The 56,973-nt window shown below is 65.5% G+C and carries 48 protein-coding genes and 1 pseudogene (2 of these 49 cut by a window edge); 24 read left to right on the forward strand and 25 right to left on the reverse strand.

The genetic code is table 11. The features are described 5' to 3' along the window. A protein-coding gene (gene parC, locus QCE64_RS04035; protein ID WP_309929533.1) for a DNA topoisomerase IV subunit A crosses the window boundary here: on the forward strand, nt 1-1,472 show its 3' portion. Its footprint begins 847 nt before the window's first position; only the last 1,472 of its 2,319 coding nucleotides appear in the window; its start codon lies beyond the left edge, outside the window; it ends in the stop codon at nt 1,470-1,472. Between the two features lie 168 nt (nt 1,473-1,640). Then, complete coding sequence (locus QCE64_RS04040; RefSeq protein WP_309807778.1) at nt 1,641-2,099, forward strand: CopD family protein; 459 nt, start codon at nt 1,641-1,643, stop codon at nt 2,097-2,099. A gap of 40 nt (nt 2,100-2,139) precedes the next feature. Here QCE64_RS04040 and QCE64_RS04045 read toward each other — a convergent pair. Next, nucleotides 2,140-3,435: pseudogene (locus QCE64_RS04045) on the reverse strand (MFS family transporter); the annotation flags it as partial. Between the two features lie 309 nt (nt 3,436-3,744). On the opposite strand from QCE64_RS04045, the gene QCE64_RS04050 reads away from it, so the two are divergent. Further along, nucleotides 3,745-6,006, forward strand: a complete 2,262-nt coding sequence (locus QCE64_RS04050) for a hypothetical protein (RefSeq protein WP_310002750.1) — start codon at nt 3,745-3,747, stop codon at nt 6,004-6,006. Between the two features lie 69 nt (nt 6,007-6,075). Here QCE64_RS04050 and QCE64_RS04055 read toward each other — a convergent pair whose 3' ends face one another. From QCE64_RS04055 to QCE64_RS04080, 6 genes are all read right to left on the reverse strand, one after another. Further along, nucleotides 6,076-8,523 carry an EAL domain-containing protein gene (locus QCE64_RS04055; RefSeq protein WP_309914742.1) on the reverse strand — a complete coding sequence of 816 codons (2,448 nt, stop codon included), beginning with the start codon at nt 8,521-8,523 and terminating at the stop codon, nt 6,076-6,078. A 431-nt stretch (nt 8,524-8,954) separates the two neighbouring features. After that, nucleotides 8,955-9,857 (reverse strand): PhzF family phenazine biosynthesis protein, encoded by a 903-nt coding sequence (locus QCE64_RS04060; protein ID WP_310002752.1) that lies wholly within the window; start codon nt 9,855-9,857, stop codon nt 8,955-8,957. A 90-nt stretch (nt 9,858-9,947) separates the two neighbouring features. Further along, a complete protein-coding gene (locus QCE64_RS04065; protein WP_309914748.1) occupies nt 9,948-10,418 on the reverse strand; it encodes a RidA family protein in 471 nt (156 codons plus the stop codon). 52 nt (nt 10,419-10,470) lie between these two features. Then, entirely contained in the window at nt 10,471-11,667 is a 1,197-nt protein-coding gene (locus QCE64_RS04070; RefSeq protein ID WP_310002754.1) for a PLP-dependent aminotransferase family protein, read from the reverse strand. Between the two features lie 101 nt (nt 11,668-11,768). Beyond that, on the reverse strand, nt 11,769-12,710 hold the full coding sequence (locus QCE64_RS04075; RefSeq protein WP_310002756.1) for a DMT family transporter: 942 nt from the start codon (nt 12,708-12,710) through the stop codon (nt 11,769-11,771). Between the two features lie 26 nt (nt 12,711-12,736). Then, nucleotides 12,737-13,552, reverse strand: a complete 816-nt coding sequence (locus QCE64_RS04080) for a VOC family protein (protein WP_310002758.1) — start codon at nt 13,550-13,552, stop codon at nt 12,737-12,739. Between the two features lie 199 nt (nt 13,553-13,751). On the opposite strand from QCE64_RS04080, the gene QCE64_RS04085 reads away from it, so the two are divergent. Further along, the gene (locus QCE64_RS04085; RefSeq protein ID WP_309929540.1) at nt 13,752-15,215 is read left to right on the forward strand and encodes a PLP-dependent aminotransferase family protein; all 1,464 of its coding nucleotides are present in this window, start codon (nt 13,752-13,754) and stop codon (nt 15,213-15,215) included. A 16-nt stretch (nt 15,216-15,231) separates the two neighbouring features. On the opposite strand, the gene QCE64_RS04090 is transcribed toward QCE64_RS04085, so the two are convergent. Then, a complete protein-coding gene (locus tag QCE64_RS04090; protein ID WP_310002760.1) occupies nt 15,232-15,786 on the reverse strand; it encodes a Rhs element Vgr protein in 555 nt (184 codons plus the stop codon). Between the two features lie 180 nt (nt 15,787-15,966). Between QCE64_RS04090 and htpG the strand changes: the two genes are divergently transcribed. Then, nucleotides 15,967-17,871, forward strand: a complete 1,905-nt coding sequence (gene htpG / locus QCE64_RS04095; protein WP_309914764.1) for a molecular chaperone HtpG — start codon at nt 15,967-15,969, stop codon at nt 17,869-17,871. A 56-nt stretch (nt 17,872-17,927) separates the two neighbouring features. On the opposite strand, the gene QCE64_RS04100 is transcribed toward htpG, so the two are convergent. Beyond that, nucleotides 17,928-18,185 (reverse strand): hypothetical protein, encoded by a 258-nt coding sequence (locus QCE64_RS04100; RefSeq protein WP_309914767.1) that lies wholly within the window; start codon nt 18,183-18,185, stop codon nt 17,928-17,930. Between the two features lie 157 nt (nt 18,186-18,342). Between QCE64_RS04100 and QCE64_RS04105 the strand changes: the two genes are divergently transcribed. The 6 genes from QCE64_RS04105 (at nt 18,343) to QCE64_RS04130 (ending at nt 23,688) form a co-directional block, all read left to right on the forward strand. Beyond that, complete coding sequence (locus QCE64_RS04105; protein ID WP_310002762.1) at nt 18,343-18,984, forward strand: chorismate lyase; 642 nt, start codon at nt 18,343-18,345, stop codon at nt 18,982-18,984. After that, complete coding sequence (locus QCE64_RS04110) at nt 18,981-19,487, forward strand: DNA-deoxyinosine glycosylase (RefSeq protein ID WP_310002764.1); 507 nt, start codon at nt 18,981-18,983, stop codon at nt 19,485-19,487. The genes QCE64_RS04105 and QCE64_RS04110 overlap by 4 nt, the downstream gene beginning before the upstream one ends. After that, a complete protein-coding gene (locus tag QCE64_RS04115) occupies nt 19,456-20,379 on the forward strand; it encodes a spermidine synthase (protein ID WP_310002766.1) in 924 nt (307 codons plus the stop codon). The genes QCE64_RS04110 and QCE64_RS04115 overlap by 32 nt, the downstream gene beginning before the upstream one ends. A gap of 246 nt (nt 20,380-20,625) precedes the next feature. Continuing rightward, nucleotides 20,626-20,874 (forward strand): DUF3311 domain-containing protein, encoded by a 249-nt coding sequence (locus QCE64_RS04120; protein WP_309807794.1) that lies wholly within the window; start codon nt 20,626-20,628, stop codon nt 20,872-20,874. Beyond that, nucleotides 20,874-22,424, forward strand: a complete 1,551-nt coding sequence (gene mctP / locus QCE64_RS04125; protein WP_309919607.1) for a monocarboxylate uptake permease MctP — start codon at nt 20,874-20,876, stop codon at nt 22,422-22,424. Before QCE64_RS04120 ends, mctP begins: the two co-directional genes overlap by 1 nt. A gap of 154 nt (nt 22,425-22,578) precedes the next feature. After that, nucleotides 22,579-23,688 carry an FUSC family protein gene (locus QCE64_RS04130; RefSeq protein ID WP_310002768.1) on the forward strand — a complete coding sequence of 370 codons (1,110 nt, stop codon included), beginning with the start codon at nt 22,579-22,581 and terminating at the stop codon, nt 23,686-23,688. 83 nt (nt 23,689-23,771) lie between these two features. On the opposite strand, the gene tal is transcribed toward QCE64_RS04130, so the two are convergent. The 4 genes from tal to QCE64_RS04150 form a co-directional block, all read right to left on the reverse strand. Further along, complete coding sequence (tal, locus tag QCE64_RS04135) at nt 23,772-24,725, reverse strand: transaldolase (protein WP_309914782.1); 954 nt, start codon at nt 24,723-24,725, stop codon at nt 23,772-23,774. Between the two features lie 291 nt (nt 24,726-25,016). After that, the gene (locus QCE64_RS04140; RefSeq protein WP_310002770.1) at nt 25,017-26,213 is read right to left on the reverse strand and encodes a benzoate/H(+) symporter BenE family transporter; all 1,197 of its coding nucleotides are present in this window, start codon (nt 26,211-26,213) and stop codon (nt 25,017-25,019) included. A gap of 29 nt (nt 26,214-26,242) precedes the next feature. Next, nucleotides 26,243-27,418, reverse strand: a complete 1,176-nt coding sequence (locus QCE64_RS04145) for a VWA domain-containing protein (RefSeq protein WP_309914789.1) — start codon at nt 27,416-27,418, stop codon at nt 26,243-26,245. 18 nt (nt 27,419-27,436) lie between these two features. Beyond that, nucleotides 27,437-28,279 (reverse strand): MoxR family ATPase, encoded by an 843-nt coding sequence (locus QCE64_RS04150; protein WP_309807801.1) that lies wholly within the window; start codon nt 28,277-28,279, stop codon nt 27,437-27,439. Nucleotides 28,280-28,676: 397 nt separating this feature from the next. On the opposite strand from QCE64_RS04150, the gene QCE64_RS04155 reads away from it, so the two are divergent. Beyond that, on the forward strand, nt 28,677-29,042 hold the full coding sequence (locus QCE64_RS04155) for a c-type cytochrome (protein ID WP_061121774.1): 366 nt from the start codon (nt 28,677-28,679) through the stop codon (nt 29,040-29,042). A 42-nt stretch (nt 29,043-29,084) separates the two neighbouring features. Continuing rightward, the gene (locus QCE64_RS04160) at nt 29,085-29,459 is read left to right on the forward strand and encodes a c-type cytochrome (protein WP_404984119.1); all 375 of its coding nucleotides are present in this window, start codon (nt 29,085-29,087) and stop codon (nt 29,457-29,459) included. An 82-nt stretch (nt 29,460-29,541) separates the two neighbouring features. On the opposite strand, the gene QCE64_RS04165 is transcribed toward QCE64_RS04160, so the two are convergent. The 3 genes from QCE64_RS04165 to rsxB all read right to left on the reverse strand — a co-directional run bounded on the left by QCE64_RS04165 (nt 29,542) and on the right by rsxB (nt 31,570). After that, a complete protein-coding gene (locus tag QCE64_RS04165) occupies nt 29,542-29,973 on the reverse strand; it encodes a DUF1841 family protein (RefSeq protein WP_310002773.1) in 432 nt (143 codons plus the stop codon). Between the two features lie 84 nt (nt 29,974-30,057). Beyond that, nucleotides 30,058-30,702 carry an endonuclease III gene (gene nth / locus QCE64_RS04170; RefSeq protein WP_310002775.1) on the reverse strand — a complete coding sequence of 215 codons (645 nt, stop codon included), beginning with the start codon at nt 30,700-30,702 and terminating at the stop codon, nt 30,058-30,060. 16 nt (nt 30,703-30,718) lie between these two features. After that, nucleotides 30,719-31,570 carry an electron transport complex subunit RsxB gene (gene rsxB / locus QCE64_RS04175; RefSeq protein WP_310002777.1) on the reverse strand — a complete coding sequence of 284 codons (852 nt, stop codon included), beginning with the start codon at nt 31,568-31,570 and terminating at the stop codon, nt 30,719-30,721. Between the two features lie 391 nt (nt 31,571-31,961). Between rsxB and QCE64_RS04180 the strand changes: the two genes are divergently transcribed. Beyond that, nucleotides 31,962-32,594: a TetR family transcriptional regulator gene (locus QCE64_RS04180; protein ID WP_309914797.1), complete on the forward strand. Its 633-nt coding sequence runs from the start codon at nt 31,962-31,964 to the stop codon at nt 32,592-32,594. An 83-nt stretch (nt 32,595-32,677) separates the two neighbouring features. Here the strand turns inward: QCE64_RS04180 and QCE64_RS04185 are convergent, their stop codons facing one another. Then, on the reverse strand, nt 32,678-33,949 hold the full coding sequence (locus QCE64_RS04185; protein WP_309807809.1) for a polyhydroxyalkanoate depolymerase: 1,272 nt from the start codon (nt 33,947-33,949) through the stop codon (nt 32,678-32,680). A 384-nt stretch (nt 33,950-34,333) separates the two neighbouring features. After that, nucleotides 34,334-36,208, reverse strand: a complete 1,875-nt coding sequence (locus QCE64_RS04190; RefSeq protein ID WP_310002780.1) for a glycoside hydrolase family 15 protein — start codon at nt 36,206-36,208, stop codon at nt 34,334-34,336. A 495-nt stretch (nt 36,209-36,703) separates the two neighbouring features. On the opposite strand from QCE64_RS04190, the gene QCE64_RS04195 reads away from it, so the two are divergent. Then, a complete protein-coding gene (locus QCE64_RS04195) occupies nt 36,704-36,952 on the forward strand; it encodes a hypothetical protein (RefSeq protein WP_309914802.1) in 249 nt (82 codons plus the stop codon). 130 nt (nt 36,953-37,082) lie between these two features. Here QCE64_RS04195 and QCE64_RS04200 read toward each other — a convergent pair whose 3' ends face one another. After that, nucleotides 37,083-37,235, reverse strand: a complete 153-nt coding sequence (locus QCE64_RS04200) for a DUF3096 domain-containing protein (RefSeq protein ID WP_309914805.1) — start codon at nt 37,233-37,235, stop codon at nt 37,083-37,085. A gap of 230 nt (nt 37,236-37,465) precedes the next feature. Between QCE64_RS04200 and QCE64_RS04205 the strand changes: the two genes are divergently transcribed. From QCE64_RS04205 to QCE64_RS04215, 3 genes are all read left to right on the forward strand, one after another. Beyond that, on the forward strand, nt 37,466-38,782 hold the full coding sequence (locus tag QCE64_RS04205) for a lactonase family protein (RefSeq protein WP_310002781.1): 1,317 nt from the start codon (nt 37,466-37,468) through the stop codon (nt 38,780-38,782). A 35-nt stretch (nt 38,783-38,817) separates the two neighbouring features. After that, nucleotides 38,818-39,381: an antimicrobial peptide resistance and lipid A acylation PagP gene (locus tag QCE64_RS04210; RefSeq protein WP_309914809.1), complete on the forward strand. Its 564-nt coding sequence runs from the start codon at nt 38,818-38,820 to the stop codon at nt 39,379-39,381. Between the two features lie 87 nt (nt 39,382-39,468). Then, nucleotides 39,469-40,542, forward strand: a complete 1,074-nt coding sequence (locus tag QCE64_RS04215; RefSeq protein WP_309929558.1) for a transporter — start codon at nt 39,469-39,471, stop codon at nt 40,540-40,542. A gap of 28 nt (nt 40,543-40,570) precedes the next feature. On the opposite strand, the gene QCE64_RS04220 is transcribed toward QCE64_RS04215, so the two are convergent. Together QCE64_RS04220 and QCE64_RS04225 are read right to left on the reverse strand one after the other, a co-directional pair. Beyond that, a complete protein-coding gene (locus QCE64_RS04220) occupies nt 40,571-44,095 on the reverse strand; it encodes a DNA translocase FtsK (protein WP_404987290.1) in 3,525 nt (1,174 codons plus the stop codon). A 199-nt stretch (nt 44,096-44,294) separates the two neighbouring features. Continuing rightward, a complete protein-coding gene (locus tag QCE64_RS04225) occupies nt 44,295-44,897 on the reverse strand; it encodes an META domain-containing protein (protein WP_309914817.1) in 603 nt (200 codons plus the stop codon). A gap of 335 nt (nt 44,898-45,232) precedes the next feature. Here QCE64_RS04225 and purT point away from each other — a divergent pair, with 335 nt between their 5' ends. The 4 genes from purT (at nt 45,233) to QCE64_RS04245 (ending at nt 49,236) form a co-directional block, all read left to right on the forward strand. Next, complete coding sequence (gene purT / locus QCE64_RS04230; protein ID WP_309914820.1) at nt 45,233-46,495, forward strand: formate-dependent phosphoribosylglycinamide formyltransferase; 1,263 nt, start codon at nt 45,233-45,235, stop codon at nt 46,493-46,495. Between the two features lie 46 nt (nt 46,496-46,541). After that, entirely contained in the window at nt 46,542-46,700 is a 159-nt protein-coding gene (locus tag QCE64_RS04235; protein ID WP_309919615.1) for a DUF6726 family protein, read from the forward strand. 67 nt (nt 46,701-46,767) lie between these two features. After that, complete coding sequence (locus tag QCE64_RS04240) at nt 46,768-47,133, forward strand: MliC family protein (RefSeq protein ID WP_310002785.1); 366 nt, start codon at nt 46,768-46,770, stop codon at nt 47,131-47,133. Nucleotides 47,134-47,736: 603 nt separating this feature from the next. Then, entirely contained in the window at nt 47,737-49,236 is a 1,500-nt protein-coding gene (locus QCE64_RS04245; protein WP_309929562.1) for a DEAD/DEAH box helicase, read from the forward strand. Between the two features lie 68 nt (nt 49,237-49,304). Here QCE64_RS04245 and gluQRS read toward each other — a convergent pair whose 3' ends face one another. Continuing rightward, nucleotides 49,305-50,183 carry a tRNA glutamyl-Q(34) synthetase GluQRS gene (gene gluQRS, locus QCE64_RS04250; RefSeq protein WP_310002787.1) on the reverse strand — a complete coding sequence of 293 codons (879 nt, stop codon included), beginning with the start codon at nt 50,181-50,183 and terminating at the stop codon, nt 49,305-49,307. Nucleotides 50,184-50,191: 8 nt separating this feature from the next. Continuing rightward, nucleotides 50,192-51,061 carry a sulfurtransferase gene (locus tag QCE64_RS04255; protein WP_310002789.1) on the reverse strand — a complete coding sequence of 290 codons (870 nt, stop codon included), beginning with the start codon at nt 51,059-51,061 and terminating at the stop codon, nt 50,192-50,194. A gap of 221 nt (nt 51,062-51,282) precedes the next feature. Here QCE64_RS04255 and dnaE point away from each other — a divergent pair, with 221 nt between their 5' ends. Beyond that, complete coding sequence (gene dnaE, locus QCE64_RS04260) at nt 51,283-54,831, forward strand: DNA polymerase III subunit alpha (RefSeq protein WP_404987291.1); 3,549 nt, start codon at nt 51,283-51,285, stop codon at nt 54,829-54,831. Next, entirely contained in the window at nt 54,831-55,898 is a 1,068-nt protein-coding gene (locus QCE64_RS04265) for a glycosyltransferase family 4 protein (RefSeq protein WP_310002793.1), read from the forward strand. The genes dnaE and QCE64_RS04265 overlap by 1 nt, the downstream gene beginning before the upstream one ends. A 15-nt stretch (nt 55,899-55,913) precedes the next feature. Here the strand turns inward: QCE64_RS04265 and QCE64_RS04270 are convergent, their stop codons facing one another. Together QCE64_RS04270 and QCE64_RS04275 are read right to left on the reverse strand one after the other, a co-directional pair. Beyond that, on the reverse strand, nt 55,914-56,675 hold the full coding sequence (locus tag QCE64_RS04270; protein WP_309914839.1) for a glycosyltransferase family 2 protein: 762 nt from the start codon (nt 56,673-56,675) through the stop codon (nt 55,914-55,916). 55 nt (nt 56,676-56,730) lie between these two features. Further along, nucleotides 56,731-56,973 carry the 3' end of a glycosyltransferase gene (locus tag QCE64_RS04275; protein WP_309914842.1) on the reverse strand. Its footprint extends 753 nt past the window's final position, so 243 of the gene's 996 nt are visible here — the last part of the coding sequence; its start codon lies off the right edge, out of view; it ends in the stop codon at nt 56,731-56,733.

Genomic DNA, 56,973 nt, shown 5'->3' on the forward strand with positions numbered 1-56,973 from the left:
AGGAAATCGAGGAACTCACCAATCCGAAGATCAAGCTCGGCAAGAAGACCCTCACGCCCGAGCAGGCGCAGACCAAGCAGACCCTGCTCGGCCTGCTGGACGCCGTGCGCGACGAGTCCGGCAAGGACGCGCCGGTGCGGCTCGTGTTCGAACCGAAGTCGAGCCGCCTCGACCAGACCGAGTTCGTCAATTCGCTGCTCGCGCATACGAGCCTCGAATCGAATGCGTCGATCAACCTGGTGATGATCGGCGCGGACGGCCGTCCGCGGCAGAAGGGCATCGTCGAGATCCTGCACGAGTGGATCGGCTTCCGCTTCGTCACCGTGACGCGGCGCACGCAGCATCGGCTCGGCAGGGTCAATGACCGCATCCATATTCTCGAAGGACGGATGATCGTCTTCCTGAATATCGATGAAGTCATCCGCATCATTCGCGAATCCGACGAACCGAAGCAGGCGCTGATCGCGCGTTTCAATCTCTCGGAGCGCCAGGCCGAGGACATTCTCGACATCCGCCTGCGCCAGCTGGCAAGGCTGGAAGCGATCAAGATCGAACAGGAATTGAAGGACCTGGGCGAAGAGAAGGCGAAGCTCGAAGAACTGCTCAACAGCGATGCCGCGATGAAGCGTCTGCTCATCAAGGAAATCGAAGCCGACGCGAAGCAGTACGGCGACGACCGCCGCACGCTGATCCAGCAGGCCACGCGCGCGACCTTCGAGGCGCGCGTCGTCGATGAACCGGTGACGGTCGTCGTGTCGCAGAAGGGCTGGGTGCGGGCGCTGAAGGGCCATGGACTCGACCCGGCCGGCTTCACCTTCAAGCAGGGCGATGGCCTCTACGCGGCCTTCCAGGCGCGCACGCCGGATGCGCTCATAGCGTGGGGCAGCAAGGGCCGGGTGTATTCGGTGTCGGTTGCGGCGCTGCCGGGCGGACGGGGCGACGGCGTGCCGGTCACGTCGCTGATCGAACTCGAATCGGGCACGCATCTGCTGCATTACTTCGCGGCGAATGCGGAGCAGCAACTGCTGCTGGCGTCGAGCAACGGCTTCGGCTTCATCGCGAAGCTGGGCGATCTCGTGAGCCGCCAGAAGGCGGGCAAGGCGTTCATGACCATCGACGAAGGCGCCGCGCCGCTCGCGCCGATGCCGGTCATTCCGGGCGCGGCCTATGTGGCGTGTCTGTCGAGCGCGGGGCGTCTGCTGGTGTTCGGCATGGACGAGATGAAGACGCTATCCGGCGGCGGGCGCGGGGTTACGCTGATGGCGCTCGATCCGAAGGAAACGCTGCGCCAGGCGCTCGCCATCGACGCGCGCGGCGTGGTGATGATCGGCACCGGACGCGGCGGCAAGAGCAGGGACGAGAAGCTGGCCGGCTCGCAACTGCAACTGCATCTCGGCAAGCGGGCGCGCAAGGGAAGGGCGCCGGATTCGTCACTGAAGGTGGCGGAATTGAGGCCGGTGTTCGAGGGATAAGCTTCAAGACCGCATCGGCATCGTCTGGAACGCCTCGTCGCGAGCTTGCGGCGAGGCGTTTTTATTTGGCCTCTTGCCGAATACACAGGAACTGGTAGGCAGCGTCCTAGTCGAACGGCCAAACTTGAATCCCCAAGCCCACGACGTCAGCCCAAAACCAGAACCACAATGAACAAAGCCATCGAAGCCGCGCTCTTCCTGCATCTCCTCGGCGTTGCCGTATGGATTGGCGGCATGATCTTCGCGCATTTCTGCCTGCGTCCCGCGCTCGGCGACCTCACGCCGCAACTGCGCCTGCCGCTGTGGGAAGCCGTATTCACGCGCTTCTTCAACTGGGTCGCGGCGTCGGTGCTTGTCATCCTGCTCTCGGGCGGCTTCCTTCTGGCCGAGTTCGGCGGCACGCACGCCGCGTTGCCGCTGCACGTGATGGCTGGGCTCGGCGTCGTGATGATGCTGATCTTCGGGCACATCCGCTTTGCGGTGTTTCCGCGCATCCGGCGCGCGGTGCAGGCGCAGAACTGGCCCGACGGCGCACGCGCCGTCGGAACCGTGCGCAGGCTCGTCGTGATCAATCTGGTGTTGGGTATCGTGACGATTGGTGCAGCGGTGTTGTCACGCGGTCTGTGAAGTGTGCTTGCGGTTGCGGCTGGGCTTGCGGCTCCAGTTGCGGACCGTCCTTCAGATAGCCTTCCTTTGAAGGATCGCGCATGCACAGCGACACCAGCCCGGCCACGGCGCACAGGGCAGTCACGTACCAATAGAACATGCTTTCGATGCCCGCCTGCTTGAGCCAGAGCGCCACGTATTCCGCGGAGCCGCCGAAGATCGCATTCGCCAGCGCATAGGACAGGCCCACGCCGAGCGCGCGCACATGCACCGGGAACATCTCCGCCTTGATCAGGCCGCTGATCGACGTATAGAAGCTGACGATGCAAAGCGCCGTGACGATCAGCGCAAACGCCGCCAGCGGGTTGCTGACATCCTTGAGCGTGTGCATGAGCGGCACCGTGCACAGCGTGGCGAGCGAGCCGAAGCAGATCATCGACTTGCGCCGCCCGATGCGGTCGGACAGCGCGCCGAACAGCGGTTGCAGCAGCATGAACACGAACAGCGCGGCCGTCATCACGTGGCTGGCGGTCTTTGCGTTCATGCCGGCCGTGTTGACGAGATACTTCTGCATGTAGGTCGTGAAGGTGTAGAACACCAGCGACCCGCCGGCCGTGAAGCCGAGCACGGTCACGAAGGCGCCCTTGTGCCGCCAGAGCCCGCTGAACGAACCGGCCTCGCTGCTGCGGCGGGATTCGGCCGTGGTGGTTTCATCGAGCGAGCGTCGCAGCAGGAGCGCGATGACCGCCGCCGCCGCGCCCACCAGGAAGGGAATGCGCCAGCCCCAGGCTTTGAGGCTTTCGGTGCTGAGGGTCTGCTGCAGGATGACCAGCACGAGCAGTGCGCAGAGTTGCCCGCCGATCAGCGTGACATATTGAAACGACGCATAGAAGCCCCTGCGGCCTTCGACCGCGACCTCGCTCATGTAGGTGGCGCTCGTGCCGTATTCGCCGCCCACCGAGAGTCCCTGGAACAGACGCGCGATCAGCAGCAACGCGGGCGCGAGCGCGCCTATTTCGGCATAGCCGGGCAGCAGCGCGATGACGAGCGAGCCGCCGCACATCATCAATACCGACACCATCATCGACGCGCGTCGTCCGTGCTTGTCCGCGAGACGGCCGAAGAACCAGCCGCCGATGGGACGCATCAGGAAGCCCGCTGCAAACACGCCTGCGGTGTTGAGCAATTGCGTGGTGGTATTGCCTGCGGGAAAGAAGGTTGACGCGAAGTAAATGGCGCAGAACGAGTAGACATAGAAGTCGAACCATTCCACAAGGTTGCCTGACGACGCCCCGACAATCGCGACGATGCGGCGCCGTGTATCCCGTTTATTTCTCGTATTATCCGGGCCAGTCATTTGCGGTTCAGTTGATTCCTTCATTGCTGATTATCTCCATGTTTGTCATCAAGCAGGTGGATTGAAAATCGCTCTTGGAAAAGTCTTAATTGTTATGGGCCGCATTTAGGAATTATTCTTGTATTTTTCTTAAGCCACGCTAAATAAAAGCAAAAAAATCAGTCATCCTTTATACAGGAGATTAAAAAGCGATTTGTATAAAAATTCATCGCACGAGCCAAGGAAATAAGGTCGAGCATGGCATTTCGTCTTTTCCAAAAAAGACGGCCGCTCTCATCCCTCTCGATCAATTTCCTTTGCGGAGCTCGTATGATTTCAGTGTCCAGCGACTATTCGAGAAGCACTCAGACGGCGGGCGGATCCAGCGACACCTCGGATGATCCGCCGCCGGCGCAACAGCCTTCACAGGACGCGCAAGCGTCGTCTTCGCAAGATTCGGACGGCACGTCGGCGTCGGGATCGGCGCAGACGGATTCGGCCTCCGAGACCCCGCAGAAGGCGCCGGGTTCCACGAGCCCCGAGAACACTCAGGATGGCCAGACCACTCAGAATTCGCAGGCGCCGTTGCCCACGTCGACCGGGCAAGACACCACGGGACAGCGCACATCGGGAGTAGGAACCCAGCAGCAGCTGTCGCTGGAACAGCCGTTGCCGGATGCGCAGCCCGGTGCGAACAGCGGCTCGTCGACGACGACGTCAGGCACACAGCAAACCACGACCGACAAACCGGCTGACGCGATGAATTCGCGGGATCTCGCGGGCTCGCTCATCTGGCAAAACGACCTGGCGGCGGCCGGCGATCGCTTCGATTCTGCGGTCGATGACTCCATGAAAGACGTGAAGGACGGCAAGGACACGACCGATCACGTCATCGCGGCGGGCAAGGCGCTCGATGACGTTCAGGACATCATGGGGCAAGACAAGCTGAACAGCGAGCAGCAAGACAAGTCCGACCGCCTCGCCAAAGCATTGGACAACCGGAAGGACAATGACACGCTCGAATCCCTCGGCAAGAACGCCAACGTCGATCTGAAGCCGCTGGCGAAAGACCACAATCTCGACAATTTCAACAAGTATGGGAAATACCCGAGCATCATCGCGCGTTCGACGCTCTTCGATGAAGGCCGTTTCAACAACTCCCAAGTGTTGAAAAACTGGTCCTGGCTATCGAAGTATCAGACGCCCGGGCAGAGCCGCTTCGACTGGATGGGTCCCAAGGGCCGGCTCGCGGTGCTGCTGGGTTCGCGGATGCTGGCGGCGACCAACAACTTCACGAAGGCAGGCTCGATGTTCATGTCGGGCATTCAGAAACTGAAGGACGGCAAGGATCCCACCGATGACTTCATCGGCGGCGGCGCGTCCATGGGGCAGGGCCTGAACGAGGTTACAGTGGGCGCGGGCACGGATCTCGGGAATCACGCGGCCAAGCAGTGGCAACTGAAGCAAGCGCAAGCAGCCAGGACGGAAGCCGCCTCGAACCCCAATGGCACGTCGCCCGCACAAGATGGCTCGAACACCAATGGCACCTCGACACAGCAGAGTGGCCCCTCAACGAGCGCGGACGATACCCGCTCGATCCAGTCGCTGAACGAGCAAGTCGACACGGATCTCGGCCGTGTGAGTGGCGATATCGACGGGCAGGTCACGGGTCGTCAGAACGAACTCCAGAAAAGTGTTTTTGACAGGCTCGAAAGCACGCATCCCGATAACCGGCGTCTGATCCTGCAGCGCGGGGTTTCGGAAGTCTTCCCCGAATACAACGGCATGGCGCAGTTGGGAGACCAGATCAAGAAAGCCGCGAAGGAGGACGCGCAAAGCGCTCACGAGAATCTCAAGAAAATAGAATCCGATTCGCAAGCCGAGATGCAGAAGCTCCACGATCTGGGCTTCGAGACCGTCGATGCAGCGCGCAAGTCGGAGAACGCCGCTGCACTGGAGTCGGTCAGCCGTCTGGACAATCTGGGCCAGCTCAAACATGACGCCTACGACCAGTTCGATCGTGCGATGAACGAGCGGGAGGCGCTGATGAAGGACGCCCCGGCCTCTTACAGGGAGCTGGGACAGGCGTTGAACAATCTGGACCCGGAGGTCCGGCAGTCCAAGCTCTCGGAGTGGATGGATAGTTACGGCAAGAAGTTCACCAACTACCAGGATACCTTTCTCGCTCATACCGATGCGTTTCCCGACTGGTTCAAGATCTCCAAGCCCTTGCGCACGCAGCTTGTGCCGTCGCTGATCGGCACCGCGTTCGGCGCGCTCGGTTTTGGCGCCTCACTCGACTCCTACCTGAAGAAACAGCAAGCGGGCACCTTGACCACCCAGGACAAGATCAATCTGGGGGCGCAGGTGTTCAATCTGGTGGGCGGCATCGTGGGCTTCGTGCCCTTCGTCGGGCCGGTTGCAAGCATCATCGCCACGGTGATCGGCGGCGTCATGGGCGGTATCGCCGATGGTTACCAGGGCTACCAGCTGAGCGAAGCTCAAAACGATCTGCTGAACAAGTACCGCGACCAATGGAACAATACCCACTCCCAGGCGGACCAGATCTGGGATGGCTTCGATGGAGGTTGATCGTTCTCGGCAACGCCGCGTTCGACGGCAGCATGGCCGCCGGCCCGTCGTTCGTGCGGGCGGCCGCCCCTAGCGTCCGCCGGGCTCGTCGGTGAGGGCGGGGCTCGACGGCTCCCGGCCGGCATCATTGCGTGAACGCGGCGCCTGTCCGCGCGGCCAGCCGCATACGCCGAAGCGGTCGAGCAGCGCCTGCACGCCGTCCGCCGGCACGGGCCGCGAGAACAGGAAGCCTTGCGCTTCCACCGGACCCAGCGCCGCGAGCCACGCGATCTGCTCGTCGCGTTCGGTGCCTTCCACCACGACCGTCAACCCAAGCGAACGCGCGAGATTGACGATGGCCGACACCATCACGCACACGCTGCGATCCTCGGGAATCGCCTGGATGAAGGAGCGGTCGACCTTGAGCGTATCGACGGAAAAGCGGTTCAGATACGACAGCGACGAATAGCCGGTGCCAAAGTCGTCCAGCGCGATGCGCACGCCCAGGCGCTTCAGCGCGACGATCTTCTCCTGAACGAGCTCCGGATATTCGACCATCACGGTTTCGGTAATTTCGAGTTCGAGCTTGTCCGGCGGAATGCCGCTCGCCTCGATCGCGCGCGCGACCGTCTCCAGCAGATCGCCGCGCCAGAACTGCACCGCCGAGATGTTCACGGCCAGCGACAGTCCCGTATAACCCTCCTGCTGCCAATGCGCGAGCTGCCTGCACGCGGTGTGGATCACGAAATCGCCGACCGCGACGATCAAGCCCGTGGATTCCGCCACCGGAATGAATTCGTTCGCCGGAATGAGCCCGTGCTGCGGATGGTTCCAGCGCACCAGCGCCTCGAAGCCGGTGATGCAGCGGCGCGTCAGGTCGATCTTCGGCTGGTAGACGAGGAACAGCTGCTCCTCGGTGAGCGCGACGCGCAGCTGCTGTTCCCACTTCATCAAATGATCCGCGCGATGCGACAACTGCGGCGAGTAGAACTGATAGCAGTTGCGGCCCGCGTCCTTGGCGCTGTACATCGCGAGGTCGGCCTTTTTCAGCAAGTCGATCTCGCTCTCGTTCGACACCGAGAACAGCGCAATGCCGATGCTCGCATGCAGCACGAACGCGCTGCCGCGTACGTCGAAAGGCGTGGCGAACATGGTGGAGATGTCGTCGGCGAGCGTGACGGCGCGCTGCTCGACTTCGTCGCCCTTCACGACCACCACGAACTCGTCGCCGCCGATGCGCGACAGCGTGCCGCTCTGACCCACCGTCTCCGCGAGCCGCGACGCCGTCATCTGCAGGACGATGTCGCCGGCATTGTGGCCGAGCGTGTCGTTGACGGTCTTGAAGTTGTCGAGGTCGATGAAGAGCAACGCCAGCCGCCCGATGTTCTCCTGCTGCGCGACGTCCTGGCGCAGCGCGCGCAACGTGGAGTAGCGGTTGCGCAGGCCGGTGAGCAGGTCGTACTCGACCAGGTGCGTCATCTCGCGCTCGCGCCCGAGCAGCTTGCCGATCAGGCCGGTCGCGACCGCGAAGAAGCCGAGCATGGCGAGCGAGATGAAGCTCGCCATCAGCAGATAGACGTTGCGCGTGTGGTTGTAGTCGATCATCTCCTCGCGTTCGGAGAGACCGACGAGCACGCCGAGCGGATAACCGTCGATATGCCGGTACGACACGATGCGCTTCACGTGATCGATGGGATCCACGTAGATGCCCGACGCATGATCCAGCGTGGGATACACGCCGCTCGCGGTGAAGTCCGCGCGGGCGCGGCTGCTGGCGGCAGCGCTTGCATCGCCGCCGTTGCCTTGCGCGGCGGCCGTGGCGGCCGCCGCGCCATCGGCCAGGCCGCCCCCCGTGCTGCGCGCGAGCACCGAGCCGCTGTCCGACACCACGGCAATCACGCCCTCGCGGCCGATCGACGCGACGTTGTAGAAGTCGCTCGTGAAATAGGCCGGGTCTTCCGACACCACCACGACGCCGGCGAACGAGCCGTCCGGATGATTGAGCCGCCGCGTGAACTGCAGCGTCCACAGGCCGGACACGCGGCCGCGCACCGGGCGGCTGACGTAGAGGAGGTCGTCGTTGGAATGCGCGTGGACCTTGAAGTGCTCGCGGTCCGACAGGTCGATGGGTTTCGGATGCGGATCCGAGGTGTTGGCGACCAGCGTGCCGTATTCGTCGATCAGCGAGACCTGCACCAGCGTGTCGCTCTGCACGACGCCTTTCTCGACGGTGGCGATCAGGTCGAAGTTGTCAGGCGATTTCTCGTATTCGTATTTGACGAAACGGGTGATCTGGTCGACCTGATGAATGGCCTTGATGGTGTGCTGCTCGAGCGCCGCCGACAGGATGGCGGCCGAAGACATGGATTCGTGCGTGGTGGCTTCGCGCTCCACCGAAAGCCGGGCGAAGATGACCGCCCACAGCAACACCAGCACGAAGGTGCCCAGTACCGGAATGGCCAGCAACGCCCGCCGCCGCCGCGCCGCCGGGGCGCTTGTGAGGGTGTCCGGGACGGCATGCGTGCGCGCCCGCTTCATGGCGCTCCCTGCAACGCTGGATCGCGTAGCGCCTGACGTGCTGCGAACTGCGCGAAGTGGATGAAGCGATGCATGTGCGGAGGCGTTCGGCCGAAACGAGTGACTATACCGCGCGCAGTACGCCGCGGCTGGGGGATGGACATTCTTTGGCAGATCCTGTCAGCGGCGTCATCCTTGCGGGTGGCTTTCGCTGCGCTCACTGTGCCCGGCAGCGCCGGCCGTTGCCCTGGCGCGGCGGCTTGGCGCCGCTGAAGGATTATTCGAGTCCGGATACAAACCGCGCCCCTGCCGGGTCCGTCGCGTTGCCGCCGCCACGTCCGACGCTTCTTTTTATCCCCATTGGTCAGATAGTAGCGAAGGCTCCTGCTTTAAGAAAGAGCCCGCCCTTGGGGGTAAACGCGCGCCGCAGGGGATATGCGCAGGTCATTGTTTCAGCTACGGAAATTACCGTCGATCACAGTTACCGAATGGCCGCCGATCCACACGGGCGCGCCATCCGCCTGGTCGTCGTAAGTGACGCTCACGCGGCCGTCGCGGCCCAACGCGGTGCCCTGACGAACCGTGTAGTGCGCGCCCGGACGCTTGCCTTGCTGCGTCAGCAGCATGGCGAGGGCGGCGTTTGCGCTGCCCGTGACCGGATCCTCGATGTTCTCCGCGCCCAGCAGAAGCGCGCGCAGTTCGAAGGTCGCGGGTCCGCCGGGCGCGTGCGGACCGTAGACCACGATGCCGTGTGTGCCCGTTTCCGCGACGATCTGCCGGACCGCGTCGCGCGACTCGCCCGCCAGCGTCAGCGCAAGACACTGCGCCGCGTCGCGCACGCGCACCACGAGCCAGGGCGCGCCGTTGTCCACCGCGGCGGGCGGCGCTTCCGGATCGAGTGTGGCGGGGGCAAGCGCCGCCGCGAGACGCGTGCTCTGCGCAGCGCTCAACGGCGTGATGCGAGCCGGCGGCGCGGCGAAGGCCCACTCGCCGCCCGCGCGTTCGGCGAGCGTCACCAGGCCGACGCCGCATTCCTGCACCAGCCGTCCGGGCGTCTTCGGCGTATAGCCGGCGTCGATGAGCGCGTGCGCGCTGCCGAGCGTCGGATGCCCGGCGAACGGCAATTCCACCGCGGTCGTGAAGATGCGCACGCGATAGTCGGCGCGTGCATCGGTCGGCGGCAGCAGGAAAGCGGTTTCGGACAGGTTGGTCCAGCGCGCGATCTCCTGCATGCGTTCGGTGGAGAGACCGTCGGCATCGAAGATCACGGCGAGCGGGTTGCCCTTGAACGGCACGGAGGTGAAGACATCGACCTGCTTGAACTGGACGACCCGTTGGTCGGCGTGTGAGGACATGAGCGTGTGTCTCGCTGGAGCAGGGCATAAAAAAACCCGACGCGTCGCTGCGTCGGGTTTCGCGGATGAACGGCGAAGGGGACGCGCGTTTCAGGCGACTTCGGCGACTTCCGCGATCAGTTCGATCTCGACGCACGCGCCGAGCGGAATCTGCGCCACGCCGAAGGCCGAGCGCGCGTGCTTGCCGGCATCGCCGAACACTTCCGCGATGAGTTCGGACGCGCCGTTCGTCACGATGTGCTGCTCCGTGAACTCGAAGGTCGAGTTGACGAGGCTCATGACCTTGACGATGCGCTTGACGCGGTTCAGGTCGCCGACGTGCGCGTGCAGCGTCGCGATCAGGTCGATGGCCACATTGCGCGCGGCCGCCTTGCCTTCTTCCGTGGAGATGTCGGCGCCGAGCTTGCCGGCGTGCACCTTGCCATCCTTCTTCGCGATATGCCCGGACAGATAGACCGTGTTGCCGCTCTGCGCGCTCATCACGTAGGCGGCGGCCGGCGCGCCCGCGGTGGGCAGGTCGATGCCGAGTTCCTTCAGCTTGTCGTACACATTCGATGCCATCGGTTGCTCCTTGACTTCAAGCGGGTGAAGGGGCGCGCGGCGCCCCGGAAATTCAGAGGCTCGCGCGGATCAGCGCGCCGAGCCGGCCGACGCCTTCGTCGATCGTCGCCGGCGGCACCGTCACGAACGACAGGCGCAGCGTGTTGTGCGCAGCTGTGTTGGCGTAGAACGGACCGCCCGGCACGAAGGCCACGTTCTGCGCGACGGACTGCTCGAGCAGCTTCATCGTGTCGATGTGCTTCGGCAGCGTCAGCCACACGAACATGCCGCCTTCAGGACGGTTCCATTCGACGCCGGCGGGCATGTGGCGTTGCAGCGCGTCGAGCATCGCCTCGCACTGGTCGCGATACAGTGTGCGGATCTTCGGCACGTGCTGGTCGAGGAAGCCGTCCTTCACCACTTCGTAGACGATGCGCTGCGTGAGGCTCGGCGTGTGCAGATCGGTGGCCTGCTTGGCCTGCACGAGTTTGTAGTGCAGCTCCTCGGGCGCGATGATGTAGCCCACGCGCAGGCCCGGCGCCAGCACCTTCGAGAACGAGCCGAGATGCACGATGTGATCCGGCGCCATCGAAAGCAGCGTGGGCAGCGGGGCGCCGGCGTAGTCGAGCGCGCCGTAGGGGTCGTCTTCGATCACCGGGAAGGCGGCGGTCTTCGCGAGGGCGGCGAGCGCCTGGCGGCGCGCGAGCGGCAGGCGGCGGCCGGTCGGGTTCTGGAAATTGGGCTGGGCGTAGAGCAGGCGCGCGCCGGCGGTGAGCGCGGCGTCGAGGCCTTCGGGAACCAGGCCGGATTCGTCGGTGGGCACCTGCACGTAGTCAGGCTCGAACAGCGAGAACGACTGGAGCGCGCCGAGGTAGGTCGGCGTTTCGACCAGTACGCGGCTGCCCGGATCCACCAGCGTCTTGCCGAGCAGGTCGAGCGCCTGTTGCGAACCGGTCGTGATGAGCACCTGCGACGGACGGATCGACGCGCCGTTCACCGAATAGCGCGCCGCCACCCATTCGCGCAGCGGCAGGTAGCCTTCGGTCGCGCTGTACTGGAGCGCCGCGGACGGCTGGTCGCGCAGGATGCGTTCCGACGCGTGCCGCATTTCCTCGACCGGAAAGGTCGCGGGCGAGGGCAGGCCGCCCGCGAAGGAAATGACCTCCGGCCGCTCCGTGACTTTCAGGATTTCGCGAATCGCCGAGCTCGTGAGCTTGCGGGCGCGTTCGGAGAGTTGCCACGGGGTGGCGCGGAGATCGGCTTGATTCATGGGGTGCCTCGGTTGGCTTTGGAGTGGTCCCGCGTTGGGTCAGAAATCGGGGTGCGCGGGCGAGCGGCGCACGCGCAATCCAGCATTATCGCGCGTGCGCGTCATCTTGCGTGCGTCGGACGGGCGGCGGGTGCCGGCACTGCCTGAGTCTGCAGCGGCGCGGGACGCACGGCGGCCCGGCGGCCCAGCACGACGGTCACGATCACGGCGGCCGCGTACAGCCACGTCGAGCCGCTCACGTGCTCGCCGAAGAACAGCGCGGAGAAGGCCATCGTGAAGAAGATCTGCAGCAGTTGCACCTGGCCCACGCGCGCGATGCCGCCCATCGCCAGTCCGGCGTACCACGCGAAGAAGCCGATGAACTGCGAGAACAGCGTGACATAGCCGAAGGCCAGCCACACCTTGAGCGAGAGCGGCCCGGGATGCGCCGTGTGATGCGCCCACGCGAGGCCGCCGACCGGCAAAAGCAGGAACGGCGCCGACAGCACGAGCGCCCAGCAGATCACCTGCCAGCCGCCCATCTGTCGGGCGAGCCGCGCGCCTTCCGCATAGCCGAGCGCGCCGATGCCGACCGCGACCAGCATCAGCAGGTCGCCCGCCTGCAGGCCGCCGCCGCCCGTCTGCACCGCGAAGGCGACGACGATCGCGCTGCCCGCGAGCGCGCTGGCCCAGAACAGCTTCGACGGCCGTTCGTGCGAGAGCCACGCGGCATAGATCGCGACGCACAGCGGCTGGAGCCCGTTGACCACCGCGCCGTGCGACGCCGGCACGTATTTCATCGACCACGCCGAAAACACCGGAAACGCGATGATCACGCCCAGCGACACAACCGCCAGGCTCTTGACCTGCGGCCAGGTGGGCCACTTTTCGCGCCGCCAGGCGAGCAGCGCGGCGGCGGGCAGGGCCGCGACGAGCGCGCGGCCGAGGCCGTTGAGCAGCGGATGCACCTCCGCGACGACGATGCGCGTCATCGGCAGCGTCAGGCTGAAAATGACCACGCCGATCAGGCCGAGCAGCATGCCTTCGGTTTCGCGGGTTCTCATCGTGGGGTGTCTCCTCGGATCGGATATCAGATGTCTTGTCGGGGTGTGCCGGGCAGGTCGAGTTGCTGCGGTGCCTGCGGCTCGGTCTTTTTCGCGCGGCGGCGTCTGGCTGCCTGAAGCGCCTCTTCCTCGCGCGCCTGGGCATGTTCCGCGGATTCGCCAAGGGTGAGCGTCGAGCCGTCCGGCAGGGCGAATTCCGCCACCAGCACCGGCGCGCCGGAGGTGGCCTCGATGTGGATCAGGTGCGCCGCGCCGAGCCACGCGAGCTGTTCGGCGATGCGCGCGGCATCGGCGTGAAAGCCGCGCAAGGCGCGCAGCGCGATGCCGCTGGGCGGCAGTACGTCGCTCGGCAGCAGCGGCGTGTCCCACTGGATCAGCGACGGCAGCACGCCTTGTCCGGCGCCTTGCCACGCGGGGAACGCGCCGTCGTCGGGGACAGTCAGGCCCCAGGTATTGGCGCCGCGCGACATCGCCGCGACCGGCGCGATGCGTTCGGGATACTGCTCGCGCCAGCGCGTCAGCGACTTCGGCCGCTCCACGCGCGCCACCCAGTGCACGAGCTGCGGACCGTGTTCCGCAATGCGCTGCTGCTGCGCCGGATCGTCCAGCGCGAAGAGACGTGGCCGCGGCGTCTCCACGGCGGGCGCGGCGGGATCGATCGCGATCACTTCCAGGTAGGCTCCGCCCCACAGATTCAGCAGGCGATTGTGGGTGCGCATCGACGGATGCGCGCCGCCGGGCGCCGTGTCCACGCCGAACTTCGCGGCGACGAATTGCGCGCCTTCCTCGAGCGTGCGCGCGGCGATGACGAGGTGGTCGAGTTTGAGTCGGGAATCGGTCATGACAGGCGCGGTTGGACTGGATGGGCCGCCTGGCTTGACGCAACGCCCAGCATTCTCGCGACCCGAAAGGAGAATGTAGCGTCTCTCACCATAACAGTAACGGTACAATCGACCCAGCCGTGTTCGGTACAGTTTTTGACTCTTCCCGACAATTCGGCAAAAGCACCGGCAACGCATCGCCATCCGCCCGGAGGTCCGCATGTCCGTCCCGCTCGACCAGATTCCCGCCCCGCACGACGCCGCGCAACTCACCCTCGTGGACCAGCTCGTGCAATGGGGCCGCCGCCGCATCGACGAACGGGTGTTCCGGCCCGGCATGCGCATGCCGTCCATCCGCAAGCTCGCGCTCGACAAGGGCGTGTCCCGCTTCACCGTGGTCGAGGCCTATGAGCGGCTCGTCGCGCATGGCTATCTCGATTCGCGCCGCGGTTCCGGGTTCTATGTACGCGAGCGGGCCGCGCCGTCGCTCGTCGCCCGGGGCGAGGCGCCCGCCGCCGCTTCGGAGCGCGAGCCGCTGCAGAACACCATCGACGTGGTCTGGCTGCTGCGCAACATGCTGCACACGTCGAGTCCCGAAAAAGGGCCGGGCCTGGGCTATCTGCCGGGCCGCTGGCTCGACGGCGAACTGATCACCAACGCCTTGCGCGCGCTGTCCCGCCTGAGCGGCGCCCAGATGCTCGGCTTCGGCACGCCGCAAGGCTTCCTGCCGCTGCGCCAGCAATTGCAGACGCGGCTGGAGGAACTGGAAATCGGTGCGTCGGCGGCGCGGCAGATCGTGCTGACTTCCGGCATCACGCAGGCCATCGACCTGATCGCGCGGCTCTATGTGAAGCCGGGCGATGCGGTGATCGTCGGCGATCCGGCGTGGTTCCAGATGTTCGGGCGCTTCGCCTCGCAGGGCGCGCGGCTCGTCGGCATGCCGTACACGCCGGACGGCCCCGACCTCGACGCGCTCGAAACGCTCGTCGCCACCTGGCGGCCGAAGATGCTGATCATCAACTCCGTGCTGCAGAACCCGACCGGCACCTCGCTGACGGCCGCGCAGGCGTACCGGATCCTGCAACTGGCGCAGGAATACGACTTCATCGTCGTCGAGGACGATGTCTACGGCGACCTGTGCCCGACCAACTTCCCGGCCACGCGCCTGGCCTCGCTCGATCAGTTGAAGCGCGTGATCTTCCTCGGCAGCTTTTCGAAGACGCTCGCGGCGAACCTGCGGGTCGGCTATATCGCGGCCGCGCCGGACGTCGCGAAGGCGCTGGCCGATCAGAAGATGCTCGTCGGCATGACCAGTCCGGAGCTGAACGAGCGGGTCGTCTACAAGATCCTGACCGAAGGACACTACCGGCGGCACGTCGAGCGCCTGCGCACGCGGCTCGACGGCGTGCGCGACAAGACCGCGCGCATGCTCGAGAAAACCGGACTGCGGCTGTTCTCGACGCCGTCGGCGGGCATGTTCCTGTGGGCTGACGCGGGCGTCGATTCCGATGGTCTCGCCGCCGCCGGCCACGAAGCCGGCTTCCTGCTGACGCCGGGCAGCCTGTTCTCGCCGCAGCAGTCGCCGACCACCTGGATGCGCTTCAATGTCGCCAATTGCGGCGATCCGGCGTTGCCGGAACTGCTGTCGAATTATCTGGACCGTGCGTCGCGGCGCAGCGCCTGAAGTCTGAAGCGGGGCGCTAACGCCTTCGTCCGGGCAGATTGCGCCGCGCGGACGGCGTCCGGATGAATTCCGCCAGCACGGTCTCGAACAGCGCGAGCGCGCCGGGCATTTGCCGGTAGCGCTGCTCGTAGAGCCGGTGCTGGCCGTCGCAGAAGCGCAGCGCGAAATAATCCGCGAGCAGGTTGCCTTGCGCTTCCATGTTGAAGTCGGCGAGACGCTTGCCGGCGGCCAGCCGGTACGCGTAGGACAGCCCGACGCGCAGCGCGCCGCGCCATCGGACCGGATAACCGAGCTGAAATTGCCAGACGTGCGTCATCTCGTGAATGAACCACATGCGATTGCCGAGGTCGCAGCACGAGAAATCATCCTGGCAACAGGCGCGCGGAAAATACAGTTGGCCATTGGGCGCCATTGCGGTGCGCGGCGGCTGCAGGCCGAACGGCAGATAGGCGCGGGCATGGACGCGGACCGCCGGATAGTCGATGGCGTCGCCGAACACGAGCCGCGCCATGCCGGTTTCGCCCGGCGTGAGCGGACGGCCTGGCGGTGCGCGGCGGAACAGGAGCGGCATGACGGTACGGGCGATGCGGCGAGGTCAAAGACGCATCATAAGACCTGGCCCCGGACGGCCCTTGAAAAACGCCGGACCGCCCCGATATCGCTCGGATTGCCGGCCCAGGCGGCGCGCAGTACCCCGCCCGGGCCGTCAGCATCACTTCAACACAGATAAATCAACACAGAGGACCCGGACATGGCGCAAGAAACCATGAGCTTTCAGGCAGAAGTGAAACAGCTTCTGCACCTGATGATTCATTCGCTGTACAGCAACAAGGAAATCTTCCTTCGCGAACTCATTTCCAATGCCTCCGACGCCGCCGACAAACTGCGCTTCGAGGCGATCGAGAACAGCGCGCTGTACGAGAACGATCCGGACCTGCGCATCCGCGTATCGTTCGACAAGGCCGCGCGCACCGTGACCATCGACGACAACGGCATCGGCATGAGCCGCGACGAAGCCATTTCGCATCTCGGCACGATCGCGCGCTCGGGCACCAAGGAATTCTTCTCGAAGCTCTCGGGCGACCAGCAGAAGGATGCGGCGCTGATCGGCCAGTTCGGTGTGGGTTTCTATTCAGGCTTCATCGTTGCGGACAAGATCACGGTCGAGACGCGCCGCGCCGGGCTGCCGGCGGAGCAGGGCGTGCGCTGGACCAGCGCGGGCGAGGGCGATTTCGAAGTCGAGGACATCGAGCGCGCGCAACGCGGCACCACCATCACGCTGCATCTGCGTGCTGACGAAGACGACCTGCTGTCGTCGCACAAGCTCAAGTCGATCATCCAGAAGTATTCGGATCACGTCGCGCTGCCCATCCTGATGAAGAAGGAAGAGTGGGACGCGGAAAAGAGCGAGATGGTCACGAAGGACGAAGACGAGACCGTCAACCAGGCGAGCGCGCTGTGGACGCGTCCGAAGAGCGACATCAGCGACGAGCAGTACACGCAGTTCTACCAGCACATCTCGCACGACCACGACGAGCCGCTCGCGTGGACGCACAACCGTGTCGAGGGGCGCAGCGAGTACACGCAACTGCTGTACGTGCCGAAACACGCACCGTTCGACCTGTGGAACCGTGAGCATCGCGGCGGCCTCAAGCTGTACGTGAAGCGCGTCTTCATCATGGACGATGCCGAGCAACTGCTGCCCGCGTATCTGCGTTTCGTGAAGGGCGTGGTGGATTCGGCGGACCTGCCGCTCAACGTCTCGCGTGAAATCCTGCAGGAAAGCCGCGATGTGAAGGCGATCCGCGAAGGCGTGACCAAGCGCGTGCTGTCGATGCTGGAAGACATCGCGAGCGCGTCGGCCGAAGCCACCGACGACGCCGGCAAGCAGAAGTACGCGAGCTTCTGGAGCGAGTTCGGCCAGGTGCTGAAGGAAGGCGTCGGCGAAGACTTCAGCAACCGGGAACGCATCGCGAAACTGGTGCGCTTTGCCTCGACGCACAGCGACAGCAGCGAGCAGACCGTTTCGCTCGCGGAGTATGTCGCGCGCATGAAGCCCGAGCAGACGAAGATCTACTACGTGACCGCCGACAGCTGGCAGGCCGCGAAGAACAGCCCGCACCTTGAGGTGTTCCGCAAGAAGGGAGTGGAAGTGCTGCTGCTGACGGATCGCGTCGACGAATGGATGCTGTCGTTCCTCAATGAGTTCGACGGCAAGCCGCTCGCGAGCGTCGCACGCGGCGACCTCGATCTCGGTGCGCTCAACGACGAAGAGAAGCAGCAGCAGGAGAAGGTCGGCGAGGACATGAAGCCGCTCGTCGAGAAGATGAAGGAAGCGCTGGAAGGCAAGGCGAAGGATGTGCGGCTCACGTTCCGTCTCACTGATTCGCCCACCTGCCTGGTGGCCGACGAAGGCGACATGAGCGGTTATCTGCAACGCATGCTGAAAGCCGCGGGCCAGCAGGCGCCGCAGATGCAGCCGATTCTGGAAGTGAACCCGGAGCATCCGCTCGTGAAGGCGCTCAACGCCGACAACGCCAACTTCGCGGACTGGTGCCATCTGCTCTTCGACCAGGCCATGCTGGCCGAAGGCGGCACGCTGGAAGATCCGGCGAGCTTCGTCAAGCGGACCAACGCGCTGCTGCTCGCGCGCTGAACAGTCTGAAAGCAGTGTGATGCAGGCGCCGCCGGGAAAACCGGCGGCGCCTGTTCTCATTTGCGCTTGCGCTCCTTGTTCGACTGCGCGAGCACGGACGCGGCGAGCTTTTTGGTGTCCGGCGCGTATTTGCTGCTATGGAGCACTTCGCTGGCTTTATGCTCCATCCCGGCACCGGTTTGCTTGCGCGTATGCGACTGAGCCAAGGCGGATGCGGCAAGGCTCTTGGCCGTTGCCGACGCCTTCGGGTCATGCAGTGTTTCCGACGCCAGATGCGCAACCGGTCTGGACGTTTGTTTCTTGTTTACCGACATTCTGTTTGCCTCTCAGGATGAAACCGGCGCGGCGCGCGACCGGCATTTCAGTCTCCGCTTCTGACATGCCGCGCACCATACGAATCGTCCTAAGCTGCGGTTGTGGTGGGCACGGGTGTAAGGCGGGCGTTGGCAGGCGGCCCTTATAATCGCCGCCATGTCCATGCCGACCGATCCCACCGATGCGCACTGGCGCGTCGTCCCCTGTGCCGTTCTCTCCGATGCTCAACAAGACTGGCTGACGCGCGGCGGCTCGCTGACCGCGCATCTGCGCACGCTGGGCGCCGTGACCGTCGATGTCACGCGCGAAGCCGTCAGTCTTCCCTGGCGGGACGAAGCCCGCGCGCTCGGCATCACGCCGCGTACGCCGGTGTGGCTGCGCGAAGTGGCGTTGAAGGTCGACGGCACGCCCTTCGTCGTCGCGCACAGCATCGTTCCGCTGGCGTACAGCACGGGCATATGGCAGTCGATGCGCCGCTTGCGCACGCGTCCACTCGCGGAACTGCTATACAGCGACAGCAGCGTGTCGCGTTCGGCGCTCGCAAGCCGCCGGCTGACGGCGCGTCATCCGCTCTATCGGCTGGCCTTGCGGCAATCGCACGATGTCTCACCCACGCTCGTCGCGCGCCGTTCGGTGTTCGAGCGGCACGGCGCGCCGCTGATGGTCACCGAATGCATGCTCGATACGCTATGGACCAGGCTCGCCACGCTCCACGGTCCGCATCGGCGCGAACATGCGCGGGCGTATGGGCATCTGAGTTCGCATGCGAAGCGCGTCGTGCGCGGCGAAGCGAAATGACGCTCGCCGGATTCGAGCCGATCGGCGATCACGCCACTCACACGCTGATTCTCGGCAGCTTTCCGGGCGTCGCTTCGCTGGCGGCGGCCCAGTATTACGCGCATCCGCGCAACCAGTTCTGGCGCCTGGTGGGCGCGGCGATCGGCGAGCCGCTGCACGAGCTCGCCTACGACGACCGGCTCACGCGGCTCCTGGCGCATGGCATCGGCCTGTGGGACGTGCTGGCGGCGTGCGAGCGCGAGGGCAGCCTCGACAGCGCGATCCGCCACGCGTCGCCGAATGACTTCGCCGTGCTCCACACGCGCTTTCCGGCGTTGCGCCGCGTCTGCTTCAACGGCAAGACCTCGGGCCGGTTCGCACCGGTGATCGGCGCCGCGGGCTATGCGACGCGGGTGCTGCCGTCGTCGAGTGCGGCCAATGCTATGCTCTCGTTCGACCAAAAACTGCGTCTCTGGCGCGACCTCCTCACCCATGACGACACTGATCAAACGCGCGTCCGCTGAAGCCCGCGCGTTCGGACGCAAGCAGGACTCGAAGCACGCCGGCAAGCAGAAGCAAAAGCAGAAGCGCGCCGCGCGCGAGCACGATGACGACGATCTCGCCCATGCGCCGCGCATCGAGGCCCCGCGCAAGCCGCGCTTCGCGCCGGTGACGTTCTCGGAAGAGGGCGGCGTGCGCTATCTGCACTTCGGCACGGAATGGGTGCAGGGCGCGATGCGTCTCCGTAAGCCCGATCACATCGAACTCGAATACGTGCAGCAGATGATGGCCTGGCTGCTGTTCATCGAGACGCCGGAGCGGATCGTGCAGCTCGGACTGGGCGCGGCCGCGCTGACCAAGTTCTGCTACCGCTTCCTGAAGCGTGCGAAGGTCGAGGCGGTGGAAGTGAATCCGGCGGTCGTGATCGCAGCCCGCGCGATGTTCGACCTGCCTTATGACGACGCGCGTCTCACCGTCACCGAGCGCGACGCGTGGGAGTTCGTCAACGATCGCGCGAATCACGGCACGACCGGCGCCATGCAGATCGACGTGTATGACGCCGCGGCACAGCGTCCGGTGCTCGACAGCGTGTCGTTCTATCGCGCCTGCCGCGCGTGCCTCACGCCGGCGGCGGGCGTCGTCACGGTGAACCTGTTCGGCGACCATCCGAGCTTCGTGCGCAACATGCGGCATCTGAACGAGGCGTTCGATCACCGCGTGATCGCGCTGCCGGAAGTGCACGACGGCAATCGCGTCGCGCTGGCCTTCGCGGGGCCCGCGCTCGACGTGCCGCTCAGTGCGCTCGAGGCGCGTGCGAAGCTGATCGAGGATCAGCTGGGATTGCCTACGCGCAAGTGGGTGAAGGGTCTTGCCGAAAGCGCGGGCCTCAAGCCGGGCGAAGCCTTTCGAATCTGACGCCCCAACGTGCGGCACCGTGCTGGACGTGCGTTCCAGCATGGTTACAAAGTTCTTTCGAATCAGGGGAATAGTCGGGATTCCCCTTGCTTGACCGGGTTTTAAGGGTCCATATACTCCTCCTGTTATTTCGGGGCGCTTTCAACGGCCGCCAGGCCAGTCACGTGGCGTGAAAACCGATACGACAACCGGCACGTCATCCGTCCGGACCGTAGACCAAAATCAAACAAGAGGAGAGGACCGTTCATGGCTCAAGAAGCTGCGACCGGCACTGGACAACCGCGCAACAAGCACTGGCTGTGGCTTTTGATCCTTCCGTGGATCGGTGTGGTATGGGTGCCGTTTTATAACAAGATCGAGCCCGTGTTGTGGGGCTTCCCGTATTTCTACTGGTACCAGTTGTTGTGGGTGCTGATCAGCGCGGTGATTACCGCGGTCGTCTACAAGAAGACCAAGGCGCTGCCCTCGAATCGCAAGAGCGGAGGCGCGCGATGATGAATTCCACCGCAACCTTCGTCTTCGTCCTCTTCTTCGTCGGCGTCACGATTCTCGGCTTCATCGCCGCGCACTGGCGCAAGGGCGATCTCGCCCAGCTCGACGAATGGGGTCTCGGCGGCCGTCGCTTCGGCACCATCGTCACCTGGTTCCTGCTCGGCGGCGACCTCTATACGGCCTACACCTTCGTCGCGGTTCCGGCGCTGGTGTTCGGCGCGGGCGCAACCGGCTTCTTCGCGCTGCCGTACACCATCCTCATCTATCCGTTCGCGTTCGTCGTGTTTCCGAAGCTGTGGAGCATCGCGAAGCGTCACGGCTATGTGACCGCCGCCGACTTCGTGCATGCCCGCTACAACAGCCGCATGCTGGCGCTGGCCGTCGCGCTGACCGGCATCGTCGCGACCATGCCGTACATCGCGCTGCAACTGGTCGGCATCGAAGTGGTGATCGGTGCGCTCGGCTTCTCGACCCAAGGCCTCGTCGGCGATCTGCCGCTGATCATCGCCTTCGCGATTCTTGCCGCGTACACCTACACCTCGGGTCTGCGCGCACCGGCGATGATCGCCGTGGTGAAGGACGTGCTGATCTACATCACGATCATCGCCGCGATGATCGTGATTCCGGCGCAGCTCGGCGGCTTCGGCCACATCTTCGGCATCGTGCCGCCCGAGAAGATCCTGCTGAAAGCGCCCGACGCCGCGAGCCTCAACGGCTACAGCGCCTATGCGACGCTGGCGGTGGGTTCCGCGCTCGCGCTGTTCCTGTATCCGCACTCGGTCACGGCCATCCTGTCGTCCAATTCGGGCAACACGATCCGCCGCAACATGTCGCTGCTGCCCGCTTATTCGCTGGTGCTCGGCCTGCTGGCGCTGCTCGGCTACATGGCGCTCGCTTCGGGCGTGAAGGACATGCCGGAATACGCGCCGTACTTCAAGGCCTACGGCGCGAACTTCGCCGTGCCGGCGCTGTTCCTGCACTACTTCCCGTCGTGGTTCGTGGGCGTGGCGTTCGCGGCAATCGGCATCGGCGCGCTGGTGCCGGCGGCGATCATGTCGATCGCGGCCGCCAACCTGTACACGCGCAACGTGCACCGCGAATTCGTCAATACGTCGATGACGCCGGAGCAGGAGACCAACGTCGCCAAGCTGGTGTCGCTGATCGTGAAGGTGGGCGCGGTGGTGTTCATTCTCGCGCTGCCGCTGACCTATGCGATCCAGCTGCAACTGCTCGGCGGCATCTGGATCATCCAGACGCTGCCCGCGCTGGTGCTCGGCCTCTACACGCGCGTGCTCGACCATCGCGGCCTGCTGATCGGCTGGGCGGTGGGGATCGGCGTCGGTACCTGGATGGCCGTGTCGCTGCAGCTGAAGGGCTCGATCTATCCGCTGCATCTGTTCGGCTATGTCGTGCCGGGCTACGCCGCCGTGTGGGCGCTGATCGCCAACCTGATCGTGTCGGTCGCCGTCAGCCTGCTCGTGCGCGTCCTGGGCCTCAAGCGCTCGGACGACCGCACGCGTCCGGAAGACTATCTGGACATCGTGGAAAGCTGATCCAGCCGCTTTTGCCACGCCGGGCGCTGACCCGGCGCGGCTCACGAAAAGCTGGTAAAACGCCCGTAGCAGCCGCCGGCCGCTACGGGCGTCTTGTTTGTGCGACGCGCGAGCCGGCCGGACGAACGATCATGTTCATCGACGCGAGCGAACCATGTTTTCTCCGACATCGACGTCAGTCAGACACGGCCGTCTGTCGCGTCTGTTCAGCTGGATTGCATCGCCGTACTTCCGCTATCGCCACGCCAACCTGATTCACGGCGTGCGGGTCGCACTGGCCGTGGCGATGTCGATTGCCGTGACCACCGGCATCGACGTGCCGCACGGCGTCTGGGCGACGGTCTCGGTGCTGGTGGTCGTAGGCGGCTTGCAGCACTACGGCAACATCCGCAAGAAGGCCGCCGAACGCGCGATCGGCACGATGCTCGGCGCGGCGTTCGGGCTCGTGCTGATCGCGGCGCAGGCGCTGACCGGCTCGCTGATGCTGTTCTTCGTGCTGATGTGCGCGATCGCGGGCGGCTGCGCCTACTACGCGATCGGCAAGGCGGGCTACGTCGCGCTGCTCACGGCGATCACCATGGTCATTGTCTCGGGCCACGGCGACCTGCCGTTCACGACGGGCCTGTGGCGCACGGCGAACGTGATGATCGGCGTGGTGATCGCGCTCGGCTTCTCGTTTGTGCTGCCGCAATACGCGACTTATTCATGGCGCTACCGGCTCGCCGACAATCTGCGCGAAGGCGCGAAGATCTACGGCGCACTGCTCGAAGGCGTGCCGCTGCTGCCGGAAGACATGGCGAAGCGCTTCTTTCGCATGAGCCAGCGGCTGGTGCAGTCGCGCGGCCTGCTGGAATCGGTATCGAAGGAAACGAACCTGCCGATGGCGCGGCTCGAGGAAATCCAGCGGCTGCATCGCGCGATGCTCGCGGCGCTCGAAATGCTGGTCACGTCGATGCCGGAAGTGACCTCCGTAGGCGGACATCGTTTTGCGCTCGGCTGCTCGCCGGGTGAAGTCGCCGTGCGCCGTCAGTTGCTGCAGATGGCGCGCGCGCTGCGCTTCGGCCGCGTGAGCCTGCTGCATCATGCGCTGGAGACCACGGCCGTTGAATCCACGGTGTGCGCCGAGACGCCTGGCGATCACGCCACGGAAGGCATGCACTGGCTCGCGATGCGCTTCGTCGAACAGGCGGAGCGCTTGCGGCTGCGACTCTCGGAAGTGGAACGGCAATGGAACATTGAGGGCGCTCGGCCGTTCGGCGCGTGAACCTCTCCAGGCGCATCCGCAAATAAAAAGGACCGCGCACCGGATCGGTGCCGCGGTCCTTCTTGTTCCAGGCGAGACCGGCGTTACTGCAGCGCGGCGATCAGCTTCTCGAGCTTGATGGCGTCGGCGGCGAAGGCGCGGATGCCTTCCGCGAGCTTCTCGGTGGCCATGGCGTCGTCGTTGACGGCGAAACGGAAGGTCGGCTCATCGACCGCGATTTTCTCGACGTTCTCGTTCTTGCTCGCTTCCGGAGACAGCTTGCGCTCGACGGTGTCGTTACTGTCGGCGAGTTTCTTGAGCAGGTCGGGGCTGATGGTCAGCAGATCGCAGCCGGCGAGTTCCGTGATCTGGCTCAAGGTGCGAAAGCTCGCGCCCATCACCTCGGTCTTGTAGCCGAACTTCTTGTAGTACGCGTAGATGCGGCGCACCGACTGCACGCCCGGATCGTTCGCGCCGCCGTTCTTGACTTCGTCCCATTCGGCGCCGGCCGACTTCTTGTACCAGTCGTAGATGCGGCCGACGAACGGCGAGATCAGTTGCGCGCCCGCGTCGGCGGCGGCGACGGCCTGCGCGAGCGAGAACAGCAGCGTCATGTTGCAGTGGATGCCTTCTTTCTGCAGGACTTCGGCGGCGCGGATGCCTTCCCACGTCGAGGCCAGCTTGATGAGCACGCGCTTGCGGTCGATGCCGGCATTCTCATACAGCTTGATGATCTCGCGGCCCTTGGCGATGGAGGCCTGGGTATCGAACGACAGGCGCGCATCGACTTCGGTCGAGACGCGGCCCGGGACGATCTTGAGGATTTCGGTGCCGAAGGCGACGAGCAGATTGTCGATGATCTGCGGCATCGGCTTCTTCGCGTGCTCCTTGACGGTCTTTTCGAGCAGCGGCTTGTAGTCGTCCTTCTGGACGGCCTTCAGGATCAGCGACGGATTGGTGGTCGCATCCTGCGGCTTGAATGCGATGAATTGCTGGAAATCGCCCGTGTCGGCGACGACGGTCGTGTACTGCTTGAGCTGGTCGAGAGCGGATGTCATGTCGAGTCTGAGACGCGTGGCGCCTTGTCAAAATGCGGTAACAAACCCGCGGATTGCCCATGATTGCGACGCCGCGCGGCGATTTCGATGGCGATTGCCATCGGAATCACGATCGCGCGGCGCGCCCCTGAAAACCATTCCGTCATTCTAGTCCCGCGCGCGGGAAACGCGCTGATCGCGTGCGCGTCCGGTTCGACCGGGCGCGGGCTTTAGCGTTCCGTCTTGTTCCTTGCGCATGTCCCGTGCCGGTGCGCGGCATGTGCCAATTAGCGGACGAAAGCGGCGGACGAATCACGCGCGCCGGGCATTGAGCACCAGATGCGTCGCCAGGCCCGCCATCAGCCCCCAGAACGCCGGTCCGATCGACAGCAGTGTGAGTCCTGACGCCGTCGTCATGAACGTGACGAGCGCCGGTTCTCGCTGCCGCGGATCCTGCATCGCGTTCGTGAGACCGCTCATGATCGAGCCGAAGAGCGCCAGCGCGGCCACCGAAACGACCAGCGCCTTCGGAAACGACGCGAACAGCGCGGCGATGGTCGCACCGAACACGCCGGCGACGAGATAGAACACGCCGCACCACACCGCCGCCGTATAGCGCCGGTTGTGGTCCTCGTGGGCTTCGCGGCCGGTGCAGATGGCGGCAGTAATCGCGGCGAGATTCACGCCGTGCGAGCCGAACGGCGCGAGCAGCAGCGAAGCGAAGCCGGTGGCCGAGATGAGCGGGGCGGACGGCGTGGTGTAGCCGTCGGCGCGCAGGACCGCGATGCCGGGCACGTTCTGCGAGGCCATCGCGACGACGAACAGCGGGATGCCGATGCTGATCGCAGCCGACACGGAAAACGCGGGCATCGTGAAGACGGGATGCGCGAGCGCGACGTGAAAGCGCGAGAAATCGAGCAGCCCGAGCGCGCCTGCCATGGCGATGCCCGCGGCGAGCGTCGCGGGAATCGCATAGCGCGGCGCGAGGCGCTTGCCGGCGAGATAGGTGAAGAACATGACGAGCACGAGCGGCGTCTGCGCCTGCGCGGCGTGAAAGATCTCGATGCCGATTTCGAACAGGATGCCCGCCAGCAGTGCCGCCGCGATGCCGCCGGGAATGCGCTTCATCAGCGTGTCGAACCAGCCGGTCAGGCCGACGGCGGTCAGCAGCGCCGCGCACACGACGAACGCGCCGATCGCTTCCGCGTACGGGACGTTCGGCAGCGAGGAGACGAGCAGCGCGGCGCCCGGCGTGGACCAGGCGATGACGATCGGCGCGCGGTAACGCAGCGACAGTCCGATGGTGCATACCGCCATGCCAATGGACAGCGCCCAGATCCACGACGAGATCTGCGCATCGCTGAGATGCGCGGCCTGGCCGGCCTGGAACATCAGCACGAGCGAACTGGTGTAGCCCGTCATCATCGCAACGAAGCCGGCGACGACAGTGGACAGGGACGAGTCGAACAACGGGCGCAGCGCGACGGGCGCCGCAGACGGGACTTTCATGGTGGTTCTGCTTCTTGGCTTGTATGGATTTATTTCGACAGCGCGCGCATCGCGCTTTCGAGGCCGGACATCGTGAGGCCATACATGCGGTTGCCGAGGATCTGGCGGATCGCACCGATCGACTGGCGGTATTCCCACAGACGCTCCGGCTCCGGGTTGAGCCATGCGTGATGCGGGAACTGGTCGGCGAGCCTGCGCAGCCACACGGCGCCCGCTTCGGCGTTGTTGTATTCGACCGAGCCGCCCGGCTGCAGCACCTCGTACGGGCTCATGGTGGCATCGCCGACGAAGATCAGCTTGTAGTCCGGCGTGAACTTGTGCATGACGTCGAGCGTCGGCGTGCGTTCCTGATGACGGCGCCGGTTGTGCTTCCACAGATAGTCGTACACGCAGTTGTGGAAGTAATAGAACTCGAGATGCTTGAACTCGGCCTTGGCGGCGGAGAACAGCTCCTCGACGCGCTTGATGTGGTCGTCCATCGAGCCGCCGACATCGAGCAGCATCAGCACCTTCACGTTGTTGTGGCGCTCGGGCACCATCTTGATGTCGAGCCAGCCGGCGTTGGCGGCGGTGCTGCGGATGGTGTCGGGGAGATCCAGTTCTTCGGCCGCGCCTTCGCGCGCGAAGCGCCGCAGCCGCCGCAGCGCGACCTTGATGTTGCGCGTGCCGATCTCGACCTGGTCGTCGTAGTCCTGATAGGCGCGCTGGTCCCACACCTTCACCGCAGTGCGGTTCCCCGACGATTCCCCGCCGATGCGGATGCCTTCCGGGTTGTAGCCGCCATGTCCGAACGGCGACGTGCCGCCGGTGCCGATCCACTTGCTGCCGCCTTCGTGACGTTCCTTCTGTTCGTCGAGCAGCGCCTTGAGGCGCTCCATCAGCTTGTCGAGACCGCCGAGCGCCTCGATGCGCTTCTTTTCCTCGGCGGTGAACTCGCGATCGAGACGCTTCTTGAGCCAGTCGAGCGGAATGTCGAAGGCTTCGTCGGGCAGTTGCGCGAGCCCGTGGAAGTAGGCGCCGAACGCGCGATCGAACTTGTCGAAGTACTTTTCGTCCTTCACGAGCGTCATGCGCGCGAGGAAGTAGAACTCGTCGAGCGACGGCGCGATCACCTGCGCCTTCAGCGCTTCGAGCAGCGTCAGGTATTCCTTCACCGAGACGGGCAGCTTCGCGTCGCGCAGCGAGTAGAAGAAGTCGATCAGCATGGCGCGCTCACCATCGGCTCAACGATGATTGCGGTTCATGAACAGGAGCCGCTCGAACAGCGCGACATCCTGCTCGTTCTTGAGCAAGGCGCCGTGCAGCGGCGGCACGATCTGCTTGTCGTCGGCCGAGCGCAGCGCCTCGGGCGCGATGTCTTCGGCGAGCAGGAGACGCAGCCAGTCGAGCAGTTCGGACGTGGACGGCTTCTTCTTCAAGCCGGACACCTGGCGCAGTTCGAAGAAGCTCTGCATCGCCGCGGCGAGCAGGTCCTGGCGGATGTTCGGAAAGTGCACCTCGACGATGGCCTTCATCGTTTCGGCATCGGGGAAGCGGATGTAGTGGAAGAAGCAGCGGCGCAGGAACGCGTCGGGCAGTTCCTTCTCGTTGTTCGACGTGATGATGACGAGCGGGCGCTGCTTTGCCTTGATCAGTTCGCGCGTCTCGTAGACGTAGAACTCCATGCGGTCGAGTTCGCGCAGCAGATCGTTCGGGAATTCGATGTCGGCCTTGTCGATTTCATCGATCAGCAACACGCTCGGCTGGTCCGACTCGAAGGCCTGCCACAGCACGCCCTTGACGATGTAGTTGCGGATGTCCTTCACGCGTTCGTCGCCGAGCTGCGAGTCGCGCAGCCGCGAGACGGCGTCGTATTCGTACAGACCTTGCTGGGCCTTCGTCGTGGACTTGATGTGCCATTGCAGGAGCGGCATGCCGAGCGCGCCGGCCACTTCCTCGGCAAGCATGGTCTTGCCGGTGCCGGGTTCGCCCTTGATCAGCAGCGGCCGTTGCAGCGTCATCGCGGCGTTTACCGCGAGCTTGAGATCGTCGGTTGCGACGTACTGCGATGAGCCCTCGAAACGCATGACGAAGATCCGGTCAGAGAAAAAAATCCCAGTATAAGTCAGAAGCCCTTTCGGCATCGGGGGCCGCCGGGTATCGTGTGAGCCGCTTCACGCGCAGCTTCGGCGCTTCGTCGCGGTGGGGCGGGAGCGAGCGCGCAGGCGGGCTCGTTGCTTGTACAGGGACGAATTGTCGCAGCGAAGCGCAGTCCTTTTCAGGCGATTCCCCTTGCCAGCAAGGCTGCGAGAGGGTGCGCGTGTGGACGGAGGGTAGGTCGCGCGGTACAATTAGCGCGATTTTTTTGGCCTGCGTGGCGCCAGACCCTGCAGCAGCAAACAGTCCCGAGAAGGTTGTATGCGCTCGGCGCGGGCCGCGGCCTTGTGAGCGCCGGATTTCCCCTCAAGCCAGGTTAGAAGAGCTATGAACAATTTTGTCGGCAAATGTGCCGTGATTGCAGCGCTGTCCGGTCTCGCCGGCTTCGCGACCCAGGCGTCGGCCGACGTCGTCGGTAACGCGAAGGCCGCAGAGGGCAAGGTTGCGATGTGCATCGGCTGCCACGGCATCCCCGGCTATCGCACCGCGTATCCCGAAGTCTACGAAGTGCCGATGCTGGGCGGCCAGAACGCGCAGTACATTGCCAACGCGCTGCATGCCTACAAGAAGGGCGACCGTCATTTCGACACGATGCGCGCCATCGCGACCACGCTGTCGGATCAGGATATCGCCGATATCGCCGCGTACTACGCCGCGCAGACTCCCCAATCAAAGAACAATCCCGACAAGTAATCCGCGCGTGACACCGCAAAGCGACAACGGGAAGGAGAATTCATGAAGCCCTCGAAGGCACTTCGCAGCATCAAGGCAGCATGCGCGGCGGCGCTGATCGGCATGACGGCGTTCGGCACGGCGCACGCGGCCGACATCAGCAACGGCAAGGCGCTGTCCGACAGCCACAACTGCGCGGCCTGCCACGGCCCCGGTCTCAACAAGCCGGTGAGCGGAGAGTATCCGCGTCTCGCGGGCCAGCACGCCACGTATATCTACTGGGCGCTGCGTCAGTATCAGATCGGCGGCAACAATCCGAACTTCGGCCGCAACAACGCCATCATGTCGGCGCAGGTGCAGAGCCTTTCGCCGAGCGATCTGAAGGATCTCGCGGCTTACATCGAGTCCCTCGACGGCAATCTCGTGCTGAAGAAGTAAGGGCCGAAGCCCTGGCAGTTCGATCGACACCCCGCGCATGCGGGGTGTTTCATTTGGTGCGGCTGCGTTGCCGGATCACGTGTCAGTCGCGCGAGGCGCGCCGTTCGATCAGCGCGAGATAGGCGTCGGTATCGGGCGGCGTGTTCGAGCGCTGCGCTTCCCAGATGACCTGGCCGAGACACTCCATGATCGCGTGCTGCGCGTCGTGCGGCGAACCGAGGCGCGCGACCAGTTTGTCGTGTGCGCGCCGGATGCCCGGCGGCTGGTCGATGGACAACTGTTCGCTGATGGCGAGGTGCATCGACAGATGCAGGAACGGATTGGTCTGGCCGCGATCAGGCGAATAATCGGCTTCGCGCGTTTCGGGGTGGGCCAGTGCGTCCTGATATTCCGGATGCTCGCTGATCCAGTCGGCGGCCATGCTTTCGAGCGGCGTCAGAATCTCGCCGGCGCGCTCCTTGCGCCAGGCGTCGGTGAAGAACTGGCGAACTTCGTCGCGGCTGGGATTGAACATAAGGTGTTGATTCGATTGCGGGATTGCGGGTTTTCGTAGCCCGGTATTGTACGCCCGCATGGCTTTTCGCCGCTCAAACCCGGCTTACTCCACCGGCGCGGGCGTCTTCGGCCGGTACTCGCACAGCGGCTCGATCACGCAATGCCAGCACTCGGGCACGCGCGCCTTGCAGACATAGCGGCCGTGCAGGATCAGCCAGTGATGCGCGTCGTGCAGGAATTCCTTCGGCGTGAACTTTTCGAGCGCGCTTTCCACTGCGCGCACGTCCTTGCCGGGCGCAAGACCGGTGCGATTGGCGACGCGGAAGATATGGGTATCGACGGCGATGGTCGGTTGCCCGAACGCGACGTTCAGCACGACATTGGCCGTCTTTCTGCCGACGCCCGGCAGCGCTTCGAGCGCCTCGCGGTTGTCGGGCACCTCGCCGCCGTATTGGTCGATCAGAATGCGGCACGTCGCGATCACGTTCTTCGCCTTGGTGCGATAAAGCCCGATCGTGCGGATATGCTCGGTCACGCCTTCCTCGCCGAGCGCCAGCACGGCCGCCGGCGTGTTCGCGAGCGGAAACATCTTGCGCATCGCCTTGTTGACGGAGACATCGGTGGCCTGCGCGGAGAGCATCACGGCGATCAGCAGCTCGAAGGGCGTCGTGTATTCCAGTTCGGTGACCGGATGCGGGTTCAGGCTCCGCAGCGTTTCGAAGATCGCGTGGCGTTTCCTGGCGTTCATGGGTCGAGGTCCGTGTTCACGCGGGTTTATCGGGATCCTGCGGCGCGGGGTTGTCTTCTTTCAGGCCGAGACGGCGGCGGCGCGCGTCGGCTGCGTCGATCTGCGCCTGCACCGCGGGGCTCACGTGCTCCGTATTCTTCGGTCCCGCGCCCAGCTTCGCCATCTCTTCCTTCTTCTTGCGCGCGCGGTCCAGCGCGGCCTGGATGATCGCGCGTTTCTTCGCTTCGGGATCGTCTGCCGGGGCGGGCTGCGCGAGCGACGGAGATTGTGGCGCGGAGGTCGCCGCGCTTGTCTCCGCCGCCTGCGCGGTGCGCGATGCCTGGCGCGCGTTCGCCTTCGCTTCGGCGGCCGCGCGCTCGCGCTCGAGACGCGCCGTGCGGCGGTCGTGACGCGTGCGGGCGGCGTTGGCTTCGGGCTGACTCCAGGCATCCCATCCGGTGCGCGTGCCGGTGACGGGAATCATCGCGATGCAATCCACCGGGCAGGGCGGCACGCACAGGTCGCAGCCCGTACACAGTTCCGTGATGACCGTATGCATCTGTTTCGCCGCGCCGACGATGGCATCGACCGGACAGGCCTGCATGCACAACGTGCAGCCGATGCACACGCTTTCGTCGATGACGGCCACCGGCCGCGGCCGTTCGATGCCATGCGTCGTGTCGAGCGGGATCACCGGCTTGCCGAGCAGCGCCGCAATGCGCGCGATGCCTTCGGCGCCGCCCGGCGGGCACTGATTATGGTTGGCCTCGCCGGCGGCGATGGCTTCAGCATAAGGCCGGCACGCCGGGTAGCCGCACTTGGTGCATTGTGTCTGCGGCAGCAGGTCTTCGATGCGCTCGGCGAGCGTCCTGGAAACGGTTGCGGTCACGGGGAAGTGCTTTGATGCCGGGAAATTGACGCAGCGTGGATGCGGGCGTTGCCGCGTTGGCCGGACGCTTCGAAGGCGCCGGAAGCGCTGCGGGTTCGAAGCAGCTCGCACACTGCCTGGTCCAGGCCTGTTGCATGTGGGGCAGGTCACGCGTTCCGTCAGCGGGCGCGTGCCCGGTTTTGTCCGTCATTATCGCCGAAGTCGGCAGGGGCGTGACGGCCAGCTTTCAATCCCAATTGCCAACGTTCTTCGATATGCGCATAATCAAATCGCTTTCGTTGGACTGCAGGACGGTGTTCCCCAATCACCTTGGCGCGCCCGTTCACGTCATGTCTCCCGTCCCGGGCTGCGTGGCGCTCATCCGGCAACGCGGCTCTCGAATCATGCCACCATGAATCAGCCGAAAATCAAAAGAGATCCTGAAGGCACCCGGCGTCGTATCCTGCTTGCCGCCGCGGAGGAGTTTGCAGCCGGTGGCCTGTTCGGCGCCCGCGTCGACCAGATCGCGCGCCGGGCCGAAACCAATGAACGCATGCTCTATTACTACTTCGGCAGCAAGGAGCAGTTGTTCACGGCGGTACTGGAGCATGCGCTGTCCGCGCTCGTCGAAGCCGAGCGCACGCTCGAACTGGATGGCGTCGCGCCCATCGAAGCCATGACGCGTCTCGCGCATTTCGTCTGGGATTACTACCGCGATCATCCGGAACTGCTGCGTCTCATCAACAACGAGAACCTGCATGAGGCGCGCTACATCAAGGGATCGAACCGGATCCGCGAGTTGATCTCGCCCATCGTCACAACGCTGACCGCCATTCTCGAGCGCGGCCAGAAAGCCGGCTTGTTCCGCAATGACGTCGAACCGCTCAGGTTCTACGTCACGCTCTCGGGTCTCGGTTATTACATCGTGTCAAACCGCTTCACGCTGGAAGCGACCTTCGGGCTCGACTTCAACGAAGCCCATCAGCGCGAGCAGATCGTGCGCATGAATACCGAACTGTTATTGGCCTATCTGACGCGGCGCTGAAGGCCGTGTGGGTCGCAGAAAACAAAACGTCGCGCCTGGAAGCAGGCGCGACGTTTTTGTTGATGCTGCGCTGAAAGCGGACCTCAGGCGGGCACGGCCTCGCTCTTCGGCTGCTTGTCGTGTTCGAGGATGAACTCGCGCAGTTGCGGATACACCATCGTGCGCCAGCGGCGGCCCGAGAAGATGCCATAGTGGCCGGCCTTCTCTGCCGTGAAGTGGCGCTTGTTCTTCGCAGGCAGGCCGGTGCACAGGTCATGCGCGGCGCGCGTCTGGCCGCTGCCGGAGATGTCGTCCAGCTCGCCTTCGATCGTGAACAGCGCCGTGTGCTTGATGTCCTGCGGACGCACCATCTCGCCATTCACTTCCCACGTGCCTTCCGCGAGCCGGAACTCCTGGAACACGATGCGGATGGTCTCGAGGTAATACTCGGCGGCCATGTCCAGCACGGCGTTGTATTCATCGTAGAAGCGGCGATGTTGCTCGGCGTCGTCGTCGTCGCCGCGCAGCAGGTTCTGATAGAAGTCCCAATGCGCGGTCAGATGGCGCTCCGGATTCATCGCGACGAAGCCCGCGTGCTGCAGGAAGCCCGGATAGACCTTGCGGCCGACGCCCGGATAGTTCGCCGGCACCGTGTAGATGACGTTGTTCTCGAACCATTCGTAGGAATGCTCGTTCGCCAGCGAGTTGACCGATGTGGGGCTGCGGCGCGCGTCGATCGGGCCGCCCATCATGGTCATCGTGCGCGGCGTGTCTTCGCCGCGGCTCGCCATCAGCGAAATGGCGGCGAGCACGGGCACGGTCGGCTGGCACACCGAGATCACGTGCAGGTCCTTCGCGCCGATGTGACGGATGAACTCCTGGATGTACTCGACGTAGTCGTCCAGATGGAACGGACCGTTTTCGATCGGCACCATGCGGGCGTCGAGCCAGTCGGTGATGTAGACCTTGTGATCCTGCAGAAGGGTTTTCACCGTGTCGCGCAGCAACGTGGAGTGATGGCCGGACAGCGGCGCGCATACCAGCACGATGGGTTCGTTCTTCAGCTTGGTGACGGTGGCGCTGTCATCGGCGAAGCGCTTGAAGCGGAGCAGCCGGCAGAACGGTTTCTCGATCACCGTCTGCTCGACGATAGGAATGTTGTGACCGTCCTTGACGATCTGATGCAGTTCGAACTCCGGCTTTTCGTAATCCTTGCCCAGCCGGTAGAGCAGCTCGTAGGCCGCGGCGAAGCGCGTGGAGCCGGGCACGTAGGCGAGGGGGCTGGCCGGGTTGACGAAGGACTTCGATGCGGCCTGAGCCCATGCTGTGAGGGGAGACAGCACCGCTCGCTGGAATTCGTGGATTTGATAGAGCATGGTTGCCCCGGTAACTCCGGTCGGAACCGGTACCCCGTTGATGTCTGCGACCCGAAAAAAGACGGCCCGGCGACGACGTTCAACGGTACTGGATGATCCCCGGCTGCGCGGCGGGCTGACGCCGCACGGCCGAGGCACTGTCTTTCTGCGATCACTGCCGCTTCACAGGAAGCGGTGCTCTTTGAACACAAACGAAACTTGACGACCGCAGCTTCTTCGATCTTGAGTGCAAGATTTTCCGGGTAATGTGCGTTCGATTCAATTGGTCGGTCGAAACTGCCGGCTTTTACACAACACTTCAGATGCTACTTAAAACAGGATACTTTTTGTGCGTTGCACCAATATTACCGTCCGAGCATTATTCCCGCCAGCAAAAACAAGCATTTAGGACTGTCCCGAGGCTGCATCGATCTCCGCCTGCGCCGCGTCTTCCGCGTGCCCTTCGGTGCCGGAGGGCTGGCCGGTCGCCTTCGCCATCTCTTCTTCGTGACGCATCAGGTTCATCCCGGTGTGCACCAGCGCCACGTGCGTGAAGGCTTGCGGGAAATTCCCCACCATGCGCTTCGCCACCGTGTCGTACTCCTCTGCCAGCAGGCCGACATCGTTCGCCAGGCCCACGAGCCGCTCGAACATCGCGTGCGCCTCGTCGATCCGGCCCTGCAACGCCAGGTTGTCCACCAGCCAGAAACTGCAAGCCAGAAATGTGCCTTCCCCCGGCGGCAAGCCATCCTCGACTTCGGTCGTGTGATAGCGCTTGACGAGACCATCGTGCGTCAGAGTGGTCTCGATCGCATGTACGGTGCCGATTACTCGCGGATCTTTTGGCGGCAGGAAACCCAGCAACGGGATCAGCAGCAGGTTCGCATCGAGCGCTTCGCTGCCGTAGGCCTGCGTGAACGAGTTGAGCTTCGGGTTCCAGCTCTTCTTCAGCACCTCGGTGCGGATGCGCGAGCGCATGTCGCGCCAGTGGTCGATCGGGCCCGGCAGTTCGAAGGTCTCCGCCGACTTGATCGCGCGATCGTACGCTACCCACGCCATCACCTTCGAAAAGGTGAAGTGCTGTCGGCCGCCGCGCACTTCCCAGATGCCTTCGTCGGGTTCCTGCCAGACGGTGTCGAGATGCTGGAGCATCGCGCACTGGATCGACCAGGCGGTTTCGTCGCTCTGCAGGCCGCCCACGCGCGCAAGGTGCAGCGCGTTCATCACTTCGCCGTAGACATCGAGCTGCAACTGGTTGACCGCCCCGTTGCCGATGCGCACCGGCGCCGCGCCCTCGTAGCCCGGCAGCCAGGGGACCTCCCATTCGGGCAGGCGGCGCTCGCCCGCGATGCCGTACATGATCTGGATCTGCGCCGGCGAGCCGGCCATCACGCGGCCCAGCCAGGCGCGCCAGGCGCGGGCTTCGTCGTAGTAGCCGCCGCGCATCATCGCGAGCAGGGTGATGGTCGCGTCGCGCAACCAGCAGTAGCGATAGTCCCAGTTGCGCGTGCCGCCCAGCTGTTCCGGCAGCGAGGTCGTCGGCGCGGCGACGATGCCGCCCGTCGGCTCGTAGGCCAGCGCCTTGAGCGTGATGAGCGAGCGGCGGATGGCCGGCGCGAACCGGCCGGTGAGTTCGCTCTGGCTGGACCATTCGCTCCAGTGGTTTTCGGTGCGGGCGAGCTGGGTGTGAGGATCGTGTGCGGGCGGCAGGCGCAAATGCGATTGCGAATAGCACAGCGAGAAAGGCACGCGTTCGCCCGGGCTGATATCGAAGCAGGCGGTCGTGCGCATGTTCTCGCCGACGAGATCCACCGGCGTGCGCAGCACGGCGAGATCCGGACCGGCGATCGCGCGGATGCCGCTGTCGTCGGGAAGACGGCTGACCCATGGCACGGCCGAGCCATAGTCGAAGCGCAACACCAGCTCCATCTTCATGCGCACCGTGCCGCGTCGTCCGACGACGATGCGCACGAGTTCCGAATGGCCATTGCGCAAGGGCATGAAGTCGATGATCGTCACCGCGCCCTGGGGCGTCTCGAAGTCGGTTTCGAGCACGAGCGTGTCGCCGCGATAGCGCCGCGTGATGACGGGCGTTTCCCCATCGGGCATCTCGGGGGCGAGCAGCCAGCGGCCATGCTCGGGCGTGCCGAGCAGCGCGGCGAAACAGGCGGCGGAGTCGAAGCGCGGCCAGCAGAGCCAGTCGACCGAACCGTTGCGGGAAATCAGGGCGGCCGTGTGGCCGTCGCCGACCATGGCGTAGTCTTCAATCAAAGCGGGCATAAGCGAACATCTTCCTGCTTGCGGCGTGCGTTATGCGTCGACACGCGCCGTGGGTTGAGCAAAGGATCCGGGACGCTGCGCACATCCTGGGCGAAGCGCGGCGCCATCGGACGAAGGGTTCTGGATCGCGCCGCGTGCATGCCTTCTGGCCGCATTCTGCCGCAATCGTTCGATATGGGCAGGGAATCGCGCCATCTGGCAGCACATCGCACCACCTCGGGCATGCGACTGCATGCCACGGCGGTATGGCGGAAAAAGACGGATCTTGCGTCGTTCCAGCCATTGATCCGCCATTCGGCTGATGTTTAGAATGAAGCTTCGTGAAAGGTAGTAGCGCTAATTCAGAGGCGCGGCGCGTCAGCCTGCTTTCACCGGTCTTTCTGTTTTGTTTCATCCGTCCTGCTTGGTCGTCCTGTTTGGTCGTCCTGCTCATTGTCGCCACGCCTGCGCAGTGGGCCCCGCCTTCAACGTAGCGTTTTCGAGGAACGGAATTCCATGCTCTATCCGTCGAAAGCCGATTGCATCGCCATCCTTTCCGCCGCCAGCGACATGCCGGACACGCAAGCGCTGCTCACGCTCGATCATCGGCATCTGGGCCTGTCGCGTAACGCCATGGAAACCGCCGCCGCCTTTCTCACCGAGCGCGGCTGCTTCAGCCGCTACACCTTCGGCGTGAGCGGTGTGGCGGTGGGTGCGCTGTCGCTGCAAGGGCGGCTGCGGCTGGACCGGCTCGCCAACGGCTGAGCCGCTGTTCCCGGCACGTTTGCGCCGGGCTTTTCCCACTGCGAACACCTCTGACGCGGATGCGCGGCGCGAGCCGTGCATTCGCGTTCGCGCGTCCGTCGCAGGGGGAAAGGCGTGCGCGCCGCGGTGCTCAGAAATGCATCGAGCCCATGCCGAACAGGCCGATCAGCCCGATGACGATCAGATAAATCGCGACAATGAAATTCAGCAGTCGCGGCATGATGAGAATCAGGATCCCGGCGATCAGCGAAACCAGCGGTCCCAGTGCGAGATGAACGGTCATGGCGGCAACTCCTGTTGTTGGTTCGAATCGGTTGGCCCGTCGTGCGTGGTGTATCTTGGACTCGACACTGTCTTCATGAAGTCCCGAACCCGTCATGCGCCTTGCGTGCCTTCGGCGAGCTTTGGAGCAGAACTTGCTCCCGCACGTCGTCGGCCACGCGAGGCCCGCGCAGGCGACGGTCGCGCATCGCCCCTGAACAACACGCAGCAAAAAGACGATGAGGAGGTTTCATGCATTCGAGCCCATTCGGCGGCGTCACCACGTTCCCCCGCACCTTGCAAGACGCGCGCCGGACGCGCCGGAAGCCGGTGGCCTGGGTGCGCGGGATCGCGCTGATGCTGTCGCTGGCGGCAGCGCAGAGCTTCGCGCAAACGTCCGCCGCGCCGGCCTCGACGAGCAGTGCGGCGGACGGCGCGGCGGGCAATGCGGCCGGCTCGCAGGTCTTCGATCTGCTCATCGGCACCTATACGGCCGGCGGCAAGAGCGAGGGCATCTACGTCTACCGTTTCGACACGGCCAACGGCGAGCTGTCGCGCATTGCGTCGGCGCAGACGGTAAATCCGTCGTATCTCGTCGTGAGCCGCGACCGGAATTACGTGTACGCCGTGAACGAATTGCCCGGCGACAACGGCCCCGCCTCGCAGCGCGGCGGCATCAGCGCGTTTCGCTTCGATCGCGCGAGCGGACAGTTGAGCTTTCTCAACCGGGTCTCGTCGGAAGGCAACGATCCCTGCTATCTCGCGATCTCGCCCGACGGCAAGTATCTGCTGACCGCCAACTACTCGGTCGCGTCGAATCCGGGCGGCAGCTTCGCGGTGTTCCCGCTGGCCGCCGACGGCCGCGTCGGCACGTCCGTCCTGACCGTGCATCACGAGGGCGCCGGTCCGGTGAAGGGTCGTCAGGACAACTCGCACGTCCACTCGACGGTGTTCTCGCCTGACGGCAGATATCTGTTCGCGCAGGATCTGGGCGTCGACAAGGTGTTTTCCTACCGCTACACGCCGGACCCGGCCGCGAGCAGCCGCGGCCTGTTCGGCCCGACCGAGGCGCGCTACACGCCGATCAAGCCAGGCTCCGGCCCGCGCCATCTGGTGTTCGACGCCAGCGGCCGGCACGGCTATCTGACGACGGAGCTGAGCGCGTCCGTGCTGGTGTTCGATTACCGCGACGGCAAGCTCACGCAGACGCAAAGCGTGCCGATGTTCGCGTCGGGCTTCCGGGGCAAGATTGGCGGCGGGGCGCTGCATCTCTCGCCGGACGGACGCTTCCTGTACGCGACCAACCGCGGCGACGCGAACGAACTGGTCGCATTCTCGGTCGATCCGTCGAACGGCCAGCTGAAGCTGCTGCACCGTTATCCGACGCTCGGCAAGACGCCGCGCGAATTCGCGATCGATCCGACCGGGCGCTGGCTCGTCGTCGGCAATCAGGAAAGCGACAGCGTCTACTTTTACCGGCGCGATCCGCAGACGGGCGAGCTTGCATCGGATCCGAAGCAACTGTCGATCGGCTCACCGGTCGATTTCAAGTTCGTTTCGCCTTCCTGAACGCGGGTGGTCAACGGGCCGCCGTTGCTACGACGATGAAGCGAAGCCTCCTCATGCTGTTCACGGCGCTTGCGCTGAGCGCGCCGCTCGGGGCGCATGCGGCCGATGGCCAGTGCGACTACCAGCGCGACTGGATGGCGTCGGCGTGCGAGCGGGTGACGCGCGTCGCGCGCGACGGCACCTGGGATCTCTACGTGACGGGCTATGGCTGGCACATCGACGGCTTCGACAACCGCAAGGAACTGAATCCGTGGTCGTACGGCGGCGGCCTGGGCAAGCACTGGACCGGCGCCGACGGCAACGAGGACATCCTGTTCGCCTTCGCGTTCTCGGATTCGCATCACAACGTCGAGCCTATCGGCGGTTACGCGCGCCAGTGGTACACGAAGCCGGTGCTGGGCGGTCTGCAGGCGGGCGGGGGATTCTTCGTCGGCGTGACGGCGCGCAGCGACGTGGCGCACTACGCGCCACTGCCGCTCGCCTTGCCGGTGGGTTCGGTGCGTTACCGGCGCGCGTCCGTCATGGCGACGATCATCCCGCGCATCCCGGGCCTCAACGACGGCGACGTCGCGTTCTTCTGGGGACGCTACGAGTTCTAGTACGATGCGACGCACCGCCGTTCTTCGGCTCTTATGCAGCGAAAGCCTCGGTTGATGCAGACGCAAGGCAACAGCAGGGAAAGCACTTTGAATACGACCAGACCGATCGAAGCGCGCGAACGCGCGACGGACTCTCACCACCCCGGCGATAAACGCGACGCCTCGGCGCCGCCGGGTTTCATCACGGCATTTCGCTTTACCGGCGGCCAGGCGCTGCGGCTGACCTGGGACGAGGCGCGTGCGTCGATCGTCGGCGAGAACATGACGTGGCTGCATCTGTCCGCCAACGACGACACGGTCGAAGGCTGGCTCGAAGGCGTCGCGTCGATGCCGGATGTGGCGCGGGAATTCCTGAACGGCGAGGACAAGCGTCCGCGCGTGCATATCGGCACGAACTTCATGTATGGGGTCGTGGCGGATCTCGAACTCGTCGCGAAGACGGCCAATGCAGCCGCGCCCGACGCGCGCGAAGCGAACCGCGCGACCGGCGCGCTGCGTTTCTATGTCGACCGGCACCGGATGATCACGGTGCGCGCGCGGCCGCTGCAATCCACCGACCGCCTGCGTCACGCGCTGCTCGAAGGCACGACCTTCCGCGATCCGGTGGATCTCTTCGCGGGCCTGATTCGCGCGCTGAACGACACCTTCGCGGATCGCATCGACGAACTCGGCGACTGTCTCGACGATGTCGAGGAAACCGTGCTCGAAGGCGGGCATTCACGCTGCCGCGCGCTGCTGGGCGATGTACGGCGCCGCATCGTGGAGGTGAAGCGCTTCATCGATCCGGAGCGCAATGCGCTGACCCAGCTCGTGCTGCGCCGGCTCGAATGGGCCGAGCCGCGTTCGATGGAAGCGCTGGTGCAGGCAATCCAGGTGCTCAATGGTCTCGGCGGCGGTCTCGAAGGACTTTACGAGCGCGCCAAGCTGCTGCAGGACGAGATCGCGGCGGCGCTCTCCGAGGACATCAACCGCAAGCTGCTGTGGCTGGCGATCATGTCGGCCTTGCTGTTGCCGGCGACGCTCGTGACCGGCATCTTCGGCATGAACGTGGCGGGGCTGCCGGGCACGAAGGACCCGGCGTCGTTCTGGGTGGTCGTGGGCGTGATGACGGCGTGCGCCGCCGTCACGATCTTCCTGCTGCGCCGCCTGCGGCTCTGGTGAGGTCCGGGCCTGCGCCCGGACGCCGGCCTTACTCGCCCGGTCCGGGCGGCGCGAGCACTTCGCGGTTGCCGTTGCTGCCCATCGGCGAGACCAGGCCGGCGCTTTCCATCTGCTCGACCAGCCGCGCCGCGCGGTTATAGCCGATGCGCAACTGCCGCTGCACCGACGAGATCGACGCGCGCCGCGTCCGCACGACGAAAGCCACGGCTTCGTCGTAGAGCGGATCGGCTTCGGCGTCCGGCGTGTCGCCGAACAGGTCCTGGGTGCCGCCTTCCGCTGTCGGACCCGACAGGATGCCTTCCTCGTATTCCGGCTCGCCGAACTGCTTCAGATGCTCGACCACGCGATGCACCTCGTCGTCGGCGACGAACGCGCCGTGCACGCGCTGCGGATAGCCGGTGCCGGGCGGCAGGAACAGCATGTCGCCGGCGCCCAGCAGCGATTCCGCGCCCATCTGGTCGAGAATCGTGCGCGAATCGATCTTCGATGACACCTGGAACGCCACGCGCGTCGGGATGTTTGCCTTGATGAGGCCGGTGATGACGTCGACGGACGGACGCTGGGTGGCGAGAATCAGGTGGATGCCGGCCGCGCGCGCCTTCTGCGCGAGCCGCGCGATCAGCTGCTCGATCTGCTTGCCGGCGACCATCATCAGGTCGGCCAGTTCGTCGATGATGACGACGATGAGCGGCAGCGTCGAGAGCGGCTCGGGCGCGTCGGGCGTGAGCGAGAACGGGTTCGAGAGCTTCTTGCCGGCAGCTTCGGTGTTGCGGATCTTCTGGTTGAAGCCCTGCAAATTGCGCACGCCGACCGCCGACATCAGGCGATAGCGCTTCTCCATCTCGCCGACACACCAGTTGAGCGCGTTCGACGCGAGCTTCATGTCGGTCACGACAGGCGCGAGCAGATGCGGAATGCCTTCGTAGACCGAGAGCTCGAGCATCTTCGGGTCGATCATGATGAGGCGCACGTCCTCGGGCTTCGCCTTGTAGAGCAGCGAGAGGATCATCGCGTTGACCGCGACCGACTTGCCCGAGCCGGTCGTGCCCGCGACCAGCATGTGCGGCGCCTTCGCGAGATCCGTGACCACCGGATTGCCGACGATGTCCTTGCCCATCGCGATGGTCAGGTTCGACTTCGACGTGCGATAGACGTCGTCGCGCAGGATCTCCGAGAGGCGGATCATCTGGCGCTTCGGATTGGGCAATTCGAGGCCCATGCAGGTCTTGCCCGGAATCGTCTCGACGACGCGGATCGACGTGAGGCCGAGGCCGCGCGAAAGATCCTTCATCAGGCCGACGATCTGGCTGCCGCGCACGCCGAGCGCCGGCTCGACCTCGAAGCGCGTGATCACCGGTCCGGCCGATGCGCCGACCACCGTCACCGGCACCTTGAACTCCTGCAGGCGTTGCTCGATCAACTGGCCGGTGTCGAGCAGACGCTCCTCGGACACGGGCTCGCTTTCGTCGGCGGCGGGCTCGAGCAGGTCGAGACCGGGCAATTCGACGGGCGACGCATGAGGTGCGTGGAATTCGAACTCGGTCGAGGTGAAGCCGCGCACGGGCGCGCGGGGTTCGGCGGGGGAGGGCGGTACAGCCGGCGTCGGGGCCGGTGTGGCTGTTGTCGTGATCGGAAAGCGCACGACGTTCGAGCGCGACGCCCATTCGTCGCCGGCCACCTGGCGTCGATCCGCGTCTTGCTCGTCTGCCAGCGCTTCCTCAGCGGGTGCTTCGAGCATGTGCAGGCGCGGCGGCGCGGGCGGCTCGACGCTGTCGGCCACGGTTTCGGGCAGGTCCAGCCACGGCGGCGTCTGGTCGGCGTCGCGCAGGGCTTCGTCGAGCGGCGTCACGGCAGGAGACGGCTCGCTGATTTCAGGCAGCGGCGGTTCAGGCGGGAGGGCGGCTTCCGGCGCGGGCTCCATGGCAGGTGCGTCGATTTCGGGGTCGGGCGGCGCGGGCGGCATGACGGGCAGCGCCGACGCCAACGGCTCAGGCACGCGCATCTCGAACCAAGGCGCAGGCTCGACGAGCGCTGGGGCGATCAGGTGCGCGTCGATCAGCGGCGTGTCGGCCAATTCGTGGCTTTCGCGATGGATGTGCGGCTCGGCGATCGCTGTCTGCTCGACATCAGGCTTGCTCGACTCGTGCGGCGCCGGCTCGGTCTGCGCGGGCAAGGTTTCTTCACTCGCCGGCTGGCTCGATCTCGCCATGGCCACGTGTCCGCGCGCGAGGCTCGCGCCGGCCAGCGAGGTCCACAAGGCCGTTTTCTCCTCGATGGAACGCAGCGTCGCCTGAATCGATTCGGGCGCGGGCGGAGGACCGGCCGGTGCGGGTGGCGTCGGCGGGCGGGAAAAGGCGGGCGCGGCCAGCGGGGCAGGTGTGAATTCGCGCGCGACGGGTGCCGCGCCTGGATTCAACGGAGCGTGTCTGACGCCGGGGGATGCAGGCTGCGAACCCGTGACCGGGCCGCGTGCAGCGATGCGCGAGCCTGCAGCGGCGGGCGCGTGCGCTGTGGCGAATGCGCTCACCGAACTCACCGAGCTCGCCGCGGCCGAAGTGCGCGGTGCAGGCATCGACGTGGGGGCTCCGCGCGGGCGGTTCATGCCCGGATTCACGCCCGGGTTGATGGGAGCGGGCTTCGGGCTGGCGGGCGCGTCGGCGGCGATGGATGCCCGCAGGCCCGAACCCGATGCCGCGAACGCCGAAGCCTGCCGCGCCGGATAAGGCGAACGGCCGTCGCGGGCGGCGACGGACGACGGCGCACCGGGCTTCAGCCAGCCCGCGGGCGCGACGGGTTCGCTCGGTTGCGGACGGAGCGCGGCGTCGGCGGTGTCGAGGCCTGGGCGCGGTGTGCGGGCTTCCGCTGCGCCGCTCGGGTGCCGCGTGGCGCTTTTGCCCACGGCGGGCGGACGCCATGGCGTCGGCCGCTGGTAGCGGCTGCCGCGTCTGGCCGTAGGCAGGCCGAGCGTCGGTTCGTCGGGCGCGACGCGCGAGGTGGGCGCGTCGGAGCGCTCGGCACGGACGCTGCGCTCCTGGACCTCGCGCGGGGCGCGCGCGGCGCGGGCCTGTGCACGGCGCTCGAACCAGCCGGCCGACTTGTCGCGGGCCGATTGCGTCGATTGACCGCGGCTTTCCCGGAGCCGCGCCTCGGCCGGACGCTCGCGGGGCGTGAGCCAGCTTTGCGGCAGGCCGAAGCCGAAGGCCTCGTCGGCCCAGGCGAGCACGCTACGCCAGCTGAACTCGACCAGCCACGGCAGGAAGATGGCGAGGACCAGCGCGGCCAGCGCGCCCGCGCCGGACGGATGCGCCAGGTCGCTCAGGGCCGATGCGAGCGCGCGCCCGCATCGATTGATGTTCAACTGCGTCTCGAGCGAACGAGCCAGCGTTCCTTCGAGGATGCTGCTTGAAAGCAGTACGGCGATGAAGCCGAGCCAGAGGCGGATCGTGCCGGGGCCGCGGCGCGCGGCGCCGCCTGGCAACGCCAGCCTGACGAGGCGCCAGAGCAGGAAGCCGAACCAGATGACCGATGCACCGAACCAGCCGAGAACTACCATGTGCATGCCTGAGATTGAACCGATGTTGAATGAGACAGGGGGTGCTGCCCGGCCGGGTGTGTTGCACGAGGAGGCCGGGCGGTTGGAGCGAGCAGTTTAACGGGTGGCGCGTCTGCCCATGTGCCTGCAAGTGCGCCTGCCGCGAGCACGCAACACATGCGCTCATGGGCTCGCCATGTTCGCTGTGCGCATGCCGGATTCATTTGGCGCGCGGCGCGAAGACGAGCACCTGTCCGTCCTCCAGCGTGAGTTGCAGCGACTGCGGCGGATTCATCTGCACGCCGCTTTTCGCGACATGCGCGAGGCCGTCCAGATAGGGCTGCTCGAGCGCGGCGCCCGTGCCGCCCGGGCAGGCCATGCGTGTGCCCGCCAGCGGACCGAAGCTGAGCTTGCCGTCCTTCAGATCGTACGTGCCGGCAAAGCGGTTGCAGCCCGCGAAGCCGCTCGCGCGCCTGCGGCCGCTGGCGGTCGAGAAGTCGAGCGTGAGGGGCTGGCCGGAACTGGCACTGGCGGCATCCGTTTGGGCGGTTCCCTGGGCCTCGCCCGGGACCGCGCGGGTCTGGCCGTTCGCATCGGTCCAGCGGGTCAGTTGCCATTGGGTGTCATCGAGCAACTGCGTTGCGGCGGGATTGTACGGGTCCGTGGGCGGTGCGCTCGCGTCCGAATGTTTCGGGATCGCGCAGCCGGCAACCAGGCTCGCGACGACCAACGCGGCGCCCGCTCCGGCGGCCGTGCGCGTGATCCGCGAGAGAAAACGGGACGATGGGCGCGCAGTGGACGCGCGAAAGAGGGACGTGGGCATCGATGATCCTGGAGCGGGCGAAACCGTAAGCGTATCGCACTCGTCCTACGATTTGTCCAGCGACAAAGCGCAACAAGCGGCAACAAGCAGCAAGTGAATTGTCGCCGCAATGATTGCGACGGTCAGGGAATTCAATCGTGCCGATGCAGGTCAACAGGCGAAATGCCGAGATCGCCGGCGAACTTTCGGTTCTGTCCGCTGGCCAAACGGACGAGTCTCGCGGCGCGGACGCTGCGTGTTAACATCGCGCCCAATCAGATCCGGCCCATTCCGCGGATCCCGCCGCCGCAGCACGTTCAGCATTCAACACTTCACGTTTCATTCCGGAGCACGTCATGTCCATCGTTTCACCCCGCACAGCCGCGAGCGGCCCGCAAGCAGCCAACACGGGCGCAGCGCGCATCGGCACGCCGCTTTCGGCGCATGCCACGCGCGTCATGCTGCTGGGCGCGGGCGAGCTCGGCAAGGAAGTGATCATTGCGTTGCAGCGGCTGGGCGTGGAGGTGATCGCCGTGGACCGTTATGCGAACGCGCCGGGTCATCAGGTCGCGCATCGCGCCCATGTGATCGACATGACCGATGCCGCCGCGCTGCAAGCGCTGATCGAGCAGGAACAGCCGCATCTGATCGTGCCGGAGATCGAGGCCATTGCCACGGACGCGCTCGCGGCCATCGAGGCGGCGGGCCAGGTCACGGTGATCCCGACCGCGCGCGCCACGCAGCTCACGATGAATCGCGAGGGGATTCGCCGGCTCGCCGCCGAAACGCTCGGCCTGCCCACTTCGCCCTACGCGTTCGCCAACTCGCTCGACGAACTGAAGGCCGCGATCGGCCGGATCGGTTTTCCGTGCGTGGTGAAGCCGGTGATGTCGTCGTCGGGCAAGGGGCAGTCGGTGCTCAGGAGCGAGGCCGACGTCCAGCCCGCATGGCAGTACGCGCTGGCGGGCGGGCGCGTGAATCACGGGCGCGTGATCGTCGAAGGGTTTGTCGATTTCGAATACGAGATCACGCTGCTGACGGTGCGCGCGGCGGACCCTGCCAGCGGCGCCACGCAGACGTATTTCTGCGAGCCGGTCGGTCACGTGCAGGTGGCGGGCGACTATGTCGAGTCCTGGCAGCCGCAGGCCATGAGCCCGGTCGCGCTGGAACGCGCGCGCGAGGTGGCGGCGCAGGTGACGACGGCGCTCGGCGGGCGCGGGCTGTTCGGCGTCGAGCTGTTCGTGCGCGGCGACGACGTGTGGTTCTCGGAAGTCAGCCCGCGGCCGCACGACACGGGGCTCGTGACGCTGGCCACGCAACGCTTTTCGGAGTTCGAACTGCACGCGCGGGCCATCCTCGGCTTGCCCGTCGATACGGCTCTGCGCACGCCCGGCGCGTCGGCTGTGATCTATGGCGGGCTGGACGAGGCGGGCATCGCGTTCGAGGGCGTCGCCGAGGCGCTCGCGGTGCCGGGTGCGGACCTGCGCCTGTTCGGCAAGCCGGAGAGCTTCGTGAAGCGCCGCATGGGCGTCGCGCTGGCGACGGGCGCTGACACCACCGAAGCGCGCGCACGCGCGCGCGAGGCGGCGTCGAAGGTGCGGCCGGTGAAGGTTGAATGAATGCGCGGCTGATCGGGCCGGCGGGAGCAGACAAGCGAAAGCAAGCATGCTGGCCGCGCTGATCGCGGCCACCCTGGGTCTCTCGGGATGCGGACTGGCGGCCGCGCCGTGCCGGATCGCCTCGGCGGGACTGAAGATCGTGCCGGTGGTGGGGCATGTCGCGGCGGCGCCCACCGACGCCTGCGCCGACGTCATCGATCCCTGACGGCGGGCATCTGCCGGATGCACACGGAAGCCACCGCGCCGACTCGAAAACGAACCCGAAACGAACCATGAAGACACTTCCCGCATTCGCCATTGCCATGGTGCTCGGAGCGCTGGGCGCCCAGGCCTCGCAGGCCATGCCGCTGACCGTGCCGCAGATTCAGACGGCAACGACGCAAAACGCGCGCTATGACTGCAAGGACGGCAAGACCGTTTCCGTGCAATACACCAACGCGCGGAACCATCAGAGCTTCGCGGCGCTGACCGTCGACGGGCGCAAGCTGCTGTTCGTCGGTGTCGTCGCGGGATCGGGCGCGAAGTACGTCGCTGACCAGTACACGTGGTGGACCAAGGGTCCCCAGGCCAACCTCTACGACGAGCTGGCCGCGAAAGACTCGCCGCCGCTGCTGGCCGATTGCGTCGAGCGCAAGTAGTCAGGGCGGGAACCATCGCATCGGAATCTGCCCGGGCGCAAGGCAGGCTGCGCACCGCTGCGGGCGGCCCCGCCGATGCGGCCGGAGCGCTTGTGCAGGCGGTGCTACAATGTGCGGCTTTACGGCCTCGGTAAGCGCGCGGTCGGTTAGTCCCGGTGTGGCGGCGCCGCTTGCGGCCACGCCCTCGAAGGCAGGCGCCGGCAGCCAACTGAGCGTGGCCATAGTCCACCGCTGAAATGAAATGGCTGGCCGGCCTGCAGCGGAACGGCACATTCACCCGCTGCACGGCGTCCGGCAGGCCGGCAACGCTTCTCCGTCCGGCGGCGACGCTGCCATGGAAACGTCACGGAAAGCGTGTTCCATCGACGCAAGTCTGCAAGCCGCAGATTGGCAATTGAACAGGGCGACCCGGGCTCGCTCACGAACGCAGTGCCCGGCATCACGCGCCCGCGCGCGTCCGACGCGCCGCGAACGCACCGAAACACATCCGCGCAGGAAACCGACTGGACCGAATGCCACCGAAGCCAACGGTCGCGCCAGATCGACCGGTTCCCCGCGCCTTCCGCATCGAGCGGATTTTTAGCGATAGCCAATATAGTCACCATGTCCGATTCCGTCGCCACGAACCCGTCCACCGCCGAGGCCGCCGCGCCTTCGTTCGACCAGTTCGGTTTGTCCGCCGACATCCTGAAAGCGGTGCGCGAGTCCGGCTACACCACGCCGACGCCCATCCAGGCCCAGGCCATCCCGGTCGTGCTCGCCGGCCGCGACGTCATGGGCGCCGCCCAGACCGGCACCGGCAAGACCGCCAGCTTTTCGCTGCCCATCATTCAACGGCTGTTGCCGAACGCGAATACCAGCGCGTCGCCGGCGCGCCATCCCGTGCGCGCGCTGATGCTCACGCCGACGCGCGAACTCGCCGACCAGGTCGCCGCCAACGTGCAGACCTACTCGAAGCACACGCCGTTGCGCAGCACGGTGGTGTTCGGCGGCGTCGACATGAATCCGCAGTCGGACGCGCTGCGCCGCGGCGTCGAGATCCTGATCGCAACGCCGGGGCGTCTGCTCGATCACGTCCAGCAGAAGACGGTGAATCTCGGCCAGGTGCAGATGCTCGTGCTCGACGAAGCCGACCGCATGCTCGACATGGGCTTCCTGCCGGACCTGCAGCGCATCCTGAACCTGCTGCCGAAGGAGCGCCAGACCTTGCTGTTCTCGGCCACCTTCTCGGGTGAGATCAAGAAGCTGGCGTCGACCTATCTGCGCAACCCGCAGACCATCGAGGTCGCGCGCAGCAACTCGACGAACGCGAACGTGCGGCAGATCGTCTACGAGGTCCACGAGAGCGACAAGTCGAGCGCGGTCGCGCAACTGATCCGCGAACGGGAACTCAAGCAGGTCATCGTGTTCTGCAACAGCAAGATCGGCGCGAGCCGTCTGGCTCGCGTGCTGGAACGCGACGGCATTGTCGCCACGGCGATTCACGGCGACCGCTCGCAGAGCGAGCGCATGCAGGCGCTCGACGCGTTCAAGCGCGGCGAAGTCGAGGCGCTGGTCGCGACCGACGTGGCCGCGCGCGGGCTCGACATCGCCGAGCTGCCCGCCGTCATCAATTTCGACCTGCCGTTCAATGCGGAAGACTATGTGCACCGCATCGGCCGCACGGGGCGCGCGGGCGCATCGGGCGACGCGCTTTCGCTGTGCAGCGCCAACGAGCGCAAGCAACTGGCGGACATCGAGAAGCTGATCAAGCGTCCGCTCGAAGTCGAGCCGCTGGAAGTGAAGATGCCCGCACGTCGTGACGGGTCGGGTTCGTCTTCGCCGCGTCGTGAAGAGCGCTTCGGCCGTGCGGAACGGGGCGAGCGCAGCGAGCATCGGCACGCGCCGCGCGAAGACGGTGCGCGCCGTCGCGGGCCGGCCGGGCATGATCGTCCGCGCGGCCGCCAGCAGCCGGTCGACGAGTTCTTCCTGAAGCCTTACGAGCCGTCGCCGTCGGCGATCAAACGTCAGGACGAAACGGTCGAGCCCGAGCGCAAGAGCGCACCGAAGCAGCCGCTCGCGGCCTTGCTCGGCGGGCTGGGAATGCCGCGCAAGACGTCGTGATGTCCTGATTGCATTGCTGAGTGAATGAACAAGGCAGCCCGCGTGGCTGCCTTTTTCTATTGCGCGTTCTATTGCGCGTCGGGCCCGTAGCGTTTCGCCCATGCGCTGGTCGCCGCGCTGTAGAAGGCGTCGAGCGTATCCGCCGACACCTCGATGCCCAGATGCCGCGCGGCCTCGCTCAGCGCACCGAGCGGCGCATGGTGATCGAGCGGCGCCGCGCCCGTCTGCTTGCTGAGCTTTTCGCCGCTCGCGCTGTTGACCACCGGCACATGCAGATAGTCCGGAGTCGGCACGCCGAGACACCGTTGCAGATAGATCTGCCGCGCGGTGGAGTCGAGCAGATCGGCGCCGCGCACGACATGCGTGATGCGGGCCTCGGCATCGTCGACGACGACCGCCAGCTGATACGCCCACAGTCCGTCCGCGCGCCGCAACGCGAAATCGCCGACTTCGGTCGCGAGATGCTGGGTCTGCGGACCCTGCCAGCGATCAACGAAACGGATGCGCGCCGCATCGCCGTCCGGCACGCGCAGGCGCCATGCGCGCGCGGGCTTGCCATGCAGACCGTCGCGGCACGTGCCGGGATAGGCGAGCGTCGCGTGGCGTTCATGAGCCTGCACGAGCGAATCCGCGATTTCGCGCCGCGTGCAGCCGCACGGATAGACGAGCCCGGTTGCCTGCAAGCGCTCGAAGGCAGCCTGATACGCGGCGTCGCGTGTGCTTTGCCAGACCGGCGGTGCATCGGCATGCATGCCGAAATGCGCGAGCGTCGCGAGAATCTCGTCGGCGGCGCCGGCGACGGTGCGCGGGGCATCGACGTCCTCGATCCGCACGATCCAGCTGCCGCCGTGCGCGCGCGCATCCAGGAAGCTCGCAAGCGCGCTCACGAGCGAGCCGGCATGCAGCGGACCGGTCGGCGAGGGCGCGAAGCGGCCGCGGTAGGTCATCGGGCCGCTCAGGCTGCCTGACTGTTACCGGTCTTTGCGTCCGGATGACACGCGGGACAGGTCTTGCCCGGCGTGTAGTACGGCGACTTCTGCGCGTCCGCCGGCACCACCGCGCGGCAGCCGAAGCACTGCGCGGTGGCGGTCGGCTCGAGATCGGGATTAAGCGCGGTGCGGTAGTCGAACACGAAGCACTCGCCCGTGTAGTGCGCGCCGCCGACTTCCTCGAAGTATTTGAGAATGCCGCCTTCGAGCTGATACACGTGATCGATGCCCACTTCCTTCATGTGGATCGCGGCCTTCTCGCAGCGAATGCCGCCCGTGCAGAAGGACACGACCGTCTTGCCTTCGAGATCCGCGCGATTCTGCTCGATGACTTCCGGAAACTCGCTGAATTTCGTGATGCGGTAATCGAGCGCGTGCTCGAAGGTGCCGACATCGACCTCGAACGCATTGCGCGTGTCGAGCATCACGACCGGGCGGCCCGTGTCGTCGTGACCGCGGTCGAGCCAGACTTTCAGCGTGGTGGCATCGACGGAAGGCGCGCGGCCGAGTTCCGGCTTGATGGCGGGCTTCTTCATCGTGATGATTTCACGCTTGAGCTTGACCAGCATGCGGCGGAACGGCTGCTTTTCCGAGAGACTTTCCTTGAACTGCAGGTCGGCGAAACGGCCGCCGAAGAGCGCGTCGCCGCGCAGGTAATCGATGAAGGCGCGGACCTCGGCAACCGGCCCGGCAATGAAAAGATTGATGCCCTCCGGCGCCAGCAGGATCGTGCCCTTGAGCCCGAGCGCGTTGCAGCGTTCGGTGACGAGCGGCCGCCAGGCCGGGCCGTCTTCGATGGTGACGAATTTATAGGCGGAGAGGTTCAGGATGCTCATGATCGGACGACGCGCGAAACGGCTGTAACGGGTAAAAAGTGCGGCCGGAAGCAGCCGCGCAAAGGCCGTATTATCTCGCAAACGGCGCGCGTGTTCGTCGCGCGCCGAAAGGCTCGTCCGGCCGATCCGCCAAGGCTTGCGATTGCGCAAGCTGGCCGCGTGGCCAGGGCCTTGTCCGTTCGGCCAGCGCGCCCGCCCGCCGGTTCGCGCGAACGACCCGCATGTACAATACCGCCATGTCAGATCCCCGTTTCGTTCATCTCCGCGTCCACTCCGAATTCTCGATTGCCGACGGCATCGTGCGGCTGGACGACGTCGTCAAAGCTGCCGCAAAAGACGGTCAGGGCGCGCTCGCGCTGACCGACCTCGGCAACGCCTTCGGGCTCGTGCGTTTCTACAAGGAAGCGCGTGGCAAGGGTGTCAAGCCCATCGCCGGTTGCGACGTCTGGATCACCAATCCCGCCGACCGCGACAAGCCAGCGCGCCTGCTCCTGCTCGTGCGCGACAAGCAGGGCTATCTCAACCTGTGCGAGCTGTTGAGCCGCGCATGGCTGACGAACCAGTATCGCGGCCGCGCCGAGGTGCTGACCGAGTGGCTCGAAGAGGGGCTCGCCGAAGGTCTGCTGGCGCTGTCCGGCGCGCAGACGGGCGATATCGGCATGGCGTTCGCGGCCGGCAATGCGGCCAGCGCGCAACGTCACGCGGAACGCTGGGCGAAACTGTTCCCGAATGCGTTCTATATCGAATTGCAGCGCGCCGGCCAGCCGGGCGAGCAGGCGTATATCCAGGAAGCGGTCAGGCTCGCGGCCAAGCTGCGCCTGCCGGTGGTCGCCACGCATCCGATGCAGTTCATGACGCCCGACGACTTCACCGCGCACGAAGCGCGCGTGTGCATTTCGGAAGGCGACATCCTGGCCAATCCGCGCCGGCAGAAGCGCTTCACGCAGGACCAGTTTTTCCGCACGCAGGACGAGATGTGCGCGCTGTTCGCGGACATTCCTTCCGCGCTCGCGAATACGGTCGAGATCGCGCGGCGCTGCAATCTCACGCTCGAACTCGGCAAGCCGAAGCTGCCGCTGTTCCCGACGCCGGACGGCATGTCGCTGGACGACTACCTCGTGCAGTTGTCGAAGGAGGGGCTCGAAGTCCGTCTGGAACAGCTGTATCCGGATACCGCCGAACGCGACGCGCAGCGCGAGACCTATTACGCGCGGCTCGACTTCGAATGCGGCACGATCATCAAGATGGGCTTTCCGGGCTACTTCCTGATCGTCGCCGACTTCATCATGTGGGCCAAGAACAATGGCGTGCCGGTCGGTCCGGGCCGCGGTTCGGGCGCCGGCTCGCTGGTCGCGTATGCACTCGGCATCACGGACCTGGACCCGCTGCGCTACAACCTGCTGTTCGAGCGCTTCCTGAATCCGGAACGCGTGTCGATGCCCGACTTCGACATCGACTTCTGCCAGGAAGGCCGCGACCGCGTCATCCAGTACGTGAAGGGTAAGTACGGCGCGGATGCCGTCTCGCAGATCGCCACCTTCGGCACCATGGCCGCGAAGGCCGCGGTGCGCGACATCGGCCGGGTGCTCGATCTCGGCTACATGTTCACCGACGGCGTCGCGAAGCTGATCCCGTTCAAGCCGGGCAAGCACGTGACCATCGCAGACGCGATGAAGGAAGAGCCCACGCTCCAGGAACGCTTCGACGCCGAAGACGAAGTGCACCAGCTGCTCGAACTCGCACAGCGTGTGGAAGGGCTGACGCGCAACGTCGGCATGCACGCGGGCGGTGTGCTGATCGCGCCGGGCAAGCTCACCGACTTCTGCCCGCTCTATACGCAGGGCGAGGACGGCGGCGTCGTCAGCCAGTATGACAAGGACGACGTGGAAGCGGTCGGCCTCGTCAAGTTCGACTTTCTGGGCCTGACCACGCTCACCATCCTGGACTGGGCCGAGCGCTACATCCGCCGCCTGGATCCTTCGAAGCAGGACTGGAATCTCGCGCAGGTGCCGCTCGACGATCCCGCTTCGTTCTCCATCCTGAAGAAGGCCAACACGGTCGCCGTGTTCCAGCTGGAAAGCCGCGGCATGCAGGGCATGCTGAAGGACGCGCAGCCGGACCGCTTCGAGGACATCATCGCGCTGGTGGCGCTGTACCGTCCGGGCCCGATGGACCTGATCCCCAGCTTCTGCGCGCGCAAACACGGGCGCGAGATCGTCGAGTATCCGGACCCGCGCGTCGAGCCTGTCCTGAAAGAGACCTACGGCATCATGGTCTACCAGGAGCAGGTGATGCAGATGGCGCAGATCATCGGCGGCTACTCGCTCGGCGGCGCGGACTTGCTGCGTCGCGCGATGGGCAAGAAGAAGGCCGAGGAGATGGCGCAGCATCGCGAGATCTTCGCGGAAGGCGCGGCCAAGAACGGCCTCGCGCGCGCCAAGTCCGACGAGATCTTCGACTTGATGGAGAAGTTCGCGGGCTACGGCTTCAACAAGTCGCACGCGGCGGCCTATGCGCTGCTCGCCTATTACACGGCGTGGCTCAAGGCGCATCATCCGGCGGAATTCATGGCGGCCAACATGTCGCTCGCCATGGACGACACCGACAAGGTCAAGATCCTCTTCGAGGACTGCGCGACCAACGGCCTCAAGGTGCTGCCGCCGGACATCAACCAGTCGGCGTACCGCTTCGAGCCGGTCGCGGAAGCCAATGGCGCGCGCTCGAAGACCATCCGCTATGGTCTCGGCGCGATCAAGGGCAGCGGGCAGAACGCCATCGAGGAAATCCTGCGTGCGCGCGCGGACGGGCCGTTCACCGACCTGTTCGACTTCTGCGAGCGCGTCGACCGCCGCGTGGTGAACCGCCGCACGGTGGAAGCGCTGATCCGTTCGGGCGCGTTCGACACCATGCACGCGAACCGCGCGCAACTGCTCGCCTCCGTGCCGATGGCAATGGAAGCCGCGGATCAGGCGGCCGCCAATGCCATGCAAGCCGGACTCTTTGACATGGGCGACGCGCCGCTCGCAAAGCACGAGTATGTCGAGGAAGCGGAGTGGTCGGACAAGAAGCGCCTGCAGGAAGAAAAGACCGCGCTCGGCTTCTATCTGTCGGGTCACCTGTTCGACGCCTACAAGGGCGAAGTGCGGCGCTTCGTGCGCCAGAAGGTCGGCGAATTGAAGGAAGGGCGCGACAAGCTGATCGCAGGCGTGATCTCGTCGATGCGCACGCAGATGACCCAGCGCGGCAAGATGCTGATCGTCAACCTCGACGACGGCAGCGGCCAGTGCGAAGTCACCGTCTTCAACGAACAGTTCGAGGCGAACAAGGCGCTGTTCAAGGAAGACGAGTTGCTCGTCGTGCAGGGCATGGCGCGCAACGACGCCTTTACGGGCGGCATCCGCTTCACCGTCGATACCGCGATGGATCTGGAGCGCGCGCGCAGCCGCTATGCGCAGTCCGTGAAGGTCGAGATGAACGGCAACGCGGATTCGTTGCGCCTGCGCCGCGTGCTCGAAGCGCATGCGGCGGGCGCGCAGAGCGAGGCGCCGCCGCCTGTGCGCGAGAACGGCCGTGAGAATGGCCGCGACGGCGGGCGCTCGCGGCAGCCTGCACCGATACCGAACGGTCTGAACGTGAGCGTCGTGTATCGCAGCGAACATGCGGAAGGCGAAGTGCGTCTGGGCGACGCCTGGCGCGTCAAGCCTACCGACGAGCTGATCCTGGCGCTGCGCGGCGAGTTCGCGGGCAGCGCGATCGAGATCGTCTACTGATGCGGCTCGGCATTTCGGCGAATGCGCTGAAGCATTCAGGCGGTCTCGAACGCTACGCGATGGACCTCGTGCGCGGCCTCGCCGCCGCTGGCTTCGACGGCCGCGACAAGCCTGCCTTCTTCGCACGCAAGATCGACACTGCGCTGCCGGAGAGCAAGCTGGTCGAGGCGCATCGCATCAAGGTGTCGTTCCTGCCGGGCAAGTTGCGCGACGCGTATTTCTCGTGGGCATTGAAGCGCGCCCGCAAGAAAGCAAAGGTGGACGTGCTGATCGGCTGCAATCGCGTCGAGGGATCGGAGATCGCGATTTGCGGCGGCACGCATATCGGCTTCCTGCGCGCCACCGGGCGGCGCGAGAAAGCGTCGGACACGCGGCAGATCGCGCTGGAACGCCGGCAATACGCGCAGGCCGAGGTGATCGTGGCCCATTCGGACATGATGGCCGACGAACTGCGCACGCTCTATCACATCGATTCCGCGAAGATCCGCGTGCTGTATCCGCCGGTGGATCGTGCGCGTTTTGCTCCGGTGGATGCCGCCACGCGCGCGCGTCTGCGCGAACGGTTCGGCTTCAAGGAAGGCGAGACGGTGCTGCTGTTTCCGTCGAGCAGTCACGAGCGCAAGGGCCTGCCGCTGATCGAACAGGCGCTGGCCGGCATGAACGTCGTGGTGGCCGTCGCGGGCCGCGCGCCGGACTCGCCCGCCGCGAATGTGCGCTATATCGGGTACGTGAAGAACATCGAGGATGCCTACCGCGCCGCGGATTTCACCATCCTCGCGTCGAGCTATGAGCCGTTCGGGCTGGTCGGCATCGAATCGGTCATGTGCGGGACGCCGGTGATCTTCCCGGCGTGCATCGGCTGCTGCGACGCCATCGCGGACCACGCCAGGCACGTGTTCCAGTCCGGCGACGCGGACGATCTGCGCCGCACGGTTCAAACCGCTCTCGCGTCACGCCGCCCCGGCGAACGCGTGGGCGTCGACGCCGTGCGCTACGACGCCGAAGTGGCCTCGCATGTCGGCGCGCTGGTCGAGCTGGCGCGCGGCATCGCCGGGAAACGGCGCTGAACCTGACGCCGGGCTTCAGCGGAACTCGTTCATGTGCGCGAGCTTCAGGAACCGGTAATACACCGTCTGCGCATTGAAGAGCGCGATCATGAAGCCCGTGCGGCCGTCGAGAAAACCGCGCCGCAGTACATAGGTCCGCACGAACGCCCACGCCCCGCGCGCCAGCGCAACGCCGAAGCTGCCGCGTTTGCCGGCCGCGTGGCGCTGCTCGGCGCCGGCGGTCGAATACGCGTCGAGCTTGCGCAGCACCGCTTCGAAATCTTCGTAGGAGTAGTGCATCAACCGGCCGGAGAGGCGCACCACGGGCTTGCTCGTCGAGAGCACAAGCCGTTCGTGGACCAGGTCCGGCGAAAAGCGCGCGGTGCCGCGCCGGAACAGCCGCGGGATCCAGTCCGGATACCAGCCACTGTGCTTCACCCACACGCCGCAGAAACTCGACAGCCGGTCCACCGCGTAGACATCCGCCTGCGGATCCGTGATGGCCGCGCGAACCGCGGCGGCGAGTTCGGGCGTCACGATCTCGTCGGCGTCGATGGACAGCACCCAGTCTGTTGCGAGGGCATCAAGCGCGCGGTTTTTCTGTGGGCCGAAGCCGGGCCAGTCGCGCGCGACGATCACGCGCGCCCGATGCGCCTCGGCGATGCCCACGGTGGCGTCGCTGCTGCCGCCGTCCACGACGACGATCTCGTCGGCGAAGGAGACGGCCTGCAGGCACTGCGCGAGCCGGGCGGCGGCATTGTGCGTGATGATGGCGATGCCGAGCGTCGGAGGGTTCATGGGGCTATAAAGGGGCGGCGCGCGCCGGGAGAAGCGGTTGAGAGGACCCGCGCGATTATCCGCGCAAGTGCCACTTCAGGAAGAAGAATGGCGAGAACAGCCACGGACAGGTCGCGTAGACGAACATCCTGACGCGAAAGCCGAAGCTGACCTCCGTGGCGCGCGCGAGCAGCGCCAGCTTGCTGCGCACCGAACCCGTGCCGAACATCGCGCTCACGTAGGACTCGCGCGCGGATTTGGTCGCGAGCAACGCGCGCATCTGGGCGCCGACGCCCACTTTGTCGGCGTCACTCAGCAG

It is taken from the genome of Caballeronia sp. LZ043 (genome assembly GCF_031451075.1).
Lineage (GTDB): Bacteria > Pseudomonadota > Gammaproteobacteria > Burkholderiales > Burkholderiaceae > Caballeronia.

Bases quoted from the DNA above. Each gene is read 5' to 3' on its own strand.
- QCE64_RS04140 (WP_310002770.1), bottom strand. From the start codon at position 26,213: ATGAAAGTCCCGTCTGCGGCGCCCGTCGCGCTGCGCCCGTTGTTCGAC.
- QCE64_RS04150 (WP_309807801.1), bottom strand. From the start codon at position 28,279: ATGCGTTTCGAGGGCTCATCGCAGTACGTCGCAACCGACGATCTCAAG.
- QCE64_RS04050 (WP_310002750.1), top strand. From the start codon at position 3,745: ATGATTTCAGTGTCCAGCGACTATTCGAGAAGCACTCAGACGGCGGGC.
- QCE64_RS04195 (WP_309914802.1), top strand. From the start codon at position 36,704: ATGCTCTATCCGTCGAAAGCCGATTGCATCGCCATCCTTTCCGCCGCC.
- QCE64_RS04240 (WP_310002785.1), top strand. From the start codon at position 46,768: ATGAAGACACTTCCCGCATTCGCCATTGCCATGGTGCTCGGAGCGCTG.
- QCE64_RS04100 (WP_309914767.1), bottom strand. From the start codon at position 18,185: ATGTCGGTAAACAAGAAACAAACGTCCAGACCGGTTGCGCATCTGGCG.
- QCE64_RS04160 (WP_404984119.1), top strand. From the start codon at position 29,085: ATGAAGCCCTCGAAGGCACTTCGCAGCATCAAGGCAGCATGCGCGGCG.
- QCE64_RS04105 (WP_310002762.1), top strand. From the start codon at position 18,343: ATGTCCATGCCGACCGATCCCACCGATGCGCACTGGCGCGTCGTCCCC.
- QCE64_RS04180 (WP_309914797.1), top strand. From the start codon at position 31,962: ATGAATCAGCCGAAAATCAAAAGAGATCCTGAAGGCACCCGGCGTCGT.
- QCE64_RS04040 (WP_309807778.1), top strand. From the start codon at position 1,641: ATGAACAAAGCCATCGAAGCCGCGCTCTTCCTGCATCTCCTCGGCGTT.
- QCE64_RS04165 (WP_310002773.1), bottom strand. From the start codon at position 29,973: ATGTTCAATCCCAGCCGCGACGAAGTTCGCCAGTTCTTCACCGACGCC.
- tal (WP_309914782.1), bottom strand. From the start codon at position 24,725: ATGACATCCGCTCTCGACCAGCTCAAGCAGTACACGACCGTCGTCGCC.
- QCE64_RS04265 (WP_310002793.1), top strand. From the start codon at position 54,831: ATGCGGCTCGGCATTTCGGCGAATGCGCTGAAGCATTCAGGCGGTCTC.
- QCE64_RS04205 (WP_310002781.1), top strand. From the start codon at position 37,466: ATGCATTCGAGCCCATTCGGCGGCGTCACCACGTTCCCCCGCACCTTG.
- QCE64_RS04145 (WP_309914789.1), bottom strand. From the start codon at position 27,418: ATGCTGATCGACTTCTTCTACTCGCTGCGCGACGCGAAGCTGCCCGTC.
- QCE64_RS04225 (WP_309914817.1), bottom strand. From the start codon at position 44,897: ATGCCCACGTCCCTCTTTCGCGCGTCCACTGCGCGCCCATCGTCCCGT.
- QCE64_RS04220 (WP_404987290.1), bottom strand. From the start codon at position 44,095: ATGGTAGTTCTCGGCTGGTTCGGTGCATCGGTCATCTGGTTCGGCTTC.
- QCE64_RS04130 (WP_310002768.1), top strand. From the start codon at position 22,579: ATGTTTTCTCCGACATCGACGTCAGTCAGACACGGCCGTCTGTCGCGT.
- QCE64_RS04270 (WP_309914839.1), bottom strand. From the start codon at position 56,675: ATGAACCCTCCGACGCTCGGCATCGCCATCATCACGCACAATGCCGCC.
- QCE64_RS04080 (WP_310002758.1), bottom strand. From the start codon at position 13,552: ATGACCGATTCCCGACTCAAACTCGACCACCTCGTCATCGCCGCGCGC.
- QCE64_RS04155 (WP_061121774.1), top strand. From the start codon at position 28,677: ATGAACAATTTTGTCGGCAAATGTGCCGTGATTGCAGCGCTGTCCGGT.
- QCE64_RS04185 (WP_309807809.1), bottom strand. From the start codon at position 33,949: ATGCTCTATCAAATCCACGAATTCCAGCGAGCGGTGCTGTCTCCCCTC.
- QCE64_RS04210 (WP_309914809.1), top strand. From the start codon at position 38,818: ATGAAGCGAAGCCTCCTCATGCTGTTCACGGCGCTTGCGCTGAGCGCG.
- htpG (WP_309914764.1), top strand. From the start codon at position 15,967: ATGGCGCAAGAAACCATGAGCTTTCAGGCAGAAGTGAAACAGCTTCTG.
- nth (WP_310002775.1), bottom strand. From the start codon at position 30,702: ATGAACGCCAGGAAACGCCACGCGATCTTCGAAACGCTGCGGAGCCTG.
- purT (WP_309914820.1), top strand. From the start codon at position 45,233: ATGTCCATCGTTTCACCCCGCACAGCCGCGAGCGGCCCGCAAGCAGCC.
- QCE64_RS04085 (WP_309929540.1), top strand. From the start codon at position 13,752: ATGTCCGTCCCGCTCGACCAGATTCCCGCCCCGCACGACGCCGCGCAA.
- mctP (WP_309919607.1), top strand. From the start codon at position 20,874: ATGAATTCCACCGCAACCTTCGTCTTCGTCCTCTTCTTCGTCGGCGTC.
- QCE64_RS04075 (WP_310002756.1), bottom strand. From the start codon at position 12,710: ATGAGAACCCGCGAAACCGAAGGCATGCTGCTCGGCCTGATCGGCGTG.
- QCE64_RS04090 (WP_310002760.1), bottom strand. From the start codon at position 15,786: ATGCCGCTCCTGTTCCGCCGCGCACCGCCAGGCCGTCCGCTCACGCCG.
- gluQRS (WP_310002787.1), bottom strand. From the start codon at position 50,183: ATGACCTACCGCGGCCGCTTCGCGCCCTCGCCGACCGGTCCGCTGCAT.
- QCE64_RS04060 (WP_310002752.1), bottom strand. From the start codon at position 9,857: ATGTCCTCACACGCCGACCAACGGGTCGTCCAGTTCAAGCAGGTCGAT.
- dnaE (WP_404987291.1), top strand. From the start codon at position 51,283: ATGTACAATACCGCCATGTCAGATCCCCGTTTCGTTCATCTCCGCGTC.
- QCE64_RS04115 (WP_310002766.1), top strand. From the start codon at position 19,456: ATGACGACACTGATCAAACGCGCGTCCGCTGAAGCCCGCGCGTTCGGA.
- QCE64_RS04110 (WP_310002764.1), top strand. From the start codon at position 18,981: ATGACGCTCGCCGGATTCGAGCCGATCGGCGATCACGCCACTCACACG.
- QCE64_RS04235 (WP_309919615.1), top strand. From the start codon at position 46,542: ATGCTGGCCGCGCTGATCGCGGCCACCCTGGGTCTCTCGGGATGCGGA.
- QCE64_RS04120 (WP_309807794.1), top strand. From the start codon at position 20,626: ATGGCTCAAGAAGCTGCGACCGGCACTGGACAACCGCGCAACAAGCAC.
- QCE64_RS04055 (WP_309914742.1), bottom strand. From the start codon at position 8,523: ATGAAGCGGGCGCGCACGCATGCCGTCCCGGACACCCTCACAAGCGCC.
- QCE64_RS04190 (WP_310002780.1), bottom strand. From the start codon at position 36,208: ATGCCCGCTTTGATTGAAGACTACGCCATGGTCGGCGACGGCCACACG.
- QCE64_RS04070 (WP_310002754.1), bottom strand. From the start codon at position 11,667: ATGAATCAAGCCGATCTCCGCGCCACCCCGTGGCAACTCTCCGAACGC.
- QCE64_RS04065 (WP_309914748.1), bottom strand. From the start codon at position 10,418: ATGGCATCGAATGTGTACGACAAGCTGAAGGAACTCGGCATCGACCTG.
- QCE64_RS04245 (WP_309929562.1), top strand. From the start codon at position 47,737: ATGTCCGATTCCGTCGCCACGAACCCGTCCACCGCCGAGGCCGCCGCG.
- QCE64_RS04200 (WP_309914805.1), bottom strand. From the start codon at position 37,235: ATGACCGTTCATCTCGCACTGGGACCGCTGGTTTCGCTGATCGCCGGG.
- QCE64_RS04255 (WP_310002789.1), bottom strand. From the start codon at position 51,061: ATGAGCATCCTGAACCTCTCCGCCTATAAATTCGTCACCATCGAAGAC.